Source organism: Bacillus cereus group sp. MG20 (assembly GCF_040459885.1).
GTDB lineage: Bacteria > Bacillota > Bacilli > Bacillales > Bacillaceae_G > Bacillus_A > Bacillus_A cereus.
Genome location: NZ_JARVHF010000001.1, coordinates 2,877,672 through 2,934,690, shown reverse-complemented (window position 1 = coordinate 2,934,690; position 57,019 = coordinate 2,877,672). Strand labels below are relative to the sequence as shown.

Below are 57,019 nucleotides of genomic sequence, written 5' to 3'. Positions count from 1 at the left end.
CTTTTAATAAAGCGCGAGAAATACCGTGACGAATAGCACCAGCTTGACCAGTGTATCCACCACCATTTACGTTTACAAGTACATCGTAGTTACCTAAAGTTTCTGTTGCAACTAGAGGTTGTTTCACTACTTCACGTAATGCAGCAAATGGGATATAGTTTTCAAAATCACGACCGTTAATGATAACGCGTCCTTCGCCTGGAACTAGGCGTACGCGCGCTACTGAACTCTTACGACGTCCAGTGCCATAGTATTGAACCTGTGCCAAAGTAAGCCCTCCTTTAATTAATTATCCGCGAAGTTCGTAAACTTCTGGTTTTTGTGCTTGGTGTGGATGCTCTGCTCCAGCATACACGTTAAGTTTCTTAGAAACTTGACGGCCTAAGCGTCCTTTTGGAAGCATGCCTTTAATTGCAAGCTCTAACATTTGTACAGGGTAGTTTGTACGCATTTCAAGAGCTGTTCTTTGCTTAAGTCCACCTGGGTGGTTAGTGTGACGGTAGTAAATTTTATCGTTTAATTTATTACCTGTTAAATGAATTTTCTCAGCGTTAATAATAATTACATGATCACCCGTGTCAACGTGTGGTGTAAATGTAGGTTTGTTTTTACCACGTAAAATGGATGCTACTTCAGTAGATAGGCGACCTAAAGTTTGACCTTCAGCATCAACCACATACCATTTACGCTCAACTTCGTTAGCTTTTGCCATAAAAGTCGTACGCATGTGTTTCCCTCCTCGTTATCTTTTCCATAGAAAAAATCTATTGTTTATCTTAAACACGATTTCCTTCCGGGGCTAATCGTGGTTTTAGAAACAATACCATATGTTATGATATACTTTTGAGTTTCTAATGTCAAGCAAATGTTACACCAGGATTAGTTGTTATAGTTTACCTCCCATAGGTAAAGCCCATGACCTGGAGCCATCTTTCCAGCAAACTGACGATTTTGTTTCGCTAAAATCTCTGGAATGCTATCAGGATCAAGCTTTCCTTGCCCTACGTTAAGTAACGTACCAACAATAATTCTGACCATATTATATAAAAATCCATTACCTACAAAACGAAAAATTAATTCATCGTCTTGCTCAATTAACTCGATTTCATAAATTGTTCGCACTTTATCTTTTTTGTCAGTTTTTGCTGAACAAAAAGAAGTGAAATCATGCGTTCCAATAAAATACGGAATTGCTTTTCTTATTTTTTTGATTTCGAGCGGATATGGATATTGATATACGTAATTTCTACGGAATACATCCGCAGTCTTCGATAAGAATACACGATAACGATATTCTTTTTTCTCAACACCGTAACGTGCATGAAATTCTTCTGTTTTTTTCTCTACTTGCCTAATAACAATATCATCTGGCAACATTGTATTTAAAGCGTTACTCCATTGCCACTCTTCAAGAGACAAAGGAGTATCAAAGTGTATGACTTGTCCTTTTGCATGAACCGTAGAATCTGTTCTACCAGATGCCTGAACACGAACAAGTTCTCCCTTATGCAATTTCTGTAATGCTTTTTCTATCTCCTGTTGAACAGTACGATGCTTCGGCTGAATTTGATAACCACAAAAATGCATGCCATCATATGCAACCGTACATTTTATTCTATCCATTTCTCTATTCTCCATTACGATCGCACCCATGCCAAAATACAAGCTAAACAAAATAAGCTTACAATCGTTACTGTATCGCTTGTTTTCCAGCGTAGTTGCCTAAATTTAGTACGTCCTTCACCACTTTGATATCCACGAGCTTCCATCGCAATAGCTAAGTCCTCTGCACGCTTAAAAGCACTGATAAACAGAGGAACAAGCAGTGAGATAATAGCTTTCATTCTATCTTTTATCGGTCCCCCAGCGAAATCAATACCACGTGATGCTTGTGCTTTCATTATTTTACTCGTTTCATCCATTAATGTCGGAATAAAACGAAGAGAAATTGACATCATTAATGCGATTTCATGAACAGGAACCTTTATACGCTTCAACGGCTTTAATAACGTCTCCAAACCATCTGTAATTTCAATAGGTGTCGTCGTTAACGTTAATAATGTCGTCATTAAAATAATAACGAAGAATCGTACAGAAATGTATATCCCTTGCTCTAATCCTTTTTCATGTATCGAAAACCAACCAAGCTGGAGTAGTACATCCCCCTCTTTATTTGTAAAAATATGCAGGAAAAATGTAAAAAGAAAAATCCATAAAATTGGTTTTAAGCCCGAAAGTACATAACGAATCGGCACTTTTGCAAAAAATAAAGCAATGAGTGCATATAAAAATAAAAATCCATATGAAATCGCATTATTTGCTAAGAAAACAACAAATACATATAAAAAGACAATCAGCAGCTTCGTACGTGGATCAAGTTGATGAATAAGTGAATTCCCCGGGATATATCTCCCAATAATCAACTGCTGCATGATTCATGACCACCTTTTCGTAACACCTGCACAACTTCATGAGTAAGATCCTCTAAAGATAAGGTAGCCTTTGGAATTGAAATACCAAACTTCTCTTCAATTGCACGTTTATACTTTAATGACATAGGAAGATCCACACCAATTTTCTCTAGTTCATCAGCATGTGAAAATACTTCCTCTGCACTTCCTTGCAAAAAGACCGTTCCTTTATGCATAACTACAATCTGCTCCGCATACTGAGCGGCATCCTCCATATTATGCGTTACAAGGATAACTGTAAGCCCCTTCTCCTTATGCAACTTATAAAACATCTGCATAAGTTCGTTCTGCCCTTTTGGATCTAGACCTGCTGTAGGTTCATCTAATACAAGCACTTCAGGTTCCATCGCCAATACACCCGCTATCGCAACACGCCTCATTTGCCCGCCACTTAACTCAAACGGTGAACGTGTTAACAGTTCTGGCTCTAACCCTACAAGTTCAATTGCCTCTCTTGCCTTTTGCTTCGCTTCTTCTACAGATACCCCAAAATTAGTAGGGCCGAAACAAATATCTTTCTCCACAGTCTCTTCAAACAACTGATGTTCTGGGAATTGAAAGACAACCCCTACTTTTTTACGTAGTGGCTTTAGCTTTTTTTCTTTCTTTCCTGCCGAAATCAAATGTTCACCAATTTGAACTGTACCATTTGTCGGCTGCAATAAACCATTTAAATGTTGAATCATCGTCGACTTACCTGAACCAGTATGACCGATAATGGCATAATAGCCCCCACTTGGAAACGACACGTCTACATCATAAAGTGCGCGTCTTTCAAATGGAGTTTTATATTGATAACGATGTTCTACTTTTTGGAATGTAATCTCCAAAGTTCGTTCACCAAGCTTTCCATTGTAAGATGCGTATTTTGCAAAATAATTTCATTTCTTTTTAATAATTCTGCTATTTTCACCGAAAACGGTACATCTAAGCCAATTTCTTGGAGCATATGAGAGGACTTGAAAATTTTCTCTGGAGTCCCTTCCTCTAATATTTCTCCCTTATTTAAAATAATGACACGATCTGACTGTGCCGCTTCTTCTAAATCGTGCGTAATTGATAGCACAGTAATACCTTTTTGATTAACAAGTTGTCTAACCGTTTCTACTACTTCACGTCTTCCTTGAGGATCTAACATTGACGTTGCTTCATCTAATATTAAAATAGATGGCTGAAGTGCTAAAACGCCCGCTATTGCCACTCGCTGCTTTTGCCCACCAGATAAGGAATGAGGCTCATCATTAAGAAAATCTTCCATACGAACAAGTCGTAAGGCCTGTTCTAATCTTTCAATCATTTGTTCTCTGGGCATTCCGATATTCTCTAAGCCAAATACAACATCATCTTGCACTGTTGTTCCAACAAATTGATTATCTGGATTTTGAAATACCATTCCAATTTGTTTTCGAACATCCCATACCGTTTCCTCTGATAAAACCATTGAATCATTTACTGTAATAGTCCCTGCTTCCGGCAAAAACAAACCATTCAATAATTTTGCAAGTGTAGACTTTCCTGAACCGTTTTGTCCAATAATAGATACCCATTCTCCCTCATATAAGGAAAATGAAACATCTTTTAATGCATACGTGGCTGCCCCAGGATATTGAAATGATATATTTCCTATCCGAAGTTTCTCTTTTTTCAATAGAAGGCACCCTTTCCTTCGCCAAGCTCGCCTATTTTTATATTTAAAAAAAAGGGCCATGACCAGTTTCTTGAAAAGAACTGTCCTGCCCTTTTAATTATCATTATACTAACTCGATAATTACCATTGGTGCTGCGTCTCCGCGACGTGGACCAATTTTTGCAATACGAGTGTATCCGCCTTGGCGCTCAGCATAGCGTGGAGCTACATCAGCGAATAATTTTTGAAGTGCATCTTGACCAGTCTCAGCGTTAGCTACTTCATTGCGAATGAAAGCTGCTGCTTGACGACGAGCATGAAGATCTCCGCGTTTACCTAAAGTGATCATTTTTTCCACTACAGAACGAAGTTCTTTTGCACGAGTTTCTGTCGTTTGGATGCGCTCGTTGATAATTAAATCAGTAGCTAAGTCACGTAACATAGCTTTACGTTGCGCACTTGTACGGCCTAATTTTCTGTATGCCATTCGTAGTTCCCTCCTTTGTTCATGGGTTTAAATCCTCAGTCGTCTTTACGTAAACCTAAACCTAATTCCTCAAGTTTATGTTTAACTTCTTCTAAGGATTTACGTCCTAAGTTACGAACTTTCATCATATCTTCTTCTGTTTTGTTCGCAAGCTCTTGTACAGTATTAATTCCTGCACGTTTTAGGCAATTATAAGAACGAACAGAAAGGTCTAGTTCTTCGATAGTCATCTCAAGAACTTTCTCTTTTTGATCTTCTTCCTTCTCGACCATAATCTCAGCATTTTGTGCTTCATCAGTTAAACCAACAAAGATATTTAAATGCTCAGTTAAGATTTTGGCACCTAAAGAGATAGCTTCTTTTGGCCCGATGCTTCCATCCGTCCATACATCAAGCGTAAGCTTATCATAATTAGCCACTTGTCCGACACGTGTCTTTTCCACTTGGTAAGTCACACGTGATACTGGAGTATAAATAGAATCAATAGGAATTACTCCTATTGGTTGATCTTCGCTTTTATTTGCATCAGCTGGCGTATACCCACGGCCACGCTTTGCAGTTAAACGCACGCGGAAATGCGCATCTTTTGCTAACGTTGCAATGTGTAAATCTGGATTTAAGATTTCTACATCACTATCGTGAGTAATATCAGCAGCTGTGACAATACCTTCGCCCTGCACATCAATTTCCAACGTCTTCTCTTCTTCAGAGTAGATTTTAAGAGCTAACTTTTTCAAGTTTAAGATGATCGTCGTAACGTCTTCTACTACGCCCTCAACTGTTGAAAATTCATGTAATACGCCATCGATTTGGATAGCAGTAACAGCGGCACCAGGGAGTGAGGATAAAAGAATACGACGTAAGGAGTTACCCAAAGTAGTACCATATCCACGCTCAAGCGGTTCAATTACGAATTTACCATATTTAGCATCTTCGTTAAGTTCAACCGTTTCGATTTTCGGCTTTTCGATTTCAATCATTAACTAAACCCTCCTTCAAAACGTCGAAACCCCGGTTAAACAAAGGTATAACCCCTGTCTAACCGAAAGTCCCCCTTAGGCAGTTCCCGATTGTGCACAACAAGCGATGTTTCTGTACGAAATTTCTCGATAATGCATCATATCCATTATAGACAAAAGGGAAAATTCTATACAGAAAAATTACACACGACGACGTTTTGGCGGACGACATCCATTATGAGGAACTGGAGTAACATCTCTAATTGCTGTTACTTCTAGACCTGCAGCTTGAAGAGCACGAATTGCAGCTTCACGACCAGCACCAGGACCTTTAACAGTAACCTCTAAAGTTTTTAAACCGTGCTCCATTGCAACTTTAGCAGCAGCTTCAGCAGCCATTTGCGCAGCGAATGGAGTAGATTTACGAGATCCACGGAAACCAAGTGCACCAGCACTAGACCAAGAAAGCGCGTTACCGTGAGTATCTGTAAGTGTTACGATTGTGTTGTTGAAAGTAGAACGAATATGAGCTATACCAGCTTCGATATTCTTTTTCACACGTTTTTTACGAGTGTTTGTTTTACGTGCCATTGTTAGTTCAACCTCCTTTACTTATTATTTCTTTTTATTTGCTACTGTACGACGTGGACCTTTACGTGTACGAGCATTGTTTTTAGAATTTTGACCACGAACTGGTAAACCACGACGGTGACGAAGACCACGGTAAGAACCGATCTCCATTAGACGTTTAATGTTAAGAGATACTTCACGACGAAGGTCTCCCTCAACTTTAATACGATCGATAACATCACGGATACGTCCTAATTCGTCTTCCGTTAAATCACGAACTCGTGTTTCTGAAGAAATACCAGCTTCAGTAAGAATTTTTTCAGCAGTTGTGCGACCAATGCCGAATACGTAAGTTAAAGAAATAACAACGCGTTTGTCTCGAGGAATATCTACACCTGCGATACGTGCCATTCTGAATGCACCTCCTTCTGATTAACCTTGTTTTTGTTTATGTTTAGGGTTTTCACAAATAACCATTACTTTTCCACGTCTACGAATAACTTTACATTTTTCGCAGATTGGTTTAACTGACGGTCTTACTTTCATGTCTCGAACCTCCTTAAAGATTACGGAGTGCTATATTATTTAAAACGGTACGTAATACGACCACGATTTAAATCGTACGGAGATAATTCTACCGTAACTTTGTCTCCTGGTAAAATACGAATGAAGTTCATACGGATTTTACCAGAAACGTGAGCCAATACGACATGCCCATTCTCTAATTCTACTTTGAACATAGCATTTGGCAACGTTTCAAGAACGGTACCTTCGACTTCAATTACATCATCTTTAGCCATTCAATAGTTCTCCCTTCTTCAAATCAGTAACATTTTACACTGCTCTGAAATCCCGGAGAGCCAGCTACTTATAAAGTGGTAAGGATTTCGTATCCTGCTTCTGTAAGAGCAATCGTGTGCTCAAAATGGGCACACCATTTACCATCTACCGTTACCACTGTCCAGTCATCAGATAGTGTTTTTACATATCGTCTTCCTTGATTCACCATCGGCTCAACACAGATGACCATTCCCGGCTTTAATCTAGGGCCTCTATTTGGTGGACCATAGTGCGGGATTTGAGGGTCCTCATGTAAGTCTTGCCCGATTCCGTGACCAACATACTCCCTAACGATCGAGAATCCATTCTCTTCAGCATGGGTTTGAACCGCATGTGAGATATTTGATAATCTCTCGCCTGGTTTTACTTGTTCTAGACCAAGATACAACGATTTTTCTGTGACATCAAGTAGCTTTTGAACAGATTCAGAAATGTTTCCAACTGGATACGTCCATGCAGAATCTCCATGGTACCCATTGTATTTCGCACCAATATCGATACTGATGATATCGCCCTCTTTGAGCTTGCGCTTTCCTGGAATTCCGTGTACAAGCTCTTCATTTACAGAAGCACATATGCTCCCCGGAAATCCGTTGTATCCTTTAAAAGATGGCGTAGCACCATATTTTTGAATCGTCTTTTCCGCTATTTGATCGAGCTCTTTCGTTGTAATTCCTGGAGTAATGTGCTGTTTCAACTCTTGATGAGTTAAAGCAACGATTCTGCCAGCTTCTCGCATGATTTCTATCTCGCGAGGAGTTTTGCAGATGATCATTACGCTAAGCCTCCGATGAGAACATCGATATCAGCAAATACTTTATTGATATCTTGCTCACCATTAATGCTTTTTAAGTAACCAAGCTCGTCGTAGAAATCAAGCAAAGGTTTTGTTTGCTTAATATTCACATCTAAACGATTTGCTACAGTTTCTTCATTGTCATCAGAGCGTTGGTATAATTCGCCACCACATTTATCGCACACATCAGCTGTTGCTGGTGGATTGAATTCTAAGTGGTAAGTCGCACCGCACTCTTTACAAATGCGACGGCCTGTAAGGCGTTTTAATAACAACCCTGAATCCACATTAATGTTTAAAACATAGTCGATTTTTTTGCCAAGATCTTTCATAATCTCTTCAAGAGCTGATGCTTGTGCAACAGTTCGTGGGAAACCGTCTAGTAAGAAACCTCTTATGCAGTCTTCTTGACTTAAACGTTCACGAACAATTCCGATTGTAACTTCATCTGGAACAAGTGCACCTTTATCAATAAAAGATTTTGCTTGTAGACCCATTTCAGTTTCAGCCTTCATAGCTGCACGGAACATATCTCCTGTTGAAATGTGAGGGATGTTATACTTGGCTACAATCTGTTCGGCTTGTGTACCTTTACCAGCACCAGGAAGCCCCATTAAAATTAAGTTCATCCTTGTTCCCCCTCAGTACATGAGCATGTAGGGAAGATGGTTCTTCCCACTTACTCACTGCTTGATAAACCCTTTGTAATGGCGTTTTACCAGTTGGCTTTCTAGCTGCTTCATTGTTTCTAAAGCAACGCCGACAACGATTAACATACTCGTTCCACCAATCTGTGCAGATGGAGGAAGATTTCCCAATTTCGTAAAGATAACTGGTAAGATTGCAATCGCTGCTAGGAAAATTGATCCTACAAAGGTCAAACGATACAAGATTTTTGTTAGATATTGTTCTGTATTCTTACCCGGACGAATACCTGGAACATATCCACCTTGCTTGTTTAGATTCTCTGACATTTGCTCTGGATTAACCTGAACAAACGCATAGAAATATGTGAAGGCTACAATGAGCGCAACATATATGATCATTCCCACTGGGTGAGAATAGTTAAAGTTTGCAATAATCCACTGCGATACATCATGTTTCGGGAAGAACTGTGCAATAGTTGGAGGCGTAATTAAGAATGAAACAGCAAAAATGACTGGAATAACACCCGCACTATTTACCTTAAGCGGTAAATGTGTGTTTTGTGCTCCAGCATGATTCCCATTCCCTCCTGTTACACGCTTCGCGTATTGAATTGGGATCTTTCTAACAGCTTGTTGAATGAAAATAACACCAACAATAACTGCTAGCACAGCTAGTAAAATCAATGCAACTTTAACGATACTCATGAACAATTGATCTCCGATATTTTGAAACTGTTGTTGATACACTTGAGATATAACACTTGGGATCGCTGCAGCAATACCGCCAAAGATAAGGATGGAAATACCATTGCCCACACCTTTAGCTGTAATCTGTTCGCCTAACCACATTAAAAATGCAGTACCAGCAGTCAGTACCGTAGCAATGTATAAATAAGTGCTCCAACCAGGATTCAAAATTAATTGCCCACCTACCATACCGTTAAAACCGATTGACATACCAAACCCCTGAATAAACGCAAGAACAATTGTAAAGTAACGCGTGAATTGCGTTAGTTTACGACGGCCCATTTCACCTTGCTTCGACCATTCCGAAAATTTAGGAACAACATCCATCTGCAATAATTGCACGATGATGGATGCTGTAATATACGGCATGATTCCCATCGCAAAGATGGAGAAGTTTTTCAAGGCGCCACCGCCAAATGTATTTAGAATACCTAAAGCATTTAATTGGTCTTGTGCTTTCAGTACGTCTCCATTTGTAAATGGCACTGGGATAAACGTGCCAATCCTGAATACGATTAACATCGCTAAAGTGAATAATATTTTACGTCTTATCTCAGCAACGCGCATAAAGTTGGAGATTGTACGAAACATTAGATCACCTCAACTGATCCGCCAGCTGCTTCAATTGCTTCTTTAGCACTTGAAGAGAACTTGTGCGCTTTAACAGTTAGTTTTTTCTCTACTGCTCCGCTTGCAAGAATTTTAACACCGTCGTTTAACTTGCTGATAACGCCAGTTTCCAGCAATAATTCAGGTGTTACTTCTGTACCATCTTCAAAACGATTTAACGTTGATAAGTTTACAATAGTAAACTCTTTACGGTTAATGTTTGTGAAGCCGCGTTTTGGTAAACGACGGAATAATGGAGTTTGACCACCTTCGAAGCCAAGACGAACACCGCCACCAGAACGTGCGTTTTGTCCTTTATGACCTTTACCAGCAGTTTTACCGTTACCAGAACCGATACCACGACCGACACGGTTACGTACTTTACGAGAACCTTCTGCAGGTTTTAATTCATGAAGTTTCATTCCCAGGCACCTCCTTATATTAATGAGTTATCCTTAAGCTTCTTTTACAGTTAAAAGGTGAGAAACTTTGTTGATCATACCAAGAATAGCAGGAGTTTCTTCCTTAACTACAGTTGAATTCAACTTTTTAAGACCTAAAGCTTCTACCGTCGCACGTTGATCTTGTGGACGACCAATTACACTACGAGTGAGGGTAATTTCTAACTTTTTCGCCATTTGTTTTCCCTCCTTAACCTAGTAGCTCTTCTACAGATTTACCGCGTAATTTTGCAACATCTTCAGCGCGCTTAAGTTCGCTTAATCCGTTCACAGTAGCGCGAATCATGTTGATTGGTGTGTTAGAACCAAGAGATTTCGAAAGAATATCTTGTACACCAGCTAATTCAAGTACCGCACGAACAGGTCCACCAGCAATAACACCAGTACCTTCAGCAGCAGGTTTTAAGAATACTTCACCAGCTCCAAAGTGACCGTTGATTGTGTGTGGAATTGTTGTACCAACTAATGGTACAGCGATTAAGTTTTTCTTAGCGTCTTCGATAGCTTTGCGGATTGCGTCTGGTACCTCTTGTGCTTTACCAGTACCGAATCCAACATGACCGTTTTTATCGCCAACTACAACTAGTGCAGCAAAGCGGAAACGACGACCACCCTTAACAACTTTCGCGACACGATTTATCGTAACTACACGTTCTTCAAGTTCTAATTTACTTGGGTCAATGCGATGCATCAATTTTCCCTCCTTTGACCATTAAAATTGTAATCCAGCCTCACGAGCAGCTTCAGCTAGAGCTTTAACACGGCCATGGTATAAGTAACCACCGCGATCAAATACTACTTCTTTAACGCCTTTCTCTACAGCACGCTTAGCAACTGATTCTCCAACTTTCGTAGCAGCTTCAGTATTGCTAGTACCGTTAAGAGCAAGGTCTTTATCAAGAGTAGATGCACTTACTAACGTTACACCATTCACATCATCAATAACTTGAGCGTAAATATGTTGGTTAGAACGGAACACGTTTAAACGTGGACGCTCTGCAGTACCAGTAAGTTTAGCACGTACACGTGCATGTCTTTTCTTACGAGTCGCATTTTTATCAGCTTTAGTGATCATTTTCTTGTCACTCCTTTCTCTCACCTAACGGGTTTACTTAGCAGTTTTACCTTCTTTACGACGAACAACTTCGCCTTCGTAACGAATACCTTTACCTTTGTAAGGCTCAGGAGCACGTACAGCACGGATGTTAGCAGCAAATTCGCCAACACGTTGCTTGTCGATACCTTTAATTACGATTTTAGTTGGTGCAGGTACTTCAACTTCAAGACCTGCTTCCGGAGTCATTTCTACTGGATGAGAATAACCTACGCTTAAAACAAGTTTATCTCCTTGTTTTTGAGCACGGTAACCAACACCGACTAATTCAAGTCCGCGTGCGAAACCTGCAGTTACACCTTCAACCATGTTTCCGATTAAAGCACGAGTTGTACCGTGTAATGCACGGTGTTCCTTCTGTTCAGATGGACGCTCAACTGTTAGTGTATTTTCTTCAATTTTGATAGACATATCAGCATTGAATTTACGAGTTAATTCACCTTTAGGGCCTTTTACTGTTACAGTATTGTCTTCTGCAATTGTAATAGTAACACCTGCAGGGATTTCAAGAATCTTTTTACCAATACGAGACATGTGGTCACACCTCCGTTCGTTTTAAATATATATTACCAAACGTATGCTACTACTTCTCCACCAGTTTGTAATTGACGAGCGTCTTTGTCTGTCATTACTCCCTTAGATGTAGAAACAAGAGCGATACCTAATCCGTTAAGTACACGTGGTACTTCGTCAGCTTTAGCGTAAACGCGTAAGCCAGGTTTACTGATACGTTTTAATCCAGTGATTACACGTTCATTGTTTGCACCATATTTCAGGAAAATACGAAGGATACCTTGTTTGTTATCCTCGATGTATTCTACATCACGAATGAAACCTTCACGTTTTAAAAGTTCAGCGATCTCTTTTTTGATTTTAGAAGCAGGAACCTCTAATTTCTCATGACGTACCATGTTCGCATTACGGATGCGAGTAAGCATGTCTGCAATTGGATCTGTCATCACCATGTGTTTTACCTCCTTCCCATTTGTGGGTTTTACCAACTAGCTTTTTTAACACCAGGAATTTGACCTTTATATGCAAGTTCACGGAAACAAATACGGCAAAGTTTAAATTTGCGGTATACAGAATGCGGACGACCGCAGCGTTCGCAACGTGTATACTCTTGTACTTTAAACTTAGGAGTACGCTTTTGTTTCGCTATCATAGATTTTTTAGCCACGTTTTCGCCTCCTCTACTTAGCGTTGGCTTCCATTATTTTTGGAATGGCATACCGAATTGTGTTAAAAGTTCACGAGCTTCTTCATCAGTTTTCGCTGTAGTAACGATTACGATGTCCATACCGCGTACTTTGCTTACTTTATCATAATCAATCTCAGGGAAGATAAGTTGCTCTTTAACACCTAATGTGTAGTTCCCACGACCATCGAATGATTTCTTAGAAACACCACGGAAATCACGTACACGTGGTAAAGAAACCGATACTAATTTGTCGAAGAACTCATACATTTGCTCGCCGCGTAAAGTTACTTTCGCACCGATTGGCATACCTTCACGAAGACGGAAACCAGCGATTGATTTTTTAGCACGAGTTACAACAGGTTTTTGACCTGCGATTTGTGTTAATTCTTCTACTGCATTGTCTAAAGCTTTTGAGTTAGATACCGCGTCACCAACACCAGTGTTGATTACGATCTTTTCGATTTTCGGTACTTCCATCACAGATTTATAGTTAAACTTGCTCACTAGAGCAGGAGTAATTTCCTTTTGGAACTTCTCTTTAAGGCGATTCAATGAAGTGACCTCCTTTCTTAAGAAAATTATTTATCTAATAATTCACCAGATTTTTTTGCAATACGAACTTTTTTACCATCTTCTACTTTGAAGCCTACGCGAGTAGGTTCACCTGTTTTCGGATCTAAAATCATAACGTTAGAAACGTGAATAGGTGCTTCTTTAGTAATAATTCCACCTTGTGGATTTAATTGAGATGGCTTAGAGTGTTTTTTAACGATGTTAACACCCTCAACGATAACACGGTTTTGCTTTGGGAAAGCCACAAGGATAACGCCTTGTTTTCCTTTGTCTTTACCAGTGATTACCTGTACTTTATCACCTTTTTTTACATGCATCTTAATTCTGCACCTCCTTAGCAAGGCAATACCTTAAATTATAGAACTTCTGGAGCTAAAGAAACGATCTTCATGAAGTTGCTATCACGTAATTCACGAGCTACTGGTCCGAAGATACGAGTACCACGTGGGCTCTTATCGTCTTTAATGATAACCGCTGCGTTTTCATCAAATTTGATGTAAGAACCGTCCGGACGACGAGCTCCGCTCTTCGTACGTACTACTACTGCTTTAACAACGTCACCTTTTTTAACAACGCCACCTGGTGTTGCTTGTTTTACCGTAGCAACGATAATGTCACCAATGTTAGCATATTTACGACCAGAGCCGCCTAATACTTTAATTGTTAAAAGTTCACGTGCACCAGAGTTGTCAGCAACTTTCAAACGAGATTCTTGTTGGATCATGTTATGAAACCTCCCTTCGGACTAAAAATTCCGATTCGTCTATTTAGATAATAACCGCTTCTTCAACGATTTCAACTAAACGGAAACGCTTAGTAGCAGAAAGCGGGCGAGTTTCCATGATTTTAACGATATCGCCAAGTTTCGCTTGGTTTTGCTCATCATGGGCTTTGTACTTCTTAGAATACTTAACACGTTTTCCGTACAAGGAATGAGTTTTGTAAGTTTCAACTAAAACTGTAATCGTTTTGTCCATTTTGTCAGACACTACACGACCAGTATAAACTTTGCGTTGGTTACGTTCGCTCACTATGCAAACCTCCCCTCAATTTATCGATTAATTCCGATCTCTCTTTCACGAACTACAGTTTTCATACGAGCAATTGCTTTACGCACTTCACGAATGCGAGTTGGATTCTCTAATTGTCCTGTAGCAAGTTGGAAGCGAAGATTAAACAACTCTTCCTTTAAAGCTTTAACTTTTGTTTCGATTTCGGCAGTGGTTAATTCACGAATATCATTAGTTTTCATTAGATTCACCACCATTTTCTTCACGTTTTACGAATTTACATTTCACAGGTAACTTGTGAGCTGCAAGACGTAATGCTTCGCGTGCTACCTCTTCAGATACACCCGCGATTTCGAACATAATTTTCCCAGGTTTTACTACTGCTACCCAGCCTTCTGGTGCCCCTTTACCGGAACCCATACGTACTTCTAGAGGTTTTGCAGTGTAAGGTTTAGAAGGGAAAATTTTAATCCATACTTTACCGCCACGTTTCATGTAACGAGTCATTGCACGACGAGCAGCTTCGATTTGACGGTTTGTAATCCATGAAGCAGCTTGTGCTTGTAAACCGAATTCACCGAAAGCAACTTCAGTTCCACCTTTAGCACGACCACGCATTTTACCACGATGCTCTCTACGATATTTTACGCGTTTTGGCATTAACATATTATTTTCCTCCTTCCTCAGAAGCTTTCTTTTTTGTAGGAAGGACTTCTCCACGGTAGATCCATACTTTTACGCCTAATTTACCGTATGTTGTATCAGCTTCAACTGCTGCATAGTCAATATCAGCGCGAAGTGTATGAAGTGGAACAGTTCCTTCACTGTAAGATTCTGCACGAGCGATATCAGCTCCGCCAAGACGACCAGAAACCTGTGTTTTAATACCTTTAGCACCTGCACGCATAGCACGTTGAATAACTTGCTTTTGTGCACGACGGAATGATACACGGTTTTCTAATTGACGAGCGATGTTTTCGCCTACTAATTTAGCGTTAAGATCAGCTCTCTTAACTTCTAAAATGTTGATGTGTACACGCTTGCCTGTTAATTGGTTAAGAGCTTTACGAAGTGCTTCAACTTCAGTACCACCTTTACCAATTACCATACCAGGTTTTGCAGTGTGAATTGTAACATTTACACGATTTGCTGCACGTTCGATTTCTACTTTAGCAACAGCAGAATCTTTTAAGCGTACATTAATGTACTCACGGATTTTGATGTCTTCATGTAATAATGTAGCGTAATCTTTCTCAGCGAACCAACGAGATTCCCAGTCACGGATAACACCGACACGAAGACCAATTGGATTAACCTTTTGACCCATCGATTATCCCTCCTTCTTTTCTGATACCACAACTGTAATGTGGCTTGTGCGTTTGTTAATTTGGCTTGCACGACCCATTGCACGTGGACGGAAACGTTTCAACGTTGGACCTTCGTCAACGAAGACTTTTTCAACAACTAGGTTGTTAATGTCCATCTCATAATTGTGCTCTGCATTTGCGATTGCAGATTTTAAAACTTTTTCTACAACTGGAGAAGCAGTTTTTGGTGTGTGGTTAAGGATAGCAATCGCTTCACCCACTTGCTTACCTCGGATTAAGTCTACTACTAAACGAACTTTACGAGGAGCAATACGAACTGTTCTCGCTACTGCTTTAGCTTGCATTGAAGTGCCTCCTCTCATTATCTTCTAGTTTTCTTATCGTCAGCAAGGTGACCTTTATACGTACGAGTTGGTGCGAATTCACCTAACTTATGGCCAACCATATCCTCAGTGATGTACACAGGTACGTGTTTACGACCATCATATACAGCGATTGTGTGTCCGATGAACTGAGGGAAGATTGTTGAACGGCGAGACCAAGTTTTAACAACTTGTTTTTGCTCAGATGCAACTAATTTTTCCATTTTGCTCATTAAGTGATCATCGACAAATGGTCCTTTTTTTAAGCTACGAGCCATTTTGGTGCCTCCCTTCGTGATTGGCGTACGGTTCTAGAAATGAACCGTACTACAATCCCATTATTTTTTACGACGACGAACGATGAATTTGTCAGACGCTTTGTTTTTCTTACGAGTCTTGAATCCAAGAGTTGGTTTACCCCATGGAGACATTGGAGACTTACGTCCGATTGGAGAACGTCCTTCACCACCACCGTGTGGGTGATCAACCGGGTTCATTACAGAACCACGAACTGTTGGGCGTTTACCTAACCAGCGAGAGCGACCTGCTTTACCGATTTTGATAAGTTCGTGTTGTTCGTTACCTACTTGACCGATTGAAGCGCGACAAGCAGATAATACAAGACGTACTTCACCAGAAGTTAAACGTACAAGTACGTATTTACCTTCTTTACCAAGTACTTGAGCAGATGTACCAGCAGAACGAACTAATTGTCCGCCACGACCAGGCTTAAGCTCGATGTTATGAACAACAGTACCTACTGGAATGTTGATTAATGGTAATGCGTTACCGATTTTGATGTCAGCTTCTGGGCCAGACATAACTTCCATACCTACTTCTAAAGATTTAGGAGCAAGAATGTAACGTTTTTCACCGTCAACGTAGTTAATTAATGCGATATTCGCAGAGCGGTTTGGATCGTATTCGATCGTAGCAACGCGTCCTGGAATTCCATCTTTGTTACGCTTAAAGTCGATGATACGGTATTGACGCTTATGTCCGCCACCTTGATGACGTACAGTGATTTTACCTTGGTTATTACGACCAGCCTTCTTGCTTAAAGGAGCAAGTAATGACTTTTCGGGTCTATCAGTCGTGATTTCAGCGAAATCATTCGTAGTCATATTACGACGACCGTTAGTAGTTGGATTATACTTTTTAATTCCCATCTCAATTTCCCTCCTTCTTTAGTAAGAATTAAACGCCTTGGAAGATTTCGATTTCTTTGCTGTCAGCAGTTAGCTTAACGATTGCTTTACGACGACGGCTAGTAAAACCAGCGTGACGACCAACGCGTTTTGCTTTCGGCTTGTAGTTCATGATGTTCACTTTTTCTACTTTAACACCAAAGATCGCTTCAAGAGCATCTTTAACTTCTGTTTTATTAGATTTAACGTCCACATCGAACGTGTATTTTTTTTCAGCCATCATTTCCATAGAACGTTCAGTGATAACTGGGCGCTTAATGATATCACGAGGATCTCTCATTATGCAAGCACCTCCTCTACTTTTTCCACTGCCGCTTTTGTCATGATTAGCTTATCATGATGAAGCACGTCTAAAACGTTTACGCCATCAGCAGTGATTACTGTTACTCCAGGGATATTGCGAGCAGATAACTCTACAGATTCGTTTGCATCAGCAGTTACGATAAGAGCTTTCTTCTCAACAGTTAATCCTTTAAGTACTGCTAGCATGTCTTTTGTTTTTGGTGCATTTAACACTAGGTCTTCAAGAACTACAATGTTGTTCTCAACTACTTTAGTAGCTAATGCAGATTTGATTGCTAAACGACGAACCTTCTTAGGAAGTTTGTACGCATAGCTTCTTGGTGTAGGTCCGAATACCGTACCACCACCACGCCATTGAGGAGAGCGGATAGACCCTTGACGAGCACGTCCAGTTCCTTTTTGACGCCATGGTTTACGACCACCACCGCGAACTTCAGAACGAGTTTTTACTTTGTGTGTACCTTGACGTAAAGATGCACGTTGCATCATTACAGCTTCGAAAAGTACAGCTTCATTTGGTTCGATACCGAAAATAGCTTCAGCTAATTCGATTTCACCAACCTGTGAACCAGTTTGGTTATATACAGTAACTTTTGGCATTGGAATTCCTCCTTCCTATTGTGAATTATTTGCTAACCTTCACAGCGCCTTGAACAACTACAAGAGATTTCTTAGCACCTGGAACGTTACCTTTTACTAGTAATAAGTTGCGCTCAGTGTCAACTTGAACGATTTCTAAGTTTTGGATAGTAACTTGGTCTCCACCCATACGTCCAGCAAGTTTTTTGCCTTTGAATACACGGTTCGGAGCAACTGGGCCCATTGAACCTGGACGACGGTGATAGCGAGAACCATGAGACATAGGTCCGCGAGATTGTCCGTGGCGTTTGATAACACCTTGGAAACCTTTACCTTTAGAAATTCCTGTTACGTCAACGATTTCACCTGCAGCGAAAACTTCAACTTTTACCTCTTGACCAACCTCTAATCCGTCCACGTCTGCATCGCGGATTTCGCGAATGAAGCGCTTAGGAGTTGTAGATGCTTTAGCAGTGTGGCCTTGTTCAGGTTTGTTAGTTAACTTTTCACGTTTATCTTCAAATCCTAACTGGATTGCATTGTAGCCATCAGTTTCAGTTGTTTTCTTTTGAAGAACAACGTTTGGATTAGCAGCGATAACTGTTACTGGGATTAACTCACCGTTCTCAGCAAATACTTGAGTCATACCGATCTTTCTTCCTAAGATTCCTTTGGTCATGAGTTACACCTCCTACATTTTTAAGTTATATAATTTATAGTTTGATTTCGATATCTACACCAGACGGTAAGTCTAAACGCATTAATGAATCTACTGTTTGTGGAGTAGGACTCACGATATCGATTAAACGTTTGTGTGTGCGCATTTCGAATTGCTCACGAGAATCTTTGTACTTATGAACAGCACGAAGAATTGTGTAAATAGTCTTCTCAGTTGGTAATGGGATCGGACCAGAAACTGTTGCCCCAGAACGCTTAGCTGTTTCTACAATTTTCTCAGCTGATTGATCAAGAATACGGTGATCATAAGCTTTTAAACGGATACGAATTTTTTCTTTTGCCATTATTTTCCCTCCTTCGTTCGCCTATTTCTAAAATAGACCTTCTCCATGGAAATTTCCCCACACCATGCCATGGCAAAGCGGCCGGGTGTGTCAGCAACCTTCCACTTCATCGCAGTCAAAGACCAACATTGTCTATTATACAATGTTATTCGTCTAGATGCAAGCATCTTTTTGTTTGCATCTGCTTTTCTCTACTTTTGCTATTATACATGGCACTTTAAAGAATTTCAAGTTTTCATCTAACAGAATTCGTTTTACAGTTTCTGGATTATCTTTTGTTGTTTTTATATTACTATAGAAGAAACTCGTCAAAACAAAAAAACACACTCTTCTTCTTTATATAAACGCAAACAAAAAACCTAAGGGAAAATCCCTTAGGTTTTTTTATATCAGCTAAGATTACTCAACGATAGTAGCAACTACACCGTAACCTACTGTACGTCCACCTTCACGAATAGAGAATTTAGTTCCCTCTTCGATAGCGATTGGAGCGATAAGTTCGATAGTCATTTCGATGTTGTCACCAGGCATTACCATTTCAGTACCTTCTGGTAATTGGATGATACCAGTTACGTCAGTTGTACGGAAGTAGAACTGAGGACGGTAGTTAGCGAAGAATGGAGTGTGACGTCCACCTTCTTCTTTAGATAATACGAAAACTTCAGCTTTGAATTTAGCGTGTGCTTTTACAGAGCCAGTTTTAGCAAGAACTTGTCCACGTTGGATGTCTTCACGAGCAACCCCACGAAGAAGAGCACCGATGTTGTCTCCAGCTTGAGCTTGGTCAAGAAGTTTACGGAACATTTCTACACCAGTTACAGTTGTAGAAGCATTCTCTTCAGCAAGACCGATGATTTCTACTACGTCACCAACTTTAACGATTCCGCGCTCTACACGACCAGTTGCAACTGTACCACGACCTGTGATAGAGAATACATCCTCGATAGGCATTAAGAATGGTTTGTCAGTTTCACGTTCTGGAGTTGGGATGTAAGCATCAACTTCAGTCATTAATTCAATGATTTTTGCTTCCCAATCAGCTTCTCCTTGAAGAGCTTTAAGAGCAGAACCTTTGATTACAGGAATGTCGTCGCCTGGGAATCCGTATTCAGATAATAGGTCACGAACTTCCATTTCTACTAATTCTAATAATTCTTCGTCGTCTACCATGTCGCATTTGTTTAAGAATACAACGATGTAAGGAACACCTACTTGACGAGAAAGAAGGATGTGCTCACGTGTTTGAGGCATTGGGCCATCAGCAGCAGATACTACTAAGATACCGCCGTCCATTTGAGCAGCACCAGTGATCATGTTTTTAACATAGTCAGCGTGACCTGGGCAGTCAACGTGTGCATAGTGACGAGTTTCAGTTTCGTACTCAACGTGTGCAGTTGAGATTGTGATTCCGCGCTCTCTTTCTTCTGGAGCAGCGTCGATTTGATCGTATCCGCGTGCTTCAGCACCACCAGCTTTTGCAAGAACTGTAGTGATCGCAGCAGTTAATGTAGTTTTACCATGGTCAACGTGGCCGATTGTACCGATGTTAACATGGGGTTTAGAACGTTCGAATTTAGCTTTAGCCATTCTAAATTCCTCCTTAGTTTATATAGGTTATTTTATATTTAGACTAGAAAGCGAAACTTACGTCCCACTTTCTAAGCTTACATAAGTAGTTATACTCGAACAATTGATAAAAATCAATTATTCGCCTTTATTTTTTTTAATAATTTCTTCTGAAACAGACTTCGGTACTTCTTCATAATGATCAAATGTCATTGAGAATGTTCCGCGTCCTTGAGTGTTAGAACGTAATGCTGTCGCATAACCGAACATTTCAGAAAGTGGAACCATAGCGCGAACAACTTGTGCGTTACCGCGAGCTTCCATACCTTCTACACGTCCACGACGAGATGTTACGTCACCCATGATGTCTCCCATGTACTCTTCAGGAATTACAACTTCAACTTTCATCATTGGCTCAAGAATTACTGGGTTACATTTAGAAACCGCAGCTTTAAGTGCCATTGATGCAGCGATTTTGAACGCCATCTCAGATGAATCGACATCATGGTAAGAACCGTCAACTAATGCTGCTTTAATGTCAACTAGTGGATAACCAGCTAGTACACCATTTTTAAGTGAGTCTTCAAGACCCGCTCCAACAGCTGGGATGTATTCACGTGGAACTACACCGCCGACGATTTTGTTTTCGAATTCAAATCCTTTACCTTCTTCGTTAGGTGCAAACTCAATCCAAACGTGACCGAATTGTCCACGTCCACCAGATTGACGAGCAAACTTACCTTCAACTTTCGCAGCAGCGCGGAAAGTTTCACGGTATGCTACCTGAGGAGCACCAACGTTTGCTTCGACTTTGAATTCACGGCGCATACGGTCAACGATGATATCAAGGTGAAGTTCACCCATACCAGCGATGATAGTTTGGCCAGTTTCTTGGTCAGTGTGAGCACGGAATGTTGGATCTTCTTCAGAAAGCTTAGATAATGCTGTACCCATTTTATCTTGGTCAGCTTTAGATTTTGGTTCGATAGCTACAGAGATAACTGGCTCTGGGAATTCCATAGACTCAAGGATAACAAGGCTCTTCTCGTCACAAAGAGTATCACCAGTAGTAGTATCTTTTAAACCTACAGCAGCAGCGATATCACCAGCGTAAACTGTTGAAATCTCTTCACGGCTGTTAGCGTGCATTTGTAGGATACGTCCTACACGCTCACGCTTACCTTTAGTTGAGTTTTTCACGTATGATCCAGAGTTTAACACACCAGAGTACACACGGAAGAACGTTAACTTACCAACATAAGGGTCAGTCATGATTTTGAATGCTAAAGCTGCGAATGGTTCTTCATCGCTAGACTTACGTTCGATTTCTTCATCTGTATCCGGAAGAGTACCTTTAATAGCAGGTACATCTAATGGAGATGGTAGGTAGTCGATAACTGCGTCTAACAGAATTTGAACACCTTTGTTTTTGAATGCAGAACCACAGATTACTGGGAAGAATTCTACAGAAGTTGTAGCCTTACGGATACCAGCTTTAAGCTCTTCTACAGTGATTTCTTCACCTTCTAGGTACTTCATCATCATTTCTTCATCAAGCTCAGCTACCGCTTCAATAAGCTTTCCGCGGTATTCTTCAGCTAGTTCTTTGTGCTCTTCAGGAATTTCGACACGCTCGATGTCTGTTCCTAAATCGTTACCGTACATGTAAGCACACTCTTCAACAAGGTCAATGATACCATTGAACTCATCTTCAGCACCGATTGGTAACTGAATTGGATGTGCGTTTGCTTGTAAACGATCGTGGATTGTTCCTACAGAGTATAAGAAATCTGCACCGATCTTATCCATTTTGTTAACGAATACGATACGTGGTACACCGTAAGTAGTAGCCTGACGCCAAACAGTTTCTGTTTGTGGTTCTACACCAGATTGTGCATCAAGTACTGCTACCGCACCATCAAGTACGCGTAAAGAACGTTCTACTTCTACTGTGAAGTCTACGTGTCCTGGAGTGTCAATGATGTTTACACGGTGACCTTTCCATTGAGCTGTAGTTGCAGCAGAAGTAATTGTGATACCACGCTCTTGCTCTTGCTCCATCCAGTCCATCTGAGATGCACCTTCATGAGTTTCACCGATTTTATGAATACGTCCTGTGTAATACAGAATACGCTCAGTTGCTGTTGTTTTACCAGCATCGATGTGAGCCATGATACCAATATTACGAGTGTTTTCTAAAGAGAACTCTCTTGTCATTTGGTGTCTTGCTCCTTCCATATATGGATTGGATTTTTTATTTTAAGTAGCAAAAAAGCCACTTTATATTGTTACATATGCCAGTGTCCAGTACCCTCATTATGTAAAACGAGCGCCCAACGAAAGGGAGAGGCATTCTCCCTCTCCACACTTCCATAAGCGACAAATAAAGCGGTTTATGCTTACATTTATTTTACGTTGAATCCTACCAACGGTAATGAGCAAATGCTTTGTTAGCTTCTGCCATTTTATGAGTGTCTTCACGTTTCTTAACAGATGCACCAGCGTTGTTAGCTGCATCTAAGATTTCGTAAGCTAGACGCTCTTCCATAGTTTTTTCACCACGAAGACGAGCATAGTTTACTAACCAGCGAAGACCTAAAGTTGTACGACGTTCTGGACGAACCTCAACTGGAACTTGGTAGTTAGCACCACCAACACGACGAGCGCGTACTTCAAGAACAGGCATGATGTTCTTAAGAGCTTGCTCGAATACTTCCATTGGTTCTTTATCTGAACGTTCACGAACGATATCGAAAGCGTTATAAAGAATTGTTTGAGATTTACCTTTTTTACCGTCAACCATCATTTTGTTGATAAGGCGTGTTACTAGCTTAGAATTGTACATTGGATCTGGTAACACGTCACGTTTCGCAACAGGTCCTTTACGAGGCATATTGAGTTCCTCCTTTCATTATAAGTTTATTATTTTTTAGCAGGTTTTGGTCGCTTAGTACCATATTTAGAACGTCCTTGCATACGTTTGTCAACACCAGCTGTATCAAGCGCTCCACGAACGATGTGGTAACGTACCCCTGGTAAATCCTTTACTCGACCACCGCGAATTAATACTACGCTATGCTCTTGTAAATTATGACCGATACCTGGGATGTAAGCTGTAACTTCAATACCGTTTGTTAAACGTACACGAGCGTATTTACGTAACGCTGAGTTAGGTTTCTTTGGAGTCATTGTACCAACACGAGTACATACACCACGTTTTTGAGGTGCAGAGATATCAGTTGATTTTTTCTTTAAAGAGTTAAAACCTTTGTTTAACGCAGGTGATTTAGATTTCCATACTTTATCAGTACGACCATTTCTCACTAATTGGTTAATAGTAGGCATTTGATTATCCTCCCTTCGCATGTTTGTATGACCACATATCCAGGTGGTTCATTATTAGTTGAAAACAAAGTTTTTGCAAGGAAGAGCAAATGCTCTCTCCTCACAAAAACAGTTTTAACTTATTATTCCTATTGCTGAAGCTCCCACTTGAATCCCCGAAACTTTTCCAAGTTTACGAACTGATTCAACTTTTGTTATGGGTATGTTATGTTGCAAAGCAGTGCGAATGATAACATGGGTTAACCGCACATCAGCATCTTCTGCAATAACAACTTCTTTAACTATACCATTTTTGATTGCTTCCAATGCGCGTTTATGACCAACGACTACATTTTCAGCATTTGACACTTTTTGATAAGACATATAAATATCCTCCAAAGCATCGTTCAGGAGCAACCTTGATTATAGTAACATTTTGACTCATACAATGTCAACTAGGATTAGATGTTTTTATACAAAATTTACGACGGAAAATTTTACTGTTCCACATAAATCTCATCGTTTTCTACATTCATGTTATCTTGTGTTGTTTTTACAAGATCCACTTTGCGATAACGATTCATACCTGTTCCAGCAGGAACAAGTTTACCGATAATAACGTTCTCTTTCAATCCTAGAAGCTCATCACGTTTACCTTTAATTGCTGCATCAGTTAAGACACGAGTTGTTTCTTGGAATGATGCTGCAGATAAGAATGAATCAGTTTCAAGTGAAGCTTTTGTAATACCAAGTAGAACAGGTCTAGCTGTCGCTGGTTGTTTACCTTTCAGTAACACCTTCGCATTCGCATCAGTAAACTGATGGATATCTAGTAATGTTCCTGGTAATACGTCTGTTTCACCTGCATCACTTACACGAACTTTACGTAGCATTTGACGTACCATTACCTCTACGTGTTTGTCACCAATTTCTACCCCTTGCATACGGTATACTTTTTGAACTTCACGTAATAAGTATTCTTGAACTGCTGTAATGTCCGTTACTTTTAGTAATTCTTTCGGATCAATAGAACCTTCTGTTAACTCTTTACCGTGGCTAATTGGCTGTCCTGGAGTTACTTTCAGACGAGCACCATAAGGAATAGCATACGTACGAGCTTCAACTTCACCCTGTACAACTACTTCTTGGCGATCTTTAACATCGTTGATCGCTGCGATAACACCGTCGATTTCACTGATAACTGCCTGACCTTTCGGATTACGAGCTTCGAAGATCTCTTGGATACGAGGTAAACCTTGAGTGATATCATCTCCGGCAACCCCACCTGTATGGAATGTACGCATCGTTAACTGTGTACCTGGCTCACCGATAGATTGAGCTGCGATAATACCTACCGCTTCTCCTACTTCTACGTCTGTACCAGTTGCTAAGTTACGACCGTAACACTTCTTACATACACCATGGCGAGTGTTACACGTAAACGCTGAACGAATATTTACAGTTTCAACACCCGAATTTTCAACGATATGAGCGATATCTTCAGTAATTAATTGGTTTTCACTAACTAATACTTCACCTGTTTCAGGATGTTTTACAGTTTTTCTTGCAAAACGTCCAACAAGACGATCATATAATGACTCAATTACTTCATTACCCTCTTTAATCGCACCAATTAATAGACCACGATCTGTTCCACAATCATCTTCACGGACAATTACATCTTGTGCAACGTCTACAAGACGACGTGTTAAGTAACCAGAATCGGCAGTTTTAAGTGCTGTATCGGCAAGACCTTTACGCGCACCATGCGTAGAGATGAAGTACTCAAGTACTGTTAAACCTTCACGGAAACTCGATTTGATTGGAAGTTCGATGATACGACCAGATGGATTGGCCATCAGACCACGCATACCAGCAAGCTGAGTAAAGTTAGATGCGTTACCACGGGCACCTGAGTCACTCATCATGAAGATTGGATTGCGTTTATTCAAGGATTTCATCAGTTTTCCTTGGATAACATCTTTTGCATTACTCCAAATAGAGATAACGCGATCGTAACGTTCTTCTTCCGTGATTAAACCGCGACGGAATTGTTTAATTACATTATCTACTTTTGCTTGTGCTTCGTGGAGAATTTCATCTTTTTCGCCTAATACAAGAATGTCAGATACCCCAACTGTAATACCAGCTTTTGTAGAGTACTTGAACCCTAAGTTTTTCATACGGTCAAGCATGCGAGACGTTTCTGTAATTTGGAAACGTTTGAACACTTCCGCAATGATGTTACCAAGGATCTTCTTGCTAAATGGCGCCACTTCTTCGCGACTAGCAATAATTTCTTTAATGTTCGCACCTTTTTCAACGAAATATTCCGCTGGTGTTTCTTTTTCAAGGTTTGAGTTTGTCGGTTCATTAATATAAGGGAACGACTCTGGTAAGATTTCGTTAAATATTAATTTACCAACTGTTGTTAATAGAAGCTTACCTTTTTGCTCTTCAGTAAACGTTACGTTATTTACTGAACTTGCAGCAACTGCAACACGTGTGTGCAGATGTACATATCCATTTTGATATGCAAGTATTGCTTCGTTTGCATCTTTGAAGACCATACCTTCACCGATTGCGCCTTCACGCTCAAGTGTTAAGTAGTAGTTACCTAATACCATATCCTGAGATGGAGTAACAACTGGTTTTCCGTCTTTTGGATTCAAGATGTTTTGTGCCGCTAACATAAGAATACGAGCTTCTGCTTGTGCCTCTGATGATAACGGAACGTGAACCGCCATTTGGTCACCGTCAAAGTCCGCGTTGTATGCAGTACATACAAGTGGGTGAAGACGAATTGCGCGACCTTCTACTAATGTAGGTTCAAACGCCTGGATACCAAGACGGTGAAGTGTTGGTGCGCGGTTTAGAAGTACTGGATGTTCTTTAATCACAGATTCTAAAACGTCCCAAACTTCAGGGTGTACACGCTCAATTTTACGTTTCGCACTCTTAATGTTGTGTGCTAACCCTTTTCCAACTAACTCTTTCATAACAAAAGGTTTGAACAGTTCAAGCGCCATTTCTTTCGGTAATCCACATTGGTACATCTTTAAGTTCGGTCCTACAACGATTACAGAACGGCCAGAGTAGTCAACACGTTTACCTAATAAGTTTTGACGGAAACGTCCTTGTTTACCTTTAAGCATGTGAGATAGTGATTTTAATGGACGGTTACCTGGTCCAGTTACTGGACGGCCACGACGACCATTATCAATTAATGCATCTACAGCTTCTTGTAACATACGTTTTTCGTTTTGAACGATGATGCTTGGAGCACCTAGGTCCAATAGACGTTTTAAACGGTTGTTACGGTTAATTACACGACGATATAAGTCGTTTAAGTCAGAAGTAGCAAAACGTCCACCATCTAACTGTACCATTGGGCGTAGTTCTGGTGGGATAACTGGTAGAACATCTAAGATCATCCAAGATGGTTCATTTCCAGAGTTACGGAATGCTTCTAATACTTCTAGACGTTTAATAGCACGAGTACGGCGTTGTCCTTGTGCTGTTTTTAATTCTTCTTTTAAGAAGTCTACTTCTTTATCTAAATCAATGTCTTGTAGTAGTTTTTTAATCGCTTCTGCACCCATAGCAGCTTGGAATGTGCTACCATATCGATCACGATATGCACGGTATTCTTTTTCAGAAAGTAATTGCTTCTTATCAAGTGGTGTATCTCCACTTTCTGTTACAACATAAGAAGCGAAATAAATTACTTCTTCAAGCGCGCGAGGGGACATGTCTAAGACAAGTCCCATGCGGCTCGGGATACCTTTGAAATACCAAATATGAGATACAGGAGCAGCTAATTCAATATGACCCATACGTTCACGACGTACTTTTGCACGCGTTACTTCAACGCCACATCGATCACAAACTACACCTTTATAACGTACACGTTTGTATTTTCCGCAATGACATTCCCAGTCCTTTTGTGGTCCGAAAATACGCTCACAGAACAAGCCATCTTTTTCAGGCTTTAACGTACGATAGTTAATAGTTTCTGGTTTCTTAACTTCACCGTATGACCAAGAACGAATCTTGTCAGGTGAAGCAAGTCCAATCTTCATATATTCAAAGTTATTTACATCTATCAAGGGGCCTACCTCCCTTTTAGTCTACAGGTTATCCCAATTATTCCTTAGTTGTCTCAACTTCGACATTCAATTTATCTGCTGATTGATGATCATCGTCATCTTCTGTATCACGCATTTCAATTTCTGTATCGTCGCTAGACATCATTTTAACGTCCATACCTAAACTTTGCAGCTCTTTAATCAATACTTTGAATGATTCAGGAACGCCTGGTTCTGGAACATTTTCGCCTTTAACAATTGCTTCATAAGTCTTAACACGTCCAACAACATCATCAGACTTCACTGTTAAGATTTCTTGAAGAGTATAAGCAGCACCGTAAGCTTCAAGTGCCCAAACCTCCATCTCACCGAAACGCTGTCCACCGAACTGAGCTTTACCTCCAAGAGGTTGCTGCGTTACAAGTGAGTATGGTCCAGTAGAACGAGCATGAAGTTTATCGTCAACCATGTGCGCAAGTTTGATCATATACATGACACCAACAGATACGCGGTTATCGAATGGTTCACCAGTACGTCCGTCATACAGGATTGTTTTCGCGTCATTTGCCATACCAGCTTCTTCAATTGTGCCCCAAACATCTTCCTCACGAGCACCATCGAATACTGGTGTTGCAATGTGAATGCCCAGGTATCTTGCTGCCATACCAAGATGAAGCTCTAATACCTGACCGATATTCATACGAGATGGTACCCCTAATGGGTTTAACATGATATCGATTGGCGTACCGTCTGGTAAGTAAGGCATATCTTCTTCTGGTAAAATACGAGAAATAACACCTTTGTTACCGTGACGTCCGGCCATCTTGTCACCTTCAGAAATTTTACGTTTTTGAACGATATATGCACGTACAAGTTGATTCACGCCTGGTGGCAATTCATCGCCATCTTCACGGTTGAATACTTTTACGTCTAAGATAATACCGCCACCACCGTGTGGTACACGTAGTGATGTATCACGTACTTCACGCGCTTTTTCTCCAAAGATAGCATGTAATAGACGTTCTTCAGCTGTTAATTCTGTTACACCTTTAGGTGTTACTTTACCAACAAGTAAATCTCCATCTTTTACTTCAGCACCAACGCGAATGATACCGCGCTCGTCAAGGTTACGTAATGCGTCTTCCCCAACGTTTGGAATGTCACGTGTAATTTCTTCTGGTCCAAGCTTCGTATCACGAGCTTCTGATTCATATTCTTCAATATGAATAGAAGTGTACACATCATCTTTTACAAGGCGCTCACTCATGATGATCGCATCCTCGTAGTTATAACCGTCCCAAGTCATGAAGCCAACAAGCACGTTACGTCCAAGTGCTAGTTCACCTAATTCCATAGAAGGACCATCCGCAAGGATTTCACCTTTTACAACTTCATTTCCAACACTTACGATTGGACGTTGGTTGTAACAAGTTCCTTGGTTAGAACGAATGAATTTTTGCATTTTGTAGCGATCTAAGTCGCCTTTTACTGTTTGACCGTCAACTTCTACATAGCGACGTACCCAAACTTCACGTGCTTCTACGCGCTCAACAACACCAGGATGTTTACAGATTACTGCAGCACCTGAGTCTTTTGCTGATACGTACTCCATACCTGTACCTACAATCGGAGATTCCGGATTCATTAACGGAACCGCCTGACGTTGCATGTTCGCTCCCATAAGTGCGCGGTTAGAGTCATCGTTTTCTAAGAACGGAATACAAGCTGTCGCTGCCGACACTACTTGTTTTGGAGATACATCCATGTAGTCGATGCGTTCTCTATTTGTGACAATGTTTTCACCACGGAAACGAGCTACGATATCTTCACTTAGGAATTCACCTTCATCAGATAATTTCATATTCGCTTGGGCTACAACATAGTTATCTTCTTCATCTGCTGTTAAATAATCAACATGCCCTGTTACAAGACCAGTTTCTGGGTCAACACGACGATATGGTGTTTCAATGAAACCAAACTCATTTACTTTCGCGAACGAAGATAATGAGTTAATCAAACCGATGTTTGGTCCCTCTGGTGTTTCAATCGGACACATACGACCGTAGTGGGAGTAATGAACGTCACGTACTTCAAAGCCTGCGCGCTCACGCGTTAAACCACCAGGTCCTAATGCAGATAGTCTTCGTTTGTGAGTTAACTCTGCTAATGGATTTGTTTGGTCCATGAACTGAGATAACTGAGAACTTCCGAAGAACTCTTTAATAGATGCAATAACAGGACGAATATTAATTAGCGCCTGTGGTGTAATTGCATTTGTATCTTGGATCGACATTCTCTCACGAACAACACGTTCCATACGAGAAAGACCGATACGGAATTGATTTTGTAATAGTTCTCCAACAGAACGCAGACGACGGTTTCCTAAATGGTCAATATCATCTGTATCCCCTACTTTGTATAGTAGGTTGAAGAAGTAACTGATAGAAGCAAGGATATCACCTGGTGTGATGTGTTTCACATCACGAGTAATATTTGCATTACCAATTACATTAATTACACGTTCGCCTTCCGACTCAGGAGCATAAATCTTAATAGATTGCAGCTCAACATCGCCTTCTACCACTCCACCCATTGGTTTCGCTGTTTTGAATCCAATGTTTTTCTCTAAGTAAGGTAAAATGCGATCAAGTGTACGACGATCTAAGATTGTTCCTTCTGCCGCTAAAATTTCACCAGTTTCTGGATCCACTAATGTTTCAGCTAAACGTTGATTAAACAATCTGTTTTTAATGTGTAACTTCTTGTTGATCTTATAGCGACCTACATTTGCTAAATCGTAGCGCTTTGGATCGAAGAAACGAGACACAAGTAAGCTCTTAGCATTTTCTACTGTTGGTGGTTCACCAGGACGTAGACGCTCATAAATTTCAAGCAATGCTTTTTCTGTACTATCTGTGTTGTCTTTTTCTAATGTGTTGCTTAAGTATTCGTTATCACCTAAAAGCTCGGTGATTTCTTGATCAGAGCCAAACCCTAATGCGCGTAACAAAACAGTTACAGGAAGTTTACGCGTACGGTCAATACGCACATATACAACATCCTTAGCATCTGTCTCATACTCTAACCAAGCTCCGCGGTTTGGAATTACAGTAGCAGTAAAACCACGTTTTCCGTTTTTATCCACTTTGCCACTATAGTATACGCTTGGAGAGCGAACTAACTGGGAAACGATAACACGTTCTGCACCGTTAATTACGAATGTTCCAGTCTCTGTCATGAGTGGGAAATCTCCCATGAACACATCTTGTTCTTTTACTTCACCAGTTTCCTTGTTGATTAGACGCACTTTTACACGAAGTGGTGCTGCATACGTCACATCACGCTCTTTGCATTCGTCTACAGAGTATTTAGGTTCACCTAAGCTGTAGTCGATAAATTCAAGCGATAGATTTCCCGTAAAGTCTTCAATCGGAGAAATGTCTTGGAACATTTCTCGCAAACCCTCATCAAGAAACCACTGATAAGAAGAGGTTTGAATTTCGATAAGATTTGGTAACTCTAATACTTCACTAATACGGGCATAACTTCTTCGTTGGCGGTGGCGTCCGTATTGAACTAGTTGACCTGTCAACTGCTTCACCCCTCAAATCATGAGTATTATAAATGCACAAAAAAATTTGTGCAAAATCACAAATAAATACAACTACTGCTATTAGCGTAGTCTTTTTCTCTTAAAGATAAATACGTTGAGTCTTTCTACCTGCTCAAAAAAGAAAAATGGCTTCTATAAGAAAACCATCATTCTGTTTCATAATCTGCTGATTTTACTATCTTTTCCAAGAGAAACAAAAATATACATCTTTCTCAACGCAGAAAATCATATATTGGCATTGTATAATGTTAACATAGCCAAAAATAACCGTCAACGTTTTTTTGATTTTATGATATAATATCCTTTTTTCTTTTCTACAATCTCAACTTCAGAAAATACTTCTTCTAGTTTTTTCAGCGCAGATGGTGCACCTTGCTTCTTTTGAATAACAATCCAAAGTTCTCCACCTGGAACTAAATACTCCACAGCTTTTTCTAAAATCTCATGTACGATATCTTTACCCGCACGAATCGGAGGGTTAGATAGAATAGCAGCATACTCGCCATCTACATTTTCATAGACGCTACTTTGAAAAATACGTATATTCTCGATTCTGTTATTAGCGGCATTTTCTTTCGCAAGCCCAAGCGCCCTTTCATTCACATCCACCATGTGAACTTCACAACCTTGAAACTCTTTCGCTAACGACAAACCAATAGGACCGTATCCACAACCTACGTCTAATATATCACCTTTAATATCCGGCATTTGAAACGCTTCAATTAAAAGACGAGAACCAAAGTCCACCTCGTTTTTCGAAAACACCCCATGGTCAGATAAAAAAGTAAATTGAGATCCACGAAGTGGAAATTCCCATCGTTTACGATCACTTTTACTAGAAGGGTCGTTAGAAAAATAATGGTCTGCCATATGGCCACCTCTTTTCTTTACAGTTAAAAAAAAAGCTCGCATGAGAGCGAGCTTTTTTTAAAGCATCAAAAGTTAATTACTTAACTTCTACAGCAGCGCCAACTTCTTCAAGTTTAGCTTTCATTTCTTCAGCTTCCTCTTTAGAAACGCCTTCTTTGATTGCTTTTGGAGTGTTGTCAACTAATTCTTTAGCTTCTTTTAAGCCAAGACCAGTGATTTCACGTACAGCTTTGATAACTTTGATTTTTTGAGCGCCAGCACTTGCAAGTACTACGTCAAACTCAGTTTTTTCAGCAGCAGCTTCACCAGCGCCACCAGCTACAGCTACAGGAGCAGCAGCAGTTACGCCGAATTCTTCCTCGATAGCTTTTACTAAGTCGTTAAGTTCTAATACAGTCATAGATTTAACTGCTTCAATGATTTGTTCTTTAGTCATTGTAAATATCCTCCCTTAAATAGGTTTGTATTGTTTTATAGATAACAAGTAATTATCTTTTAAAAAATTAAGCGCCTTGCTCTTCCTTTTGTTCTGCAACTGCTTTAGTAGCAAGTGCAAGGTTACGGATTGGAGCTTGAAGAACGCTAAGAAGCATAGAAAGTAAGCCTTCACGTGATGGAAGAGTAGCGATTGCTTTAACCTCATCAAGTGTTACAAGTTTACCTTCGATTACGCCCGCTTTAATTTCTAAAGCTTCATGTTTTGTAGCGAAGTCGTTTAATACTTTCGCAGGAGCAACTACATCCTCGTTACTGAACGCGATTGCGTTTGGTCCTGTTAAGAATTCGTTTAACTCAGCCATTTCAGCAGATTCTGCAGCACGACGAGTTAGAGAGTTTTTGTAAACTTTGAACTCAACGCCAGCTTCACGTAATTGCTTACGTAATTCTGTTGCTTCAGAAACTGTTAAACCACGGTAGTCAACAACAATTGTAGATTTACTAGCACGAAGTTTGTCCGCGATTTCAGTTACAACTTGTTGTTTAGTTTCGATTACTTTGCTCATGTTATTACACCTCCTGTAGATTATATAGAAGATGTACCGAAAGTGCACTAAAAACCTCCATGCCCAACTTGTAGACATGGAGGCATATAGTCACAGAAAAAAATTCCGTTTCGTATATTAACACCTAGGTAGGAAATTAAGTCTATTGACACCTACTGTCTACGGTACACTATTTAAATTCACAACATAAATGATTATATTAAATCTTCTTTATGAAGTCAACTTCCAATTTTTACGCTAATGTAGAAACGTCTACGCGTACGCCAGGTCCCATTGTAGAAGCAACTGTTACGTTCTTCATGTAAGTACCTTTTGCAGCAGATGGCTTAACTTTTAATAAAGTGTCAGCGATTGTTTTGAAGTTTTCTACTAATTTAGCATCTTCGAAAGATACTTTGCCGATTGGAACGTGGATGTTACCAGCTTTATCAACGCGGTATTCAACTTTACCAGCTTTGATTTCGTTAACAGCTTTAGTTACATCGAAAGTAACTGTTCCAGTTTTAGGGTTTGGCATTAAACCTTTAGGTCCTAATACGCGACCAAGTTTACCAACTTCACCCATCATGTCAGGAGTTGCTACTACTACATCGAAATCGAACCAACCTTGTTGGATTTTACCGATGTAATCAGTATCGCCTACGAAGTCAGCGCCAGCAGCTTCAGCTTCTTTAGCTTTTTCACCTTTAGCGAACACTAATACACGTTGTACTTTACCAGTACCGTGTGGAAGAACAACTGCACCACGGATTTGTTGGTCAGCTTTCTTAGGGTCAACACCTAAACGGAATGCAGCTTCTACAGTTGCATCAAATTTAGCTGTGTTTGTTTTCTTTACTAATTCTACTGCTTCTGTTGCAGAGTAAGCAGATGCACGATCAACAAGCTTTGCAGCTTCTACGTACTTTTTACCTCTTTTAGCCATTTTTATTTCCTCCTCGAATGTGGTTTTAGCGGAATAACCTCCCACGTTTACGCCTGTTTTCAGGTATAACCTGAGGATGAGCGCCATCCATTTATTTAAAAACAATAATCATTTACGATAATAAAGGTTGCGAATTGGAATTCCAGACCCGCAACCTTTTTTAAAAACAAATCGAATTAGTCTTCGATAACGATGCCCATACTGCGTGCAGTACCTTCAACCATACGCATTGCAGCTTCTACGCTAGCAGCGTTTAGGTCAGGCATTTTAGTTTCAGCGATTTCGCGTACTTTATCACGCTTAACAGTTGCCACTTTATTACGGTTTGGTTCACCAGAACCAGACTCAATACCAGCTACTTTCTTAAGAAGAACAGCAGCAGGAGGAGTTTTAGTAATGAAAGTGAATGAACGGTCCTCAAATACCGTAATTTCAACAGGGATGATAAGACCAGCTTGATCTGCTGTACGAGCGTTAAACTCTTTACAGAAGCCCATGATGTTAACACCTGCTTGTCCTAATGCTGGACCAACTGGTGGAGCTGGGTTAGCTTTACCTGCAGGAATTTGAAGCTTTACCATTTTAATTACCTTTTTAGCCACGAGACACACCTCCTTAAGTCCGTGATGTGGTCAATTGGACAGTGATTTGCCCTCCCACGTCATATTTTATCTGTAAGGATAAAATCTTTCAAAAAACGTCTCCGATAACGAAGACGTACTGACTTAAAAGATATTATCACTTTTTACAATTCATTTCAAGTTTCATTTTATAATTTTTCAATTTGATGGAAGTCAAGTTCAACTGGAGTCTCGCGACCAAACATGTCCACAAGTACGCTAACCTTTTTCTTCTCCACATCAATTTCTTCAATAGCACCTGTATAATCTGCGAATGGCCCCTCATTTACACGTACTGTCTCATGAAGTTCAAAGTCGAAATCAACCACTTCGTTGTCCATTCCCATATGTTTCATAATGGTAACAACTTCCTCTTCTAATAGAGGTGATGGTTTAGATCCAGAACCAGAAGAACCAACGAACCCAGTTACACCCGGCGTGTTACGTACAACATACCAAGAATCATCAGTCATGATTAATTCTACTAATACATAACCTGGGAACACTTTTCTTTTCATTAATTTTTCTTTTCCGTTTTTCATTTCTACTTCTACTTCTTCCGGGACAACAACACGGAAAATTTTATCTTGCATACCCATTGATTCTACACGCTTCTCTAGGTTTGCTTTTACTTTATTTTCATATCCAGAATAAGTATGGACAACATACCAACTTTTTTCCATTCATTTAGGACGAGCGTCCTTCCCTCCCTGACGTACATTTTTTTGCGCAAATGAAAAAACCCGTTCACCGGGCTTTTACACAGTTCTTATAAATAACATTATATCATGGATAAGTGCTTCTTATTCAAGAATTAACCAAGAATTAACCGAATTAAAGAAGAAATGCCCATATCAACTACTGCGAAGAAAATCGCAAAGAACACAACTGTAGCAACAACAGTCGCTGTTGAGCGGAGTAATTCATCTTTTTTAGGCCAACTTACTTTTTTCATTTCGCGACCTACATCGCCGAAAAAGTTCGTTAAACGCATCTGCGGGACCTCCAGTGTATTATTTCAATTATTTATTTTGTTTCCTTGTGAACTGTATGCTGATTGCATGTTTTACAAAACTTTTTTATTTCAAGTCGCTCTATTGAGCTCGTATCTTTCATAGTAGAGTAGTTTCGATTTTTACACTCTTCACATGAGAGTACAACTTTTTTCCTCATTAGTTACACCAACCTTGTAACATTATGTCCCTAAAAATGTATCATACAATAAAAGACAATGTCAATGACATGCATTTTGTACTGTCTACAAAAGAAAACAGGTGATTTATTTTACACCTGTTGCACTTGTTATTTGTTATGAATTTAAAGTTGTACTTTCTCGCATTTCCATATATCGTTCCAATTTCCTCTTCACCCGCTGTAAAGCGTTATCAATAGATTTCACATGTCTGTTTAACTGTTCTGAAATCTCTTGATAAGAACGCCCATCTAGATATAAAGAAAGCACTTTTCTTTCTAAATCGCTTAATAATTCTGATATTTTTGATTCTATGTCTGTATATTCTTCTTGGCTAATAATCATCTCTTCAGGATCAGTTACCTTCGCTTCAGAAATAACATCCAATAATGTTCGATCAGATTCCTCATCGTAAATCGGCTTATCTAAAGACACATACGAATTTAAGGGAATATGTTTTTGCCTTGTTGCCGTTTTAATAGCGGTAATAATTTGTCGAGTGATACACAGTTCAGCAAATGCTTTGAATGAAGACAGCTTGTCCTCTTTATAATCACGAATTGCTTTAAACAATCCTATCATACCTTCTTGAACAATATCTTCTCGATCGGCACCCACTAAAAAGTAAGATCTTGATTTCGCGCGAACAAAGTTCTTATATTTGTGAATTAAATATTCTAGAGCGTCAGTATTACCTTTTCGAACTAACTCAACGATTGCCTCATCCTCTAAATCACGAAATGTAACGTCGCCTACACTTACGAAGCCTGCTTCCACCTTGATCCCTCCGACCGCTATTTATTTAGCAATATTATACAGTAAAAAGACAAAGAGCGTCAATGCTTCAACGCTCTCCTCTTCTTAATTTTTCTAATTTTTCTGTAATATCTTTACTAAATATCTTTCGCATGGCGGGTTGCTGTTCTTTCGTGTCTTTTGTACGCCTTCTTACTTGTTGCTCCATTGCCTGTACTTCCAACTCTAATTCACGCGCAGATTTCCGAAGGGCACCTTGCGCAAATATAACCCATTGTTCCGTGTAATCAGAAGTCGCAACATATATTCGTGTATTTATATTTCTAAGCTCTATCGCAAGTTGCTCTATCTTTTCGTCTGCAGTTTGATTCTTTCGTGTGAATATTACTTCCACACGAGATTGTTTCATCTTTTTTTCAATACCATGTACTGTATAGGCATCAAAGACTATCATCACTTTTGTACCTGTATAACCTTGATAATCCGCCATCTTATCAATAAGTGCATCTCTTGATGATTGTAAATCTACATCCCGCAGTTTCTTCAAATCTCCCCAAGCTCCGATAATGTTGTAACCGTCAACGATTAAAATATCGTTCATCTTTTATTTACCAATTTCGTGACGTTTACGATATACCTCATACATTAACAAACTTGCGGCTACGGAAGCATTTAAGGATGTAACTTTACCAACCATCGGTAGAGTGATTAGGAAATCACACTTTTCACCAATAATACGACTCATACCTTTTCCTTCACTACCAATTACTAACCCAATTGGCATTTTACCATCTAAATTACGGTAATCCGTTTTCCCTTTGGCATCTGTACCAGCAATCCAAAGTCCACGTTCTTTTAATTCATCAATTGTACGGGATAAGTTCGTTACGCGCGCAACAGGAATGTATTCAATCGCTCCTGTTGATGCTTTCGCAACTGACGCTGTAAGCCCCACAGCCCTTCTCTTTGGAATAATAATTCCATGAGCTCCTGTCGCATCAGCAGTACGCATAATAGAACCTAGGTTATGCGGATCTTCAATCTCATCTAAAATTAAGAAGAATGGATCTTCATTACGTTTTTCTGCCACTTTGAATAACTCTTCTAACTCCGCATACTGATATGCAGCTACTTGAGCAATTACACCTTGATGATTACCCTCAACTAATTGATCTAACTTTTTCTTTGGTGCATGTTGTAAAATAACCTTATTTTCTTTCGCTAACGCTAGTACAATCTGTACTTGTCCTTTGGCAGCACCTTCTGCGATCCAAATTTTATTTATATCTCTCCCTGATCGTAACGCCTCAATTACAGGGTTACGTCCGATAATATATTCACTACTCATGATGATGTGCCCCCTTCCTTTTCTTCTAAAACTGCAATTGCCTTATATACAATTTCGTCTAATCTTTCACGGTTATTTAATAAATGATGATAACCAATTAGCGCTTCAAAGGCTGTACTATGGCGATATGTTTGTACATCCGTATTTTTTGGAACTGTACCTGAATTTGCATTACGTCCTCTTCTTAATACCGCCTCTTCTTCCTCTGTCAAAAACGTCGTCTCTAATAAATGATAAACAACTTTCGCCTGTGCTTTTGCTGAAACAAAGCTCGTCCCTAATCGATGTAATTGATTAGGGCGAACTTTCCCTTTTTGAAGTAGGTGATAGCGGATATATTGTTCATATACCGCATCACCCATGTATGCTAACGCTAAGCTGTTTAATTGCTTTGCATCAATCATTCTTATCCTCTTTTCCATCTTGTACCTTGAGCGGTATCTTCTAAAATAATATTACGGTCTTTTAAGTCATCGCGAATTTGATCTGATAATGCAAAATCACGATTTTTACGAGCTTCAATGCGTTTTTGAATAAGTGCCTCAATTTCTTCATCAAGCAACTCTTCTTGCGCTAATTCTAACCCTAAAATATCAAATAATGTTTCAAGTTGTTTTACGTATGCTTCAATTACCACTGTAGACGTATGTTCTTCCAGTAAATATTGATTCGCATGATTCGCCACATTATATAACTCAGTGATTGCATTAGCAGTGTTGAAGTCATCATTCATCGCTTCTTCAAATGCAGTCTGGAATTTTTCCAGTTCCACTAGCCATTTCTCATTATGGTCTGTTAAATCAGTACTACTTTCCATACGGTGTTTTAAGTTACCGTAAGCCGTCTTAATTCTTTCCAGTCCGTTATTTGTGCTTTGTAATAACTCTTCACTGAAATTAATTGGATGACGGTAATGTACCGATAGCATAAAGAATCTAATTAACTGGGGATTATATTGCTTAATGATATCGTGAACTAAAATAAAGTTCCCCAATGACTTAGACATCTTCTCATTATTAATATTAATATATCCATTGTGCATCCAGTAACGTGCAAATGTTTTTCCAGTTAATGCCTCAGACTGCGCAATTTCATTCTCATGATGAGGAAATGCTAAGTCTTGACCACCAGCATGAATATCGATTGTATCTCCTAAGTATTTACGTGCCATTGCCGAGCATTCAATATGCCAGCCTGGACGACCTTTCCCCCAAGGGCTTTCCCAGAAGATTTCTCCTTCTTTAGCATCTTTCCATAAAGCAAAATCAAGAGGATCTTGTTTCTTTTCTCCTACTTCAATACGCGCACCGTGACGTAAGTCTGCGATTGGTTGATGCGATAATTTACCATATCCTTCGAATTCCTTCGTTCTAAAGTACACATCACCTTCTGATTCATATGCATATCCTTTATTCACAAGTTCTTGAATAAATTCAATAATGATATCCATATTTTCCGTTACACGCGGATGAACTGTTGCGTGTTTGCAACCTAGTGCCGTTACATCCTCAAAGTACGCTTCAACGAAACGGTCAGCAATTGTCGGCACATCTTCACCTAATTCATTTGCTGCTTTAATTAATTTATCATCTACGTCAGTAAAGTTGGATACATACTGCACATCATATCCTTTATATTCTAAATAACGGCGTACCGTATCAAATACCATAGGTGGTCTTGCATTCCCAATGTGAATATAGTTATAAACTGTAGGTCCACACACATACATCTTTACCTTATTTTCTTCTAATGGAGTAAACTCTTCCTTTTGACGTGTTAACGTATTATAAATGTGAATAGTCATTTTTATCCTTCCTTTCTACCTTTACTTCAAGTTGTTTTTTCAATTTATCAAGTTCTACTTCCATGACCTTTAACTTATCAAAAATTGGGTCTGGAAGGTCAGAATGATTTAATTCTTGACCGATTTTTACTCCATTTTGAATAACGACTCGGCCAGGTATACCTACAACTGTAGAATGTGCAGGGACTTCTTTTAATACGACAGAACCTGCTCCAATTTTAGAATTCTCTCCAACTATAATAGAACCTAGTACTTTAGCACCTGTTGCAATTAATACATTATCCTGAATTGTAGGATGCCTCTTTCCTTTTTCTTTACCCGTACCACCTAATGTAACCCCTTGATAGATCGTTACATTATCACCAATTTCGCACGTTTCTCCAATTACAACCCCCATTCCATGGTCTATGAAAAAACGACGACCAATTGTTGCTCCTGGATGAATCTCAATGCCAGTAAAGAAACGACTAACTTGTGAGATCCAACGTGCAATAAAGAAGAAATTTTTTTTATAAAAAGCGTGTGCAATTCGATGGGCCCAAACTGCATGTAATCCAGAGTAAGTCAAAATGACTTCGAAATAACTTCTTGCCGCTGGATCCTGTTCAAAAACGACTTCAATATCTTCCCGAAGCCTCTTAAACATCGACGTTCCCTCCCCTTTATGGGCTGCTTTTTCGAGTGAACTAACTCCCTACTTATCTCCCTAAATCTTTATACACGTAGATAAAATTTATACTTACACCCAGTTTTACGGTATAAAAAAAGACGCCTCTGTCATATTGACAGAGACGCCTTATAAGCGCGGTTCCACTCTGTTTAGGCTAAAAAAGCCTCAAACTCATCTCTGATAACGGTGTACACCGCTTCTGCTTACTTTACGCCCTAAGACGTTTCGCAAAACAATTTACTGTTCAGCAGAAGACTCGAAGGGGCATTTCAAAAATCCGCTTATAAACCACTTCCAGCCTAAAGGTGGTTCTCTCTGTAAAAAGCCTGATTTTCTACTTCTCCTTCTCGTCGCTTTTCCTTATTAGGTTTTAAGTATACTTATTATATTTCTAAACCTAGAAAATGTTAACCAATTACTTTTTGAAGACGATTTAAAACTTTTTCTTTTCCAAGAAGTGCAATAGCATTCGGAAGCTCTGGACCATGTGTTTGACCAGTAGTTGCAACACGGATTGGCATAAATAAGTTTTTACCTTTATGACCTGTTTCCTTTTGAACTGCTTTAATAGCCGCCTTAATTGCTGCTGGTTCCATCGCTTCTAGTGCTTCTACTTGACCAGCAAATGCACGAAGTACTTCTGGTACTTGTTCACCTTTTAATACTTCTTGTCCTTCTTCTTCATAATCAACATGATCTTTGAAGAACATTTCAGAAAGCTCTACAATTTCAGCTCCAAAACTCATTTGTTCATGGTATAAAGCAATTACACCACGAATCCAATCTTGATCTTGTTCACTTAAAGTTTCTCCCACACGTCCAGCTTTCACTAAATGCGGTAAACTTAACTCTACAACCGTATCTAAATCTTGCTTTTTCATATACTGGTTGTTCATCCATTTTAGTTTTTGAGAATCAAATAATGCAGGTGATTTTGATAAACGAGCTGCATCAAACATTTTGATAAACTCATCTTTAGAGAAGATTTCTTCTTCACCTACTGGTGACCAACCTAATAGCGCAATAAAGTTAAAGATTGCTTCTGGAAGATATCCAAGCTCTTTATATTGCTCAATAAATTGAATAATAGATTCATCACGCTTGCTTAATTTTTTACGACTTTCATTTACAATTAAAGTCATATGACCGAATTGTGGGATATCCCAACCGAAAGCTTCATAAATCATCATTTGTTTTGGCGTGTTTGAAATATGATCATCACCACGAAGTACATGTGTAATCTCCATTAAGTGATCATCTACTGCTACCGCAAAGTTATAAGTTGGGATTCCATCTTTTTTCACGATAACAAAATCACCAAAATCATTTGAATGGAATGCAACTTCGTCTTTTACGATGTCTTTGAATGTGTAATCACGATTAGCTGGTACACGGAAACGAATACTCGGAATACGTCCCTCAGCTTCAAATTCTTTCATTTGTTCTTCAGTTAAATCACGGTGGTTACCTGCATAACGAGGTGTTTCACCACGAGAAATTTGTCCTTCACGCTCTGCTTCTAGCTCTTCTTCTGTCATATAACATTTGTAAGCTAAACCACGCTCTAATAAATCTAGATATAATTTTTTATAAATATCTAAACGCTCTGTTTGACGATATGGTCCAAATTCACCGCCAACATCAACACCTTCATCCCAGTCCATACCGAGCCATTTTAAGTATTTTAATTGGCTTTCTTCTCCACCAGCCACGTTACGTTTTACATCAGTATCTTCAATACGAATAATAAACTTGCCATCTAAATGACGAGCAAATAAATAATTAAATAATGCCGTACGCGCATTTCCGATATGTAAGTGTCCTGTTGGACTTGGCGCATAGCGCACTCTCACTTGCTTTTCCATAATTGGTACACCTTCCATTCTTAATGTCTACACATTCTATAATTGTACAACAAAAAAATGTGATTATCCATCTTACGAATTAAAAACCATTATTTTTTCTGTAATAATACCACTGCTTGAGAAGCAATTCCTTCTTCCCTACCTGTAAATCCTAATTTTTCTGTTGTAGTTGCCTTTACATTAATGTTATCTATAGACGTTTCTAACAGTTCACTAATACGTTTACGCATACTTTCAATATGCGGTGCCATTTTTGGCTTTTGAGCAATAATTGTACAATCTAAATTCCCTAACTCGTAACCTTGTTCACGCACAAATTCCCAAACTTTTTGCAACAATACAGCTGAATCTGCATCTTTAAAAGCTGGGTCTGTATCAGGAAAATGCTTTCCGATATCTCCTGCTGCAATGGCACCTAAACATGCATCAGCAATCGTATGTAACAATACATCTGCATCTGAATGGCCGATTAATCCTTTCTCGTGTGGAATTGTAATTCCGCCAATAATTAACGGTCTACCTTCTGCAAATTCATGCACGTCAAAACCTTGTCCAATTCGAAACATTCTTTACATCCTCCTTGAGCTAAACCACTGAGCTTTATGACTCTATATTATATCGATATCCTTACAAAGAAAAGCCCGGCCATTGCCGGGCTTTCCTTTGTTATACACCATCACGGCTATTTTTTCAGAACATGAAGGAAACTTTCAGCAATTAGTAAATCCTCTGGAGTCGTCACTTTAATATTATAGTAACTCCCTTCTACTACACCTACTTGCTTTCCAATACGTTCCACGAGACTTGCATCATCTGTACCAAGAAAACAGCTCTGTTTTGCACTTCTATGAGCTTCTAGCAAAAGAGAAACAGAGAACCCTTGCGGTGTTTGGACAGCCTTAAGCTGAGATCGTTCTACCGTTTCGACAACAACACCTTGCTCTACCTTCTTAACTGTATCCTTTACTGGCACTGCACAAATGGAAGCTCCATATTTTTCTGCTGCTGTTAATACATCTTGAATCACTTTATTCGTTACGAATGGGCGCGCTCCGTCATGTACAAGAACGTATTCAACATCACTCGCATGCTGAATCGCGTTATATACACTATCTTGTCTTTCGGCTCCACCCTGAATAAATTGTACCTGTTTTTCAATCGGATACTTCTGCATTAACTCTTCAAAATACGGGCGTTCCTCTTCGTTAATTGCCATAACAATACTTTTGCACGCTTTATCTCTTTCAAAAGCACGTAATGTATGAACGATAATCGGTACTTCATTTATAAGTAAGAACAACTTATTTTTGCCAGCACCCATCCGCTTTCCTTGGCCGGCTGCCGGAATAATTAATGTATACATATTAATAATCCTCTACCTATAATGCTTTTTCTAATAATTTACGTTTTGCGAAAATCATACGACCAGCTGATGTTTGTAATACGCTAGTAACCAGTACATTAAGTTGCGAACCTACATACTCTCTACCATCTTCTACTACAATCATCGTACCATCATCTAAGTACGCAACACCTTGGTTTTGCTCTTTACCATCTTTCACAACATAAACATTTAATTCTTCGCCAGGGAGTACAACTGGTTTAATTGCATTAGCTAAATCATTAATGTTTAACACTGTTACTCCTTGTAATTCAGAAACTTTATTTAAGTTAAAATCATTCGTTACTACAGTTCCACCGGTGATTTTTGCTAACTTTACAAGTTTGCTATCCACCTCTTGGATATCCTCGAAATCGCCTTCATAAATTTCTACCGGAATCGGCATCTCTTTTTGAATACGATTTAAAATGTCTAGTCCTCTGCGACCACGATTACGCTTTAAAGCATCGGAAGAATCGGCAATATGCTGAAGCTCTTCTAATACGAATTGTGGAATCACAATTGTTCCTTCCAAAAACTTCGTTTGGCAAATATCAGCAATACGTCCATCGATAATTACACTCGTATCGAGAATTTTCCAATGAGTCGTAGATTTTTCTGCTTCTGCCTCTTCGTTCTCGCTATTATTTTTCTTCTTACCTCCGCGTTGGGGTAATGTAAATAATCCTAGCAATTCATTCCTCTTTTTAAATCCTACTTGGAATCCTAAATATCCAAGTAAAAGAGTGAAGAACACTTGCAATACCGTACTAATAACCGGAATTGTAAATTCACGAATCGGTATTAAAATTAAATATGCAACAATAAGACCAGAGATCAATCCTAATGTACCAAATAAAACATCTGCTACAGGCGCCTTTACAAGAGCCTCTTCAATATGCTTAATAAGTTGAACAATATAATCTACAAGCCAAAATGTTGTTAAAAATAAAATAATTGCACCAATAATCGCACGAACATACGATCCTTCCAATAAAGGAACAGCACCGATGTCTAATACATTAATAACTTTTGGGATTAAGTAAATCCCTAACGCTCCCCCGATCACTAGAAAGAAGAGCTGTACGATCCGTTTTAACATCCAACCACCTCCTACTCATTATTAACCATTGTTTCGCTAATCAAAACGCCGAATGCAAAAGCGGACGTGTTTTTTTATAAATAGTTTTATTTACCAATATATCATATCATATACCAAAAATGTTCTAGTGTCGTTATATTATGGAATCAATGTAATATTCTTAATTGTGTCTACTCATATATAGATGCTCTTGAATTCTTTTTAGGCCTTCTCGTATTTTCTTCGCCCTTACTTCCCCAATTCCTTCCACATCATCCAATTCATGAATAGTCGCGCGACAAACTCCTTGCAACGTTTTGAATCGATTAATTAAATTTTCAATGATAAGTGGCGGAACACGAGATATTTTGCTTGTAATTCGATATCCCCTTGGCGTCACACTTTCTTCTAAACTGGTTTGCCCTGGGTAACCAAGTAATTTAACTAAATCACTATCCTCTAAAAGTTGTGTATTTGCAAGGTCCTGTAACTTTTTCAAAATTTGATGATGGTCTTGTGTTTTCTCCTGATGGTAATCTTTAATTAACAATGCTGCCTCTGCTTCTAAATCAGCTAGTAATTCTGTAAGCTGTAAACGAATTAACCTACCTTCTGTTCCTAGCTCATGAATATAGCTCAATATTTCATTTTTAATACGCAGTACCATTTCAACACTATGTAAAACGTGAACTACCTCAGACATTGTAACGACCTCTTCAAATTCTAGAATGCCCAAATTCGTAATACCATCATTCCATACAGCCTTATATTTTTCTAACGTTTGAATAGCTTGGTTTGCCTTTGTTAAAATAACCCCTATATCTTTTAGTGTATAACGTAAGTTCCCTTGATATAGCGTAATTACGTTACGTCTTTGTGAAATGGCCACAACAAGGCTGCCCGTCTGCTTCGCTACACGTTCTGCTGTTCGGTGACGCATACCGGTTTCAATAGAATCAATAGATGCCTCTGGAACTAACTGTGCATTCGCTATTAAAATTTTACTTCCCGTTTCATTTAAAATAAGTGCCCCGTCCATTTTTGCTAATTCATATAAACTAGCAGGAGAGAATGCACAATTAATGTGAAAACCACCATCCACAATACTTTTAATCTGCTCATTATATCCAAGAACAATTAGCCCCCCTGTTTGTGCGCGAAGTACATTATCTATCCCTTCACGCAGTGGTGTTCCTGGGGCCACGAGCTGTAAAATATTAATCATACTTTTGACACGTTGCTTATTTTCTTCCATAGCCTAGCCTCCTAATGTCAAACGAAGCGCTTCTCCTAAATTAGAAACACCTACAACCTCAATCCCATCCGGAATTGTCCATCCTCCTAAGTTTTTTCTAGGAATAATAACACGTTGAAATCCTAATTTAGCTGCTTCTTGTACACGTTGTTCGATTCTTGATACTCTTCTTATTTCTCCAGTTAATCCTACTTCTCCTATTACTGCATCAGTTGGTGCCGTAGATTTATCCCTAAAACTTGAGGCTATACTTAAAGCCACTGCTAAATCAATTGCCGGTTCGTCTAATTTCAAACCACCAGCTACTTTTAAATATGCATCTTGATTTTGCAATAGTAAACCTGTTCTTTTTTCTAATACTGCCATAATAAGCGAAACACGGTTATGATCAATTCCCGTCGCCATTCTTCGAGGATTTCCAAAACTAGTAGGGGAGATTAATGCTTGTATTTCTACTAAAACCGGTCTTGTTCCTTCCATTGAAGCAACTACTGTTGATCCTGCAACACCAACCGGCCTTTCCTCAAGGAAGATTTCAGAAGGATTTAAAACTTCCGCAAGACCAAGCTCTTTCATTTCAAAGATACCCATTTCATTCGTGGAACCAAAACGGTTCTTCACAGCCCGTAAAATACGATACGTATGGTGTCGATCTCCTTCAAAGTAAAGAACTGCATCGACCATATGTTCTAACATACGAGGTCCTGCAATTGCTCCTTCTTTTGTCACATGCCCGACAATGAAAATAGGGATTCCTTTTGTTTTTGCAAGTTTCATTAATTCCGCTGTACATTCACGTACTTGTGCCACACTTCCTGGTGCTGACGTCACTTCAGGTAAATGTATCGTTTGAATAGAATCAATAACAACAAAAGCTGGATTCATCTCTTCAATATGTGCTGCAATACGCTGCAGGTCTGTCTCTGCTACAACAAATAGATTGCTACCCTTTACATGCAAACGATCTGCACGAAGTTTAATCTGCTTTGCCGACTCCTCACCCGATATGTATAATACATCATATGAAGAATCTGCTAATTGTGATGAAATCTGTAATAGTAATGTTGATTTTCCAATCCCAGGGTCTCCACCAATAAGCACTAAGGACCCATCTACAATTCCACCACCAAGCACACGATTAAACTCTTGAAATTCCGTTTCAATACGTGCCTCAGACTTTGTTTCTACTTCGGTAAGACGTCTTGGTTTTGTTACTTCCGTTTGAATTGCATTCGCGTAATTAAGGCGCCTAGATGATACAACTGGCTCCATTTCTTCAACAAGTGTATTCCATTGACCACATCCAGGACATTTACCCATATATTTTGGTGACTGATAACCACATTCTTGACATATAAATTTCGTTTTCTTTTTAGCCATACCTTTTTATAGTTCACTTCACTTTCGTCTATAAACGTTTATCCTTCTCGTACAAGAAAGAGGGCTATCGCGTAGCCCTCTTTGTTTGTCTATACTTATTTTACCTTTTCCGCACTATGAATGACAAATGATTCTCCTTCTACATCAAAGATAACTTTTTGTCCTTTCTCAATAGCACCTTTTAAAAGTTCTTCTGATAGTCTATCTTCTACATGTTTCTGAATTGCTCTGCGAAGTGGACGAGCGCCATACTCACGATCAAATCCTTTATCTGCAATAGCTGAAATTGCCCCTTCCGTTAAGTGCAATTCGATTTCTTGTTCTTTTAAGCGATTAACTAACTGATTTACCATAAGAGTTACAATCTCTTGAATATGTTTTTTCTCAAGCATATGGAATACGATAATTTCATCAATACGGTTTAAGAATTCTGGACGAAATGCCTTTTTCAGCTCATCCATTACTTTACCTTTCATATCCGAATAATCACGGCTTTCATCTTGTACATTAAATCCAAGATGTTTGTTACGTTTTAACGCCTCGGCACCAACGTTAGACGTCATAATAACAATCGTATTACGGAAATCAACTGTACGTCCTTTAGAATCTGTTAAACGACCATCTTCTAATACTTGTAGTAAAATATTAAACACATCCGGATGAGCTTTCTCTACCTCATCTAATAAGACAACTGAATATGGCTTGCGACGAACTTTCTCTGTTAATTGTCCACCTTCTTCATATCCAACATATCCTGGAGGAGAACCAACTAAACGGGAAGTAGAATGCTTCTCCATGTATTCTGACATATCGATGCGAATCATTGCATCTTCATCACCGAACATAGATTCTGCTAGTGCTCTTGCAAGTTCTGTTTTACCTACACCTGTTGGCCCTAAGAAAATAAATGAACCAATTGGGCGCTTCGGATCTTTTAATCCTGCTCTTGCACGACGAACAGCTTTTGCTACAGCTACTACTGCTTCATCTTGACCAATCAAACGATCATGGAGAATGGATTCTAAATTTAATAATTTATCAGTCTCTGTTTGTGCAAGTTTAGAAACTGGGATACGCGTCCATGTAGAAACGACATTTGCAATATCTTCTACCGTAACCTCTGAATTTTCTTTTCCTTGTTGCTCTTTCCATTGACGTTTTGTATCTTCTAACTTCTCACGTAAGCGTTGCTCCATATCACGTAAGGATGCAGCCTTTTCAAATTCTTGACTTTGTACAGCTGCATCTTTTTCTTTTCGAATCTCCTCAAGCTTCACTTCAAGCTCTTTTAAGTTTGGTGGTGTTGTATAAGAACGTAAGCGAACTTTTGAAGCAGCTTCATCAATTAAATCAATTGCTTTATCTGGTAAAAAGCGATCTGTAATATAACGATCTGAAAGTTTTACAGCTGCATCAATAGCGTCATCTGTAATAGATACACGGTGATGCGCCTCATAACGATCACGTAAACCTTTCAAGATTTGAATCGATTCTTCTAAACTTGGCTCATCAACATGAATTGGTTGAAAACGTCTTTCTAAAGCCGCGTCTTTTTCAATATATTTACGATACTCATCTAAAGTTGTTGCCCCAATACATTGTAACTCTCCTCGTGCTAAAGATGGTTTTAAAATATTCGATGCATCGATTGCACCTTCTGCTCCACCTGCACCAATTAATGTATGAAGCTCATCAATAAATAGAATAATATTGCCTGCTTGGCGAATTTCATCCATCACTTTCTTTAAACGATCTTCAAATTCACCGCGATATTTCGTTCCAGCTACCACTGTACCCATATCTAGTGTCATAACACGCTTATCTCTTAAAGTTTCAGGAACTTCATTATTTACAATTTGCTGTGCTAATCCTTCTGCAATTGCCGTTTTACCTACACCAGGCTCACCAATTAATACTGGGTTGTTTTTCGTTCTACGGCTTAATACCTCAATTACACGTTGAATTTCTTTACCACGTCCAATAACAGGGTCTAAGCGATTTTCACGCGCAACAACTGTTAAGTCCCTTGCTAAACTGTCAAGTGTCGGTGTATTTGCATTTGATGCTGAACCACCTTGATGACCTGAACTAGCTTCATTACTTCCAAGAAGTTGTAAGACTTGTTGTCTTGCTTTATTTAGACTTACACCTAAATTATTTAAAACACGTGCGGCTACACCTTCACCTTCGCGGATTAAACCGAGTAAAATGTGTTCTGTTCCAACGTAAGAATGGCCTAGCTTACGCGCTTCATCCATAGATAATTCAATAACCTTTTTAGCACGAGGTGTATAATGTACAGTTTGAGAAGCTTCTGTTCCACGCCCAATTAACGCTTCTACTTCTTTTTGAACTTTCTCTGGACTTAATCCAAGAGCAATTAATGCTTTTGCTGCAATTCCTTCACCTTCGCGTACAAGCCCAAGTAAAATATGTTCTGTTCCAATATTATTATGCCCAATACGAATTGCTTCCTCTTGAGATAAAGCTAATACTTTCTGTGCTCTTTCTGTAAATCTTCCAAACATCATAGAAATCGCCTCCTACTTGCGCTTAGTTTTTTTCAATACGTAATCGCTCACGGATTAAGGTTGCTCTTCGATAATCTCTTTCTTCTGGCCCTAAAGGTCCACCTGCGTATTGTTGTAAAATACCTGGTTGCGTAAGAACCATTAGCTCAGTCAAAATATTTCTCGATATACCTTTTATATATCCTAGATCAATACCAAGTCGTACATCCGATAAGCAATTGGCTGCTTCTGCAGATTGAATTAAACGACTGTTTGCTAGTATGCCGTAAGAACGATAAACCTTATCTTCAAGTTCAATACTTGAATTTTGTACAATTAATTCTCTAGCTATTTTTTCTTGCTGTATAATTTGTTGAATGACACTCTTTAAATCTGCAATAATATCTTCTTCAGACTTTCCTAGCGTCATTTGATTTGAAACTTGAAATATATTACCTAACGCTTCGCTACCTTCACCGTATATTCCTCTTACTACTAACCCTAATTTTTGAATTACTTGTATAATACGGCTAATTCTTTTTGTTAAAACCAGTCCCGGTAAATGAATCATCACAGAAGCTCTTAACCCTGTGCCAACATTAGTAGGACAACTTGTAATATATCCAAGTGATTCATCAAAAGCGTATTCAACTTCTTTCTCAATCCAATTATCTATTTGATTGGCGCTTTGAAGCGCCTCTGATAACTGTAATCCTGAAAATAGGCACTGAATCCGAATATGGTCTTCTTCATTAAGCATAACACTAATATGTTCACTTTCTGATAGTAGACATGCTCCATATTCTGTCCCTGCAAGATTTGGACTAATTAAATGCTTTTCGACTAAAACTCTCCTTTGAAGAGGGGTTAATTCATTCATCTTTAATAGTCCAAACTCCCCAAAGGACCCTACTGCTTTATTTATAAATTTCTTTTTGAATAATTCATGAATCTGTTTAGTTTCTTCTTCGTTTTGCATAGTGGAAAATTGATATTGTTTAAAATTACGAGCCAAACGAATTCGACTACTTAAAACAATATCAGAATCAGGGCCATCCCCCTTCATCCATGGACTAATTGCTTCGTTCATAATTTTGTCCAGTGACATAGAATTATTCCCCCTCCCTATGCTCACTAAGCTGTATTTCAAGACCTCGGATTTTATCCCTTACCTCTGCAGCTTTCTCAAATTCCTCTTTCTGTACGTATTGTTTCAGAATAAGTTTTAGTTCATCTAATTCTTTCTTTAAGTGGATATTTCCTTCTATACGTTCCGGAATTTTTCCACAATGTTCTGTATGCCCACCGTGAAGGCGTTTTAATAATGGCTTTAAATGCTCCTTAAATGTATCGTAACAAGAAGAACAGCCAAAACGTCCGACTTTTGTAAATTGTTCATATGTCATCTTACAATCTGGACACCTTACTATATCTGCATTTGAAAATCCATTTTTTCCTTCTTCAAACATTGTTGATTCACCGTGTAATAAACCAGCAAATAAATCATGAAATGAAAAGTTAGACTGCGATGATTGAAAGAAAGACGTATAGCCACTTTGCTCTGCACATTGCTCACAAAGATGAACTTCCGCCTTCTTCTCGTTAATTACTTTTGTATAATGTAAAGTTGCTGGTCTTATGTTACAGTTTTGACAAGTCATCACTATCCCCACCTTTACAACAGGAACGCTCTATCTCATGGTACTTTTCATACATTACTAGATTGTTCGCTTTCCTGAATCCATTTAAATAAAAGTGCATGTTCTTTTTCAAAACTTCTACAATATTTAACTGCTTTATCTTAGTTATCAATCTTTTACAAAAGTTATATTTATTTATATTTCAGTGTTCTTAACATTGCGCATAATATTCGAGCCCTAAGTTCATCTCGAGAAGGAACATCCATTGATAATACAGAACGGTCTATTACACTTAACATCAGTTTCGCTTCACGATTTGTTATGATTCCCTCTTCTATTAAACGTATAATCATACTTTCTGCATTCCCTTGCGCAACGCTATGATCAATCATATGAAGCATTTGATCAATAATGTCTATATCATCATGCAGTTTGACTTTTATAATGCGAATGTAACCTCCTCCACCACGTTTACTTTCTACTACAAATCCTCTTTCTAACGTAAAACGGGTATTGATTACATAATTGATTTGAGATGGTACGCACTCGAATCGATCCGCAATCTCATTTCTCTTGATTTCAATCACATTATTATTACTTAAGTCAATAACTTGCTTTAGATATTGCTCAATGATATCAGATATATTTCTCATTTATCCGCCACCTTTATTGACTTTGACTATCTTTGACTTTAATTATATACGTATTAATAAAATTTGCAACTCTTTTGCTTATTCACTATCCTAGCCACATTCCCCTGTATTTAAACAAAATATGAATACTTTAAACACATTTTTTATTACTATGGATTATAAAATAAAACACGAAAAAACACGAGTCATTTGACTCGTGTTTTAGTTGCTTGGCGACGTCCTACTCTCACAGGGACAAGGTCCCAACTACCATCGGCGCTAGAGAGCTTAACTTCCGTGTTCGGTATGGGAACGGGTGTGACCTCTCTGCCATCATCACCAAACTATGAAGGCATATTCCTTCAAAACTAGATAACATTGCTTCATATTATATGGTTAAGTCCTCGATCTATTAGTATTCGTCAGCTCCACATGTCACCATGCTTCCACCTCGAACCTATCAACCTGATCATCTTTCAGGGATCTTACTAGCTTACGCTATGGGAAATCTCATCTTGAGGGGGGCTTCATGCTTAGATGCTTTCAGCACTTATCCCTTCCGCACATAGCTACCCAGCTATGCCCTTGGCAGAACAACTGGTACACCAGCGGTGCGTCCATCCCGGTCCTCTCGTACTAAGGACAGCTCCTCTCAAATTTCCTACGCCCACGACGGATAGGGACCGAACTGTCTCACGACGTTCTGAACCCAGCTCGCGTACCGCTTTAATGGGCGAACAGCCCAACCCTTGGGACCGACTACAGCCCCAGGATGCGATGAGCCGACATCGAGGTGCCAAACCTCCCCGTCGATGTGGACTCTTGGGGGAGATAAGCCTGTTATCCCCGGGGTAGCTTTTATCCGTTGAGCGATGGCCCTTCCATGCGGAACCACCGGATCACTAAGCCCGACTTTCGTCCCTGCTCGACTTGTAGGTCTCGCAGTCAAGCTCCCTTATGCCTTTGCACTCTACGAATGATTTCCAACCATTCTGAGGGAACCTTTGGGCGCCTCCGTTACACTTTAGGAGGCGACCGCCCCAGTCAAACTGCCCACCTGACACTGTCTCCCGGGTCGATAAGACCCGTAGGTTAGAATTTCAATACAGTCAGGGCGGTATCCCACCAGCGCCTCCACCGAAGCTAGCGCTCCGGTTTCAATGGCTCCCGCCTATCCTGTACAAACTGTACCAAAATTCAATATCAGGCTACAGTAAAGCTCCACGGGGTCTTTCCGTCCTGTCGCGGGTAACCTGCATCTTCACAGGTACTATAATTTCACCGAGTCTCTGGTTGAGACAGTGCCCAAATCGTTACACCTTTCGTGCGGGTCGGAACTTACCCGACAAGGAATTTCGCTACCTTAGGACCGTTATAGTTACGGCCGCCGTTTACTGGGGCTTCAGTTCAGAGCTTCGCTTACGCTAACCCCTCTCCTTAACCTTCCAGCACCGGGCAGGTGTCACCCCCTATACTTCGCCTTACGGCTTCGCAGAGAGCTGTGTTTTTGCTAAACAGTCGCTTGGGCCTATTCACTGCGGCTTTCCGTTAAGAAAGCACCCCTTCTCCCGAAGTTACGGGGTCATTTTGCCGAGTTCCTTAACCAGAGTTCTCTCGCACACCTTAGGATTCTCTCCTCGCCTACCTGTGTCGGTTTGCGGTACAGGCACCTTTTATCTCGCTAGAAGCTTTTCTTGGCAGCGGGGAATCAAAGACTTCGCTCCATAAGGAGCTTCCCCATCACAGCTCAGCCTTCACGATAAGCGGATTTGCCTACTTATCAGCCTAACTGCTTGGACGTGCACAACCAATCGCACGCTTCTTCTATCCTTCTGCGTCCCTCCATTGCTCAAACGATAAAGAGGTGGTACAGGAATATCAACCTGTTGTCCATCGCCTACGCCTGTCGGCCTCGGCTTAGGTCCTGACTAACCCTGAGCGGACGAGCCTTCCTCAGGAAACCTTAGGCATTCGGTGGACGGGATTCTCACCCGTCTTTCGCTACTCATACCGGCATTCTCACTTCTAAGCGCTCCACCAGTCCTTCCGGTCTGACTTCACTGCACTTAGAACGCTCCCCTACCACTGATACCATTGGTATCAATTCGCAGCTTCGGTGGTGTATTTAGCCCCGGTACATTTTCGGCGCAGAGTCACTCGACTAGTGAGCTATTACGCACTCTTTAAATGGTGGCTGCTTCTAAGCCAACATCCTAGTTGTCTAAGCAACTCCACATCCTTTTCCACTTAATACACACTTTGGGACCTTAGCTGGCGATCTGGGCTGTTTCCCTCTTGACTACGGATCTTATCACTCGCAGTCTGACTCCTAAGGATAAGTCATTGGCATTCGGAGTTTGACTGAATTCGGTAATCCGATGAGGACCCCTAGTTCAATCAGTGCTCTACCTCCAAGACTCTTACACTTAAGGCTAGCCCTAAAGCTATTTCGGGGAGAACCAGCTATCTCCAGGTTCGATTGGAATTTCTCCGCTACCCACACCTCATCCCCGCACTTTTCAACGTGCGTGGGTTCGGGCCTCCATTCAGTGTTACCTGAACTTCACCCTGGACATGGGTAGATCACCTGGTTTCGGGTCTACGACCACGTACTAAACGCCCTATTCAGACTCGCTTTCGCTGCGGCTCCGCCTCTTCAGCTTAACCTTGCACGGGATCGTAACTCGCCGGTTCATTCTACAAAAGGCACGCCATCACCCATTAACGGGCTCTGACTATTTGTAGGCACACGGTTTCAGGATCTCTTTCACTCCCCTTCCGGGGTGCTTTTCACCTTTCCCTCACGGTACTGGTTCACTATCGATCACTAGGGAGTATTTAGCCTTGGGAGATGGTCCTCCCAGATTCCGACGGAATTTCACGTGTTCCGCCGTACTCAGGATACATTCAAGAGAGAACGAAGTTTCGACTACGGGGTTGTTACCCTCTACGACGGACCTTTCCAGGTCGCTTCGTCTACCTCGTTCCTTTGTAACTCCGTATAGAATGTCCTACAACCCCAAGAGGCAAGCCTCTTGGTTTGGGCTATGTTCCGTTTCGCTCGCCGCTACTCAGGAAATCGCATTTGCTTTCTCTTCCTCCAGGTACTTAGATGTTTCAGTTCCCTGGGTCTGTCTTCCATACCCTATGTATTCAGGTAAGGATACCATACCATTACGTATAGTGGGTTTCCCCATTCGGAAATCTTCGGATCAAAGCTTACTTACAGCTCCCCGAAGCATATCGGCGTTAGTCCCGTCCTTCATCGACTCCTAGTGTCAAGGCATCCACCGTGCGCCCTTTCTAACTTAACCAAACTAAAAATTAAAAAATATGAGCTACACTGTTATCTAGTTTTCAAAGAACATACATTTATATATGAGAGATAGTTCTCTCAAAACTGAACAAAACGAAACACGGAAACTTATATTGATGAACAGCGTTCATCAATTCTCCATAGAAAGGAGGTGATCCAGCCGCACCTTCCGATACGGCTACCTTGTTACGACTTCACCCCAATCATCTGTCCCACCTTAGGCGGCTGGCTCCAAAAAGGTTACCCCACCGACTTCGGGTGTTACAAACTCTCGTGGTGTGACGGGCGGTGTGTACAAGGCCCGGGAACGTATTCACCGCGGCATGCTGATCCGCGATTACTAGCGATTCCAGCTTCATGTAGGCGAGTTGCAGCCTACAATCCGAACTGAGAACGGTTTTATGAGATTAGCTCCACCTCGCGGTCTTGCAGCTCTTTGTACCGTCCATTGTAGCACGTGTGTAGCCCAGGTCATAAGGGGCATGATGATTTGACGTCATCCCCACCTTCCTCCGGTTTGTCACCGGCAGTCACCTTAGAGTGCCCAACTTAATGATGGCAACTAAGATCAAGGGTTGCGCTCGTTGCGGGACTTAACCCAACATCTCACGACACGAGCTGACGACAACCATGCACCACCTGTCACTCTGCTCCCGAAGGAGAAGCCCTATCTCTAGGGTTTTCAGAGGATGTCAAGACCTGGTAAGGTTCTTCGCGTTGCTTCGAATTAAACCACATGCTCCACCGCTTGTGCGGGCCCCCGTCAATTCCTTTGAGTTTCAGCCTTGCGGCCGTACTCCCCAGGCGGAGTGCTTAATGCGTTAACTTCAGCACTAAAGGGCGGAAACCCTCTAACACTTAGCACTCATCGTTTACGGCGTGGACTACCAGGGTATCTAATCCTGTTTGCTCCCCACGCTTTCGCGCCTCAGTGTCAGTTACAGACCAGAAAGTCGCCTTCGCCACTGGTGTTCCTCCATATCTCTACGCATTTCACCGCTACACATGGAATTCCACTTTCCTCTTCTGCACTCAAGTCTCCCAGTTTCCAATGACCCTCCACGGTTGAGCCGTGGGCTTTCACATCAGACTTAAGAAACCACCTGCGCGCGCTTTACGCCCAATAATTCCGGATAACGCTTGCCACCTACGTATTACCGCGGCTGCTGGCACGTAGTTAGCCGTGGCTTTCTGGTTAGGTACCGTCAAGGTGCCAGCTTATTCAACTAGCACTTGTTCTTCCCTAACAACAGAGTTTTACGACC

The 57,019-nt window shown here is 40.0% G+C and carries 67 protein-coding genes, 3 rRNA genes and 2 other annotated features (2 of these 72 only partly in view); all 70 genes read right to left on the bottom strand.

Going from position 1 to position 57,019, the window contains the following annotated elements; translation table 11 throughout:
* On the bottom strand, positions 1–268 hold the 5' portion of the coding sequence (rpsI, locus tag QCI81_RS15120; RefSeq protein ID WP_000079986.1) for a 30S ribosomal protein S9. 125 nt of this gene lie to the left of the window's left edge; the window shows 268 of its 393 coding nt (coding positions 1–268); it begins with the start codon at positions 266–268; its stop codon lies off the left edge, out of view.
* A 21-nt stretch (positions 269–289) separates the two neighbouring features.
* The gene (gene rplM, locus QCI81_RS15115) at positions 290–727 is read right to left on the bottom strand and encodes a 50S ribosomal protein L13 (RefSeq protein ID WP_001260795.1); all 438 of its coding nucleotides are present in this window, start codon (positions 725–727) and stop codon (positions 290–292) included.
* A gap of 152 nt (positions 728–879) precedes the next feature.
* Entirely contained in the window at positions 880–1,623 is a 744-nt protein-coding gene (gene truA / locus QCI81_RS15110) for a tRNA pseudouridine(38-40) synthase TruA (protein ID WP_064531903.1), read from the bottom strand.
* A 14-nt stretch (positions 1,624–1,637) separates the two neighbouring features.
* Positions 1,638–2,432, bottom strand: coding sequence for an energy-coupling factor transporter transmembrane component T family protein (locus tag QCI81_RS15105; protein WP_001186530.1), 795 nt, complete (start codon positions 2,430–2,432; stop codon positions 1,638–1,640).
* Complete coding sequence (locus QCI81_RS15100) at positions 2,420–3,301, bottom strand: energy-coupling factor ABC transporter ATP-binding protein (RefSeq protein ID WP_000406539.1); 882 nt, start codon at positions 3,299–3,301, stop codon at positions 2,420–2,422. The genes QCI81_RS15105 and QCI81_RS15100 overlap by 13 nt, the downstream gene beginning before the upstream one ends.
* Positions 3,277–4,119 (bottom strand): energy-coupling factor ABC transporter ATP-binding protein, encoded by an 843-nt coding sequence (locus tag QCI81_RS15095; protein ID WP_000711762.1) that lies wholly within the window; start codon positions 4,117–4,119, stop codon positions 3,277–3,279. The genes QCI81_RS15100 and QCI81_RS15095 overlap by 25 nt, the downstream gene beginning before the upstream one ends.
* A 103-nt stretch (positions 4,120–4,222) precedes the next feature.
* A complete protein-coding gene (rplQ, locus tag QCI81_RS15090) occupies positions 4,223–4,585 on the bottom strand; it encodes a 50S ribosomal protein L17 (RefSeq protein WP_000331490.1) in 363 nt (120 codons plus the stop codon).
* Positions 4,586–4,620: 35 nt separating this feature from the next.
* On the bottom strand, positions 4,621–5,565 hold the full coding sequence (locus QCI81_RS15085; RefSeq protein ID WP_000569643.1) for a DNA-directed RNA polymerase subunit alpha: 945 nt from the start codon (positions 5,563–5,565) through the stop codon (positions 4,621–4,623).
* A gap of 180 nt (positions 5,566–5,745) precedes the next feature.
* Positions 5,746–6,135 carry a 30S ribosomal protein S11 gene (gene rpsK / locus QCI81_RS15080; RefSeq protein WP_000101797.1) on the bottom strand — a complete coding sequence of 130 codons (390 nt, stop codon included), beginning with the start codon at positions 6,133–6,135 and terminating at the stop codon, positions 5,746–5,748.
* 24 nt (positions 6,136–6,159) lie between these two features.
* Complete coding sequence (gene rpsM / locus QCI81_RS15075) at positions 6,160–6,525, bottom strand: 30S ribosomal protein S13 (RefSeq protein WP_000090792.1); 366 nt, start codon at positions 6,523–6,525, stop codon at positions 6,160–6,162.
* A gap of 21 nt (positions 6,526–6,546) precedes the next feature.
* Positions 6,547–6,660 carry a 50S ribosomal protein L36 gene (rpmJ, locus tag QCI81_RS15070; RefSeq protein ID WP_000868344.1) on the bottom strand — a complete coding sequence of 38 codons (114 nt, stop codon included), beginning with the start codon at positions 6,658–6,660 and terminating at the stop codon, positions 6,547–6,549.
* 35 nt (positions 6,661–6,695) lie between these two features.
* Positions 6,696–6,914: a translation initiation factor IF-1 gene (gene infA / locus QCI81_RS15065; RefSeq protein ID WP_001029884.1), complete on the bottom strand. Its 219-nt coding sequence runs from the start codon at positions 6,912–6,914 to the stop codon at positions 6,696–6,698.
* Positions 6,915–6,982: 68 nt separating this feature from the next.
* On the bottom strand, positions 6,983–7,729 hold the full coding sequence (map, locus tag QCI81_RS15060) for a type I methionyl aminopeptidase (protein WP_000582539.1): 747 nt from the start codon (positions 7,727–7,729) through the stop codon (positions 6,983–6,985).
* Positions 7,729–8,379, bottom strand: a complete 651-nt coding sequence (locus QCI81_RS15055) for an adenylate kinase (RefSeq protein WP_075717709.1) — start codon at positions 8,377–8,379, stop codon at positions 7,729–7,731. Before QCI81_RS15055 ends, map begins: the two co-directional genes overlap by 1 nt.
* A 54-nt stretch (positions 8,380–8,433) precedes the next feature.
* Positions 8,434–9,735, bottom strand: a complete 1,302-nt coding sequence (gene secY, locus QCI81_RS15050) for a preprotein translocase subunit SecY (protein ID WP_000490118.1) — start codon at positions 9,733–9,735, stop codon at positions 8,434–8,436.
* Complete coding sequence (gene rplO, locus QCI81_RS15045; RefSeq protein WP_000766083.1) at positions 9,735–10,175, bottom strand: 50S ribosomal protein L15; 441 nt, start codon at positions 10,173–10,175, stop codon at positions 9,735–9,737. The genes secY and rplO overlap by 1 nt, the downstream gene beginning before the upstream one ends.
* A gap of 33 nt (positions 10,176–10,208) precedes the next feature.
* Positions 10,209–10,391 (bottom strand): 50S ribosomal protein L30, encoded by a 183-nt coding sequence (gene rpmD / locus QCI81_RS15040; protein WP_001085233.1) that lies wholly within the window; start codon positions 10,389–10,391, stop codon positions 10,209–10,211.
* A gap of 13 nt (positions 10,392–10,404) precedes the next feature.
* Positions 10,405–10,905, bottom strand: a complete 501-nt coding sequence (rpsE, locus tag QCI81_RS15035; protein WP_000554646.1) for a 30S ribosomal protein S5 — start codon at positions 10,903–10,905, stop codon at positions 10,405–10,407.
* A 21-nt stretch (positions 10,906–10,926) separates the two neighbouring features.
* Positions 10,927–11,289: a 50S ribosomal protein L18 gene (gene rplR / locus QCI81_RS15030; RefSeq protein WP_000628818.1), complete on the bottom strand. Its 363-nt coding sequence runs from the start codon at positions 11,287–11,289 to the stop codon at positions 10,927–10,929.
* A 33-nt stretch (positions 11,290–11,322) separates the two neighbouring features.
* Entirely contained in the window at positions 11,323–11,862 is a 540-nt protein-coding gene (gene rplF, locus QCI81_RS15025; RefSeq protein WP_000086551.1) for a 50S ribosomal protein L6, read from the bottom strand.
* A gap of 32 nt (positions 11,863–11,894) precedes the next feature.
* Entirely contained in the window at positions 11,895–12,293 is a 399-nt protein-coding gene (gene rpsH, locus QCI81_RS15020) for a 30S ribosomal protein S8 (RefSeq protein ID WP_000245511.1), read from the bottom strand.
* A 29-nt stretch (positions 12,294–12,322) separates the two neighbouring features.
* Positions 12,323–12,508, bottom strand: a complete 186-nt coding sequence (rpsN, locus tag QCI81_RS15015) for a 30S ribosomal protein S14 (protein WP_001085700.1) — start codon at positions 12,506–12,508, stop codon at positions 12,323–12,325.
* Positions 12,509–12,541: 33 nt separating this feature from the next.
* The gene (rplE, locus tag QCI81_RS15010; protein WP_001080829.1) at positions 12,542–13,081 is read right to left on the bottom strand and encodes a 50S ribosomal protein L5; all 540 of its coding nucleotides are present in this window, start codon (positions 13,079–13,081) and stop codon (positions 12,542–12,544) included.
* A 26-nt stretch (positions 13,082–13,107) separates the two neighbouring features.
* The gene (gene rplX, locus QCI81_RS15005) at positions 13,108–13,419 is read right to left on the bottom strand and encodes a 50S ribosomal protein L24 (protein WP_000558200.1); all 312 of its coding nucleotides are present in this window, start codon (positions 13,417–13,419) and stop codon (positions 13,108–13,110) included.
* 38 nt (positions 13,420–13,457) lie between these two features.
* On the bottom strand, positions 13,458–13,826 hold the full coding sequence (rplN, locus tag QCI81_RS15000) for a 50S ribosomal protein L14 (protein WP_000615912.1): 369 nt from the start codon (positions 13,824–13,826) through the stop codon (positions 13,458–13,460).
* A 43-nt stretch (positions 13,827–13,869) separates the two neighbouring features.
* Positions 13,870–14,133: a 30S ribosomal protein S17 gene (gene rpsQ / locus QCI81_RS14995; protein WP_000004106.1), complete on the bottom strand. Its 264-nt coding sequence runs from the start codon at positions 14,131–14,133 to the stop codon at positions 13,870–13,872.
* A 20-nt stretch (positions 14,134–14,153) separates the two neighbouring features.
* A complete protein-coding gene (gene rpmC, locus QCI81_RS14990) occupies positions 14,154–14,354 on the bottom strand; it encodes a 50S ribosomal protein L29 (protein WP_000855718.1) in 201 nt (66 codons plus the stop codon).
* On the bottom strand, positions 14,344–14,778 hold the full coding sequence (gene rplP / locus QCI81_RS14985) for a 50S ribosomal protein L16 (protein WP_000928971.1): 435 nt from the start codon (positions 14,776–14,778) through the stop codon (positions 14,344–14,346). The genes rpmC and rplP overlap by 11 nt, the downstream gene beginning before the upstream one ends.
* A gap of 1 nt (position 14,779) precedes the next feature.
* Positions 14,780–15,439: a 30S ribosomal protein S3 gene (rpsC, locus tag QCI81_RS14980; protein ID WP_000529956.1), complete on the bottom strand. Its 660-nt coding sequence runs from the start codon at positions 15,437–15,439 to the stop codon at positions 14,780–14,782.
* A 3-nt stretch (positions 15,440–15,442) separates the two neighbouring features.
* A complete protein-coding gene (gene rplV / locus QCI81_RS14975; protein WP_001148024.1) occupies positions 15,443–15,784 on the bottom strand; it encodes a 50S ribosomal protein L22 in 342 nt (113 codons plus the stop codon).
* A 17-nt stretch (positions 15,785–15,801) separates the two neighbouring features.
* Positions 15,802–16,080: a 30S ribosomal protein S19 gene (gene rpsS, locus QCI81_RS14970; RefSeq protein WP_000124454.1), complete on the bottom strand. Its 279-nt coding sequence runs from the start codon at positions 16,078–16,080 to the stop codon at positions 15,802–15,804.
* 60 nt (positions 16,081–16,140) lie between these two features.
* Complete coding sequence (gene rplB, locus QCI81_RS14965) at positions 16,141–16,971, bottom strand: 50S ribosomal protein L2 (RefSeq protein WP_000511583.1); 831 nt, start codon at positions 16,969–16,971, stop codon at positions 16,141–16,143.
* Between the two features lie 28 nt (positions 16,972–16,999).
* Positions 17,000–17,290, bottom strand: a complete 291-nt coding sequence (gene rplW, locus QCI81_RS14960) for a 50S ribosomal protein L23 (protein ID WP_001205558.1) — start codon at positions 17,288–17,290, stop codon at positions 17,000–17,002.
* Positions 17,290–17,913, bottom strand: coding sequence for a 50S ribosomal protein L4 (rplD, locus tag QCI81_RS14955; protein ID WP_001127258.1), 624 nt, complete (start codon positions 17,911–17,913; stop codon positions 17,290–17,292). Before rplD ends, rplW begins: the two co-directional genes overlap by 1 nt.
* Positions 17,914–17,938: 25 nt before the next feature.
* The gene (gene rplC, locus QCI81_RS14950; protein ID WP_000160209.1) at positions 17,939–18,571 is read right to left on the bottom strand and encodes a 50S ribosomal protein L3; all 633 of its coding nucleotides are present in this window, start codon (positions 18,569–18,571) and stop codon (positions 17,939–17,941) included.
* Positions 18,572–18,605: 34 nt separating this feature from the next.
* A complete protein-coding gene (gene rpsJ, locus QCI81_RS14945; RefSeq protein WP_001040595.1) occupies positions 18,606–18,914 on the bottom strand; it encodes a 30S ribosomal protein S10 in 309 nt (102 codons plus the stop codon).
* A 399-nt stretch (positions 18,915–19,313) separates the two neighbouring features.
* Entirely contained in the window at positions 19,314–20,501 is a 1,188-nt protein-coding gene (gene tuf, locus QCI81_RS14940) for an elongation factor Tu (RefSeq protein ID WP_001029617.1), read from the bottom strand.
* Positions 20,502–20,618: 117 nt separating this feature from the next.
* The gene (gene fusA / locus QCI81_RS14935) at positions 20,619–22,697 is read right to left on the bottom strand and encodes an elongation factor G (RefSeq protein ID WP_000196383.1); all 2,079 of its coding nucleotides are present in this window, start codon (positions 22,695–22,697) and stop codon (positions 20,619–20,621) included.
* Positions 22,698–22,902: 205 nt separating this feature from the next.
* On the bottom strand, positions 22,903–23,373 hold the full coding sequence (gene rpsG, locus QCI81_RS14930) for a 30S ribosomal protein S7 (protein WP_001137492.1): 471 nt from the start codon (positions 23,371–23,373) through the stop codon (positions 22,903–22,905).
* A gap of 29 nt (positions 23,374–23,402) precedes the next feature.
* A complete protein-coding gene (rpsL, locus tag QCI81_RS14925; RefSeq protein ID WP_001142341.1) occupies positions 23,403–23,825 on the bottom strand; it encodes a 30S ribosomal protein S12 in 423 nt (140 codons plus the stop codon).
* Positions 23,826–23,939: 114 nt separating this feature from the next.
* Positions 23,940–24,188, bottom strand: a complete 249-nt coding sequence (locus QCI81_RS14920) for a ribosomal L7Ae/L30e/S12e/Gadd45 family protein (RefSeq protein WP_353810844.1) — start codon at positions 24,186–24,188, stop codon at positions 23,940–23,942.
* Positions 24,189–24,301: 113 nt separating this feature from the next.
* Positions 24,302–27,913, bottom strand: coding sequence for a DNA-directed RNA polymerase subunit beta' (gene rpoC, locus QCI81_RS14915; protein WP_000567943.1), 3,612 nt, complete (start codon positions 27,911–27,913; stop codon positions 24,302–24,304).
* A gap of 37 nt (positions 27,914–27,950) precedes the next feature.
* A complete protein-coding gene (gene rpoB / locus QCI81_RS14910; RefSeq protein WP_000147553.1) occupies positions 27,951–31,484 on the bottom strand; it encodes a DNA-directed RNA polymerase subunit beta in 3,534 nt (1,177 codons plus the stop codon).
* Between the two features lie 291 nt (positions 31,485–31,775).
* Positions 31,776–32,375, bottom strand: a complete 600-nt coding sequence (locus QCI81_RS14905; RefSeq protein ID WP_000763269.1) for a class I SAM-dependent methyltransferase — start codon at positions 32,373–32,375, stop codon at positions 31,776–31,778.
* Positions 32,376–32,451: 76 nt separating this feature from the next.
* Entirely contained in the window at positions 32,452–32,811 is a 360-nt protein-coding gene (gene rplL / locus QCI81_RS14900; RefSeq protein WP_000159737.1) for a 50S ribosomal protein L7/L12, read from the bottom strand.
* A gap of 67 nt (positions 32,812–32,878) precedes the next feature.
* The gene (gene rplJ / locus QCI81_RS14895; RefSeq protein WP_000048718.1) at positions 32,879–33,379 is read right to left on the bottom strand and encodes a 50S ribosomal protein L10; all 501 of its coding nucleotides are present in this window, start codon (positions 33,377–33,379) and stop codon (positions 32,879–32,881) included.
* 39 nt (positions 33,380–33,418) lie between these two features.
* Positions 33,419–33,562, bottom strand: a sequence feature (ribosomal protein L10 leader region).
* A gap of 49 nt (positions 33,563–33,611) precedes the next feature.
* Positions 33,612–34,304 carry a 50S ribosomal protein L1 gene (gene rplA / locus QCI81_RS14890; protein ID WP_002094239.1) on the bottom strand — a complete coding sequence of 231 codons (693 nt, stop codon included), beginning with the start codon at positions 34,302–34,304 and terminating at the stop codon, positions 33,612–33,614.
* Positions 34,305–34,480: 176 nt separating this feature from the next.
* Complete coding sequence (gene rplK / locus QCI81_RS14885) at positions 34,481–34,906, bottom strand: 50S ribosomal protein L11 (protein ID WP_001085872.1); 426 nt, start codon at positions 34,904–34,906, stop codon at positions 34,481–34,483.
* A gap of 167 nt (positions 34,907–35,073) precedes the next feature.
* On the bottom strand, positions 35,074–35,607 hold the full coding sequence (gene nusG / locus QCI81_RS14880) for a transcription termination/antitermination protein NusG (protein ID WP_000415794.1): 534 nt from the start codon (positions 35,605–35,607) through the stop codon (positions 35,074–35,076).
* Positions 35,608–35,738: 131 nt separating this feature from the next.
* Positions 35,739–35,918, bottom strand: a complete 180-nt coding sequence (secE, locus tag QCI81_RS14875) for a preprotein translocase subunit SecE (protein WP_001241323.1) — start codon at positions 35,916–35,918, stop codon at positions 35,739–35,741.
* A gap of 32 nt (positions 35,919–35,950) precedes the next feature.
* Positions 35,951–36,097 (bottom strand): 50S ribosomal protein L33, encoded by a 147-nt coding sequence (rpmG, locus tag QCI81_RS14870; RefSeq protein ID WP_014481927.1) that lies wholly within the window; start codon positions 36,095–36,097, stop codon positions 35,951–35,953.
* Positions 36,098–36,233: 136 nt separating this feature from the next.
* Positions 36,234–36,893, bottom strand: coding sequence for an RNA polymerase factor sigma-70 (locus QCI81_RS14865; protein WP_000387198.1), 660 nt, complete (start codon positions 36,891–36,893; stop codon positions 36,234–36,236).
* Positions 36,894–36,960: 67 nt separating this feature from the next.
* Entirely contained in the window at positions 36,961–37,473 is a 513-nt protein-coding gene (locus QCI81_RS14860; RefSeq protein ID WP_000997887.1) for an NYN domain-containing protein, read from the bottom strand.
* Positions 37,474–37,476: 3 nt separating this feature from the next.
* Entirely contained in the window at positions 37,477–38,220 is a 744-nt protein-coding gene (gene rlmB / locus QCI81_RS14855) for a 23S rRNA (guanosine(2251)-2'-O)-methyltransferase RlmB (RefSeq protein WP_000093765.1), read from the bottom strand.
* Positions 38,217–38,624, bottom strand: coding sequence for a Mini-ribonuclease 3 (locus tag QCI81_RS14850; RefSeq protein WP_064531901.1), 408 nt, complete (start codon positions 38,622–38,624; stop codon positions 38,217–38,219). Before QCI81_RS14850 ends, rlmB begins: the two co-directional genes overlap by 4 nt.
* Positions 38,625–38,626: 2 nt before the next feature.
* Positions 38,627–40,024 carry a cysteine--tRNA ligase gene (gene cysS / locus QCI81_RS14845; protein ID WP_098853019.1) on the bottom strand — a complete coding sequence of 466 codons (1,398 nt, stop codon included), beginning with the start codon at positions 40,022–40,024 and terminating at the stop codon, positions 38,627–38,629.
* Positions 40,005–40,670, bottom strand: a complete 666-nt coding sequence (cysE, locus tag QCI81_RS14840) for a serine O-acetyltransferase (RefSeq protein WP_097918320.1) — start codon at positions 40,668–40,670, stop codon at positions 40,005–40,007. The genes cysS and cysE overlap by 20 nt, the downstream gene beginning before the upstream one ends.
* Before the next feature lie 138 nt (positions 40,671–40,808).
* Positions 40,809–41,054 (bottom strand) — a binding site (T-box leader).
* A gap of 47 nt (positions 41,055–41,101) precedes the next feature.
* Positions 41,102–42,559 (bottom strand): glutamate--tRNA ligase, encoded by a 1,458-nt coding sequence (gene gltX, locus QCI81_RS14835; protein WP_000415150.1) that lies wholly within the window; start codon positions 42,557–42,559, stop codon positions 41,102–41,104.
* Positions 42,560–42,648: 89 nt separating this feature from the next.
* Positions 42,649–43,125 carry a 2-C-methyl-D-erythritol 2,4-cyclodiphosphate synthase gene (gene ispF, locus QCI81_RS14830; RefSeq protein WP_000488386.1) on the bottom strand — a complete coding sequence of 159 codons (477 nt, stop codon included), beginning with the start codon at positions 43,123–43,125 and terminating at the stop codon, positions 42,649–42,651.
* A 116-nt stretch (positions 43,126–43,241) separates the two neighbouring features.
* The gene (gene ispD / locus QCI81_RS14825; protein ID WP_000288307.1) at positions 43,242–43,922 is read right to left on the bottom strand and encodes a 2-C-methyl-D-erythritol 4-phosphate cytidylyltransferase; all 681 of its coding nucleotides are present in this window, start codon (positions 43,920–43,922) and stop codon (positions 43,242–43,244) included.
* A gap of 16 nt (positions 43,923–43,938) precedes the next feature.
* Positions 43,939–45,042 carry a PIN/TRAM domain-containing protein gene (locus tag QCI81_RS14820; protein ID WP_053565451.1) on the bottom strand — a complete coding sequence of 368 codons (1,104 nt, stop codon included), beginning with the start codon at positions 45,040–45,042 and terminating at the stop codon, positions 43,939–43,941.
* A 160-nt stretch (positions 45,043–45,202) separates the two neighbouring features.
* Positions 45,203–46,276 carry a DNA integrity scanning diadenylate cyclase DisA gene (gene disA / locus QCI81_RS14815; RefSeq protein WP_000392164.1) on the bottom strand — a complete coding sequence of 358 codons (1,074 nt, stop codon included), beginning with the start codon at positions 46,274–46,276 and terminating at the stop codon, positions 45,203–45,205.
* Between the two features lie 3 nt (positions 46,277–46,279).
* Positions 46,280–47,656: a DNA repair protein RadA gene (radA, locus tag QCI81_RS14810; protein ID WP_001085199.1), complete on the bottom strand. Its 1,377-nt coding sequence runs from the start codon at positions 47,654–47,656 to the stop codon at positions 46,280–46,282.
* 95 nt (positions 47,657–47,751) lie between these two features.
* On the bottom strand, positions 47,752–50,187 hold the full coding sequence (gene clpC, locus QCI81_RS14805) for an ATP-dependent protease ATP-binding subunit ClpC (RefSeq protein WP_000971170.1): 2,436 nt from the start codon (positions 50,185–50,187) through the stop codon (positions 47,752–47,754).
* Between the two features lie 22 nt (positions 50,188–50,209).
* Positions 50,210–51,274 carry a protein-arginine kinase McsB gene (gene mcsB, locus QCI81_RS14800; RefSeq protein ID WP_157417215.1) on the bottom strand — a complete coding sequence of 355 codons (1,065 nt, stop codon included), beginning with the start codon at positions 51,272–51,274 and terminating at the stop codon, positions 50,210–50,212.
* 4 nt (positions 51,275–51,278) lie between these two features.
* A complete protein-coding gene (gene mcsA / locus QCI81_RS14795; RefSeq protein WP_000128385.1) occupies positions 51,279–51,827 on the bottom strand; it encodes a protein-arginine kinase activator protein McsA in 549 nt (182 codons plus the stop codon).
* A 170-nt stretch (positions 51,828–51,997) separates the two neighbouring features.
* Positions 51,998–52,459 carry a transcriptional regulator CtsR gene (gene ctsR, locus QCI81_RS14790; protein WP_001244560.1) on the bottom strand — a complete coding sequence of 154 codons (462 nt, stop codon included), beginning with the start codon at positions 52,457–52,459 and terminating at the stop codon, positions 51,998–52,000.
* A gap of 207 nt (positions 52,460–52,666) precedes the next feature.
* Positions 52,667–52,782: ribosomal RNA gene (gene rrf, locus QCI81_RS14785) — 5S ribosomal RNA — on the bottom strand.
* A 48-nt stretch (positions 52,783–52,830) separates the two neighbouring features.
* Positions 52,831–55,752: ribosomal RNA gene (locus QCI81_RS14780) — 23S ribosomal RNA — on the bottom strand.
* A 146-nt stretch (positions 55,753–55,898) separates the two neighbouring features.
* A 16S ribosomal RNA gene (locus tag QCI81_RS14775) occupies positions 55,899–57,019 on the bottom strand; it runs 431 nt beyond the window's last position.
* Together the 16S, 23S and 5S rRNA genes form the textbook arrangement of a ribosomal RNA operon.

What these genes read in the sequence shown, in the direction of transcription:
- rplW (WP_001205558.1), bottom strand. Translation starts at nt 17,290, where the DNA reads ATGAGAGATCCTCGTGATATCATTAAGCGCCCAGTTATCACTGAACGT.
- rplV (WP_001148024.1), bottom strand. Translation starts at nt 15,784, where the DNA reads ATGCAAGCTAAAGCAGTAGCGAGAACAGTTCGTATTGCTCCTCGTAAA.
- rplC (WP_000160209.1), bottom strand. Translation starts at nt 18,571, where the DNA reads ATGACCAAAGGAATCTTAGGAAGAAAGATCGGTATGACTCAAGTATTT.
- secY (WP_000490118.1), bottom strand. Translation starts at nt 9,735, where the DNA reads ATGTTTCGTACAATCTCCAACTTTATGCGCGTTGCTGAGATAAGACGT.
- QCI81_RS14920 (WP_353810844.1), bottom strand. Translation starts at nt 24,188, where the DNA reads ATGTCTTATCAAAAAGTGTCAAATGCTGAAAATGTAGTCGTTGGTCAT.
- disA (WP_000392164.1), bottom strand. Translation starts at nt 46,276, where the DNA reads ATGGAAGAAAATAAGCAACGTGTCAAAAGTATGATTAATATTTTACAG.
- rpmG (WP_014481927.1), bottom strand. Translation starts at nt 36,097, where the DNA reads ATGAGGAAAAAAGTTGTACTCTCATGTGAAGAGTGTAAAAATCGAAAC.
- QCI81_RS14860 (WP_000997887.1), bottom strand. Translation starts at nt 37,473, where the DNA reads ATGAACGATATTTTAATCGTTGACGGTTACAACATTATCGGAGCTTGG.
- rpmJ (WP_000868344.1), bottom strand. Translation starts at nt 6,660, where the DNA reads ATGAAAGTAAGACCGTCAGTTAAACCAATCTGCGAAAAATGTAAAGTT.
- rplM (WP_001260795.1), bottom strand. Translation starts at nt 727, where the DNA reads ATGCGTACGACTTTTATGGCAAAAGCTAACGAAGTTGAGCGTAAATGG.
- ispD (WP_000288307.1), bottom strand. Translation starts at nt 43,922, where the DNA reads ATGTATACATTAATTATTCCGGCAGCCGGCCAAGGAAAGCGGATGGGT.
- fusA (WP_000196383.1), bottom strand. Translation starts at nt 22,697, where the DNA reads ATGACAAGAGAGTTCTCTTTAGAAAACACTCGTAATATTGGTATCATG.
- clpC (WP_000971170.1), bottom strand. Translation starts at nt 50,187, where the DNA reads ATGATGTTTGGAAGATTTACAGAAAGAGCACAGAAAGTATTAGCTTTA.
- rplP (WP_000928971.1), bottom strand. Translation starts at nt 14,778, where the DNA reads ATGTTAATGCCAAAACGCGTAAAATATCGTAGAGAGCATCGTGGTAAA.
- cysE (WP_097918320.1), bottom strand. Translation starts at nt 40,670, where the DNA reads ATGTTTAAGAGGCTTCGGGAAGATATTGAAGTCGTTTTTGAACAGGAT.
- rplN (WP_000615912.1), bottom strand. Translation starts at nt 13,826, where the DNA reads ATGATCCAACAAGAATCTCGTTTGAAAGTTGCTGACAACTCTGGTGCA.
- rpsS (WP_000124454.1), bottom strand. Translation starts at nt 16,080, where the DNA reads ATGGCTCGTAGCTTAAAAAAAGGACCATTTGTCGATGATCACTTAATG.
- secE (WP_001241323.1), bottom strand. Translation starts at nt 35,918, where the DNA reads ATGCGTTTAACGAACTTTTTCGGCGATGTAGGTCGCGAAATGAAAAAA.
- mcsA (WP_000128385.1), bottom strand. Translation starts at nt 51,827, where the DNA reads ATGACTTGTCAAAACTGTAACATAAGACCAGCAACTTTACATTATACA.
- QCI81_RS14850 (WP_064531901.1), bottom strand. Translation starts at nt 38,624, where the DNA reads ATGATTGATGCAAAGCAATTAAACAGCTTAGCGTTAGCATACATGGGT.
- QCI81_RS15105 (WP_001186530.1), bottom strand. Translation starts at nt 2,432, where the DNA reads ATGCAGCAGTTGATTATTGGGAGATATATCCCGGGGAATTCACTTATT.
- rpsK (WP_000101797.1), bottom strand. Translation starts at nt 6,135, where the DNA reads ATGGCACGTAAAACAAACACTCGTAAAAAACGTGTGAAAAAGAATATC.
- mcsB (WP_157417215.1), bottom strand. Translation starts at nt 51,274, where the DNA reads ATGTCACTGGACAAAATTATGAACGAAGCAATTAGTCCATGGATGAAG.
- rpmD (WP_001085233.1), bottom strand. Translation starts at nt 10,391, where the DNA reads ATGGCGAAAAAGTTAGAAATTACCCTCACTCGTAGTGTAATTGGTCGT.
- cysS (WP_098853019.1), bottom strand. Translation starts at nt 40,024, where the DNA reads ATGACTATTCACATTTATAATACGTTAACACGTCAAAAGGAAGAGTTT.
- rplA (WP_002094239.1), bottom strand. Translation starts at nt 34,304, where the DNA reads ATGGCTAAAAGAGGTAAAAAGTACGTAGAAGCTGCAAAGCTTGTTGAT.
- rpsL (WP_001142341.1), bottom strand. Translation starts at nt 23,825, where the DNA reads ATGCCTACTATTAACCAATTAGTGAGAAATGGTCGTACTGATAAAGTA.
- infA (WP_001029884.1), bottom strand. Translation starts at nt 6,914, where the DNA reads ATGGCTAAAGATGATGTAATTGAAGTCGAAGGTACCGTTCTTGAAACG.
- rplO (WP_000766083.1), bottom strand. Translation starts at nt 10,175, where the DNA reads ATGAAACTTCATGAATTAAAACCTGCAGAAGGTTCTCGTAAAGTACGT.
- rplJ (WP_000048718.1), bottom strand. Translation starts at nt 33,379, where the DNA reads ATGAGCAAAGTAATCGAAACTAAACAACAAGTTGTAACTGAAATCGCG.
- rpsE (WP_000554646.1), bottom strand. Translation starts at nt 10,905, where the DNA reads ATGCATCGCATTGACCCAAGTAAATTAGAACTTGAAGAACGTGTAGTT.
- rplX (WP_000558200.1), bottom strand. Translation starts at nt 13,419, where the DNA reads ATGCATGTAAAAAAAGGTGATAAAGTACAGGTAATCACTGGTAAAGAC.
- rpsC (WP_000529956.1), bottom strand. Translation starts at nt 15,439, where the DNA reads ATGGGTCAAAAGGTTAATCCAATTGGTCTTCGTGTCGGTGTTATCCGT.
- QCI81_RS14820 (WP_053565451.1), bottom strand. Translation starts at nt 45,042, where the DNA reads ATGTTAAAACGGATCGTACAGCTCTTCTTTCTAGTGATCGGGGGAGCG.
- gltX (WP_000415150.1), bottom strand. Translation starts at nt 42,559, where the DNA reads ATGGAAAAGCAAGTGAGAGTGCGCTATGCGCCAAGTCCAACAGGACAC.
- QCI81_RS14905 (WP_000763269.1), bottom strand. Translation starts at nt 32,375, where the DNA reads ATGGCAGACCATTATTTTTCTAACGACCCTTCTAGTAAAAGTGATCGT.
- rpmC (WP_000855718.1), bottom strand. Translation starts at nt 14,354, where the DNA reads ATGAAAACTAATGATATTCGTGAATTAACCACTGCCGAAATCGAAACA.
- rplR (WP_000628818.1), bottom strand. Translation starts at nt 11,289, where the DNA reads ATGATCACTAAAGCTGATAAAAATGCGACTCGTAAGAAAAGACATGCA.
- map (WP_000582539.1), bottom strand. Translation starts at nt 7,729, where the DNA reads ATGATCATCTGCAAAACTCCTCGCGAGATAGAAATCATGCGAGAAGCT.
- radA (WP_001085199.1), bottom strand. Translation starts at nt 47,656, where the DNA reads ATGGCTAAAAAGAAAACGAAATTTATATGTCAAGAATGTGGTTATCAG.
- nusG (WP_000415794.1), bottom strand. Translation starts at nt 35,607, where the DNA reads ATGGAAAAAAGTTGGTATGTTGTCCATACTTATTCTGGATATGAAAAT.
- rplF (WP_000086551.1), bottom strand. Translation starts at nt 11,862, where the DNA reads ATGTCTCGTATTGGTAAAAAGATTCTTGAAATCCCTGCAGGTGTTACT.
- rpsJ (WP_001040595.1), bottom strand. Translation starts at nt 18,914, where the DNA reads ATGGCAAAAGAAAAAATTCGTATCCGTTTAAAAGCTTATGATCACCGT.
- rpsM (WP_000090792.1), bottom strand. Translation starts at nt 6,525, where the DNA reads ATGGCACGTATCGCAGGTGTAGATATTCCTCGAGACAAACGCGTTGTT.
- rpsG (WP_001137492.1), bottom strand. Translation starts at nt 23,373, where the DNA reads ATGCCTCGTAAAGGACCTGTTGCGAAACGTGACGTGTTACCAGATCCA.
- QCI81_RS15055 (WP_075717709.1), bottom strand. Translation starts at nt 8,379, where the DNA reads ATGAACTTAATTTTAATGGGGCTTCCTGGTGCTGGTAAAGGTACACAA.
- ctsR (WP_001244560.1), bottom strand. Translation starts at nt 52,459, where the DNA reads ATGAGAAATATATCTGATATCATTGAGCAATATCTAAAGCAAGTTATT.
- rplD (WP_001127258.1), bottom strand. Translation starts at nt 17,913, where the DNA reads ATGCCAAAAGTTACTGTATATAACCAAACTGGTTCACAGGTTGGTGAA.
- QCI81_RS15085 (WP_000569643.1), bottom strand. Translation starts at nt 5,565, where the DNA reads ATGATTGAAATCGAAAAGCCGAAAATCGAAACGGTTGAACTTAACGAA.
- truA (WP_064531903.1), bottom strand. Translation starts at nt 1,623, where the DNA reads ATGGATAGAATAAAATGTACGGTTGCATATGATGGCATGCATTTTTGT.
- rplL (WP_000159737.1), bottom strand. Translation starts at nt 32,811, where the DNA reads ATGACTAAAGAACAAATCATTGAAGCAGTTAAATCTATGACTGTATTA.
- rlmB (WP_000093765.1), bottom strand. Translation starts at nt 38,220, where the DNA reads ATGAGTAGTGAATATATTATCGGACGTAACCCTGTAATTGAGGCGTTA.
- rplB (WP_000511583.1), bottom strand. Translation starts at nt 16,971, where the DNA reads ATGGGAATTAAAAAGTATAATCCAACTACTAACGGTCGTCGTAATATG.
- ispF (WP_000488386.1), bottom strand. Translation starts at nt 43,125, where the DNA reads ATGTTTCGAATTGGACAAGGTTTTGACGTGCATGAATTTGCAGAAGGT.
- rpsH (WP_000245511.1), bottom strand. Translation starts at nt 12,293, where the DNA reads ATGGTGATGACAGATCCAATTGCAGACATGCTTACTCGCATCCGTAAT.
- rplQ (WP_000331490.1), bottom strand. Translation starts at nt 4,585, where the DNA reads ATGGCATACAGAAAATTAGGCCGTACAAGTGCGCAACGTAAAGCTATG.
- tuf (WP_001029617.1), bottom strand. Translation starts at nt 20,501, where the DNA reads ATGGCTAAAGCTAAATTCGAACGTTCTAAACCCCATGTTAACATCGGT.